General features: G+C 64.9%; 48 protein-coding genes (1 of these 48 cut by a window edge). 11 read left to right on the forward strand and 37 right to left on the reverse strand.

The features are described from left to right. Positions 1-45: 45 nt before the first annotated feature. The 3 genes from C7402_RS00775 to C7402_RS00785 all read left to right on the forward strand — a co-directional run bounded on the left by C7402_RS00775 (position 46) and on the right by C7402_RS00785 (position 4,488). Positions 46-1,209, forward strand: a complete 1,164-nt coding sequence (locus C7402_RS00775) for an alginate lyase family protein (protein ID WP_116609343.1) — start codon at positions 46-48, stop codon at positions 1,207-1,209. Positions 1,210-1,306: 97 nt separating this feature from the next. After that, positions 1,307-2,695 carry an L-serine ammonia-lyase gene (locus C7402_RS00780; protein WP_112169945.1) on the forward strand — a complete coding sequence of 463 codons (1,389 nt, stop codon included), beginning with the start codon at positions 1,307-1,309 and terminating at the stop codon, positions 2,693-2,695. Between the two features lie 74 nt (positions 2,696-2,769). After that, complete coding sequence (locus C7402_RS00785) at positions 2,770-4,488, forward strand: thiamine pyrophosphate-binding protein (RefSeq protein ID WP_116609344.1); 1,719 nt, start codon at positions 2,770-2,772, stop codon at positions 4,486-4,488. Positions 4,489-4,632: 144 nt separating this feature from the next. Here C7402_RS00785 and C7402_RS00790 read toward each other — a convergent pair whose 3' ends face one another. Further along, entirely contained in the window at positions 4,633-5,781 is a 1,149-nt protein-coding gene (locus C7402_RS00790) for a branched-chain amino acid ABC transporter substrate-binding protein (protein ID WP_112169947.1), read from the reverse strand. Positions 5,782-5,874: 93 nt separating this feature from the next. Next, the gene (gene putA, locus C7402_RS00795; RefSeq protein ID WP_116609345.1) at positions 5,875-9,810 is read right to left on the reverse strand and encodes a trifunctional transcriptional regulator/proline dehydrogenase/L-glutamate gamma-semialdehyde dehydrogenase; all 3,936 of its coding nucleotides are present in this window, start codon (positions 9,808-9,810) and stop codon (positions 5,875-5,877) included. Positions 9,811-10,108: 298 nt separating this feature from the next. On the opposite strand from putA, the gene C7402_RS46695 reads away from it, so the two are divergent. Beyond that, positions 10,109-10,258: a hypothetical protein gene (locus C7402_RS46695; RefSeq protein ID WP_165841756.1), complete on the forward strand. Its 150-nt coding sequence runs from the start codon at positions 10,109-10,111 to the stop codon at positions 10,256-10,258. Positions 10,259-10,335: 77 nt separating this feature from the next. Here the strand turns inward: C7402_RS46695 and C7402_RS00800 are convergent, their stop codons facing one another. Both C7402_RS00800 and hemE read right to left on the reverse strand, forming a co-directional pair. Beyond that, a complete protein-coding gene (locus C7402_RS00800; protein ID WP_116609346.1) occupies positions 10,336-12,594 on the reverse strand; it encodes a primosomal protein N' in 2,259 nt (752 codons plus the stop codon). A gap of 417 nt (positions 12,595-13,011) precedes the next feature. Further along, a complete protein-coding gene (gene hemE, locus C7402_RS00805; protein ID WP_112170278.1) occupies positions 13,012-14,103 on the reverse strand; it encodes a uroporphyrinogen decarboxylase in 1,092 nt (363 codons plus the stop codon). A gap of 249 nt (positions 14,104-14,352) precedes the next feature. Between hemE and C7402_RS00810 the strand changes: the two genes are divergently transcribed. Continuing rightward, a complete protein-coding gene (locus C7402_RS00810; RefSeq protein WP_116609347.1) occupies positions 14,353-15,144 on the forward strand; it encodes a transporter substrate-binding domain-containing protein in 792 nt (263 codons plus the stop codon). A gap of 845 nt (positions 15,145-15,989) precedes the next feature. Here the strand turns inward: C7402_RS00810 and C7402_RS00820 are convergent. From C7402_RS00820 to C7402_RS00950, 27 genes are all read right to left on the reverse strand, one after another. Further along, positions 15,990-17,750 carry an AMP-binding protein gene (locus C7402_RS00820; protein WP_112169951.1) on the reverse strand — a complete coding sequence of 587 codons (1,761 nt, stop codon included), beginning with the start codon at positions 17,748-17,750 and terminating at the stop codon, positions 15,990-15,992. Between the two features lie 376 nt (positions 17,751-18,126). After that, positions 18,127-18,552: a F0F1 ATP synthase subunit epsilon gene (locus C7402_RS00825; RefSeq protein ID WP_112169952.1), complete on the reverse strand. Its 426-nt coding sequence runs from the start codon at positions 18,550-18,552 to the stop codon at positions 18,127-18,129. Positions 18,553-18,632: 80 nt separating this feature from the next. Further along, positions 18,633-20,027: a F0F1 ATP synthase subunit beta gene (gene atpD / locus C7402_RS00830; RefSeq protein WP_112169953.1), complete on the reverse strand. Its 1,395-nt coding sequence runs from the start codon at positions 20,025-20,027 to the stop codon at positions 18,633-18,635. Between the two features lie 88 nt (positions 20,028-20,115). Continuing rightward, positions 20,116-20,997, reverse strand: coding sequence for a F0F1 ATP synthase subunit gamma (atpG, locus tag C7402_RS00835; RefSeq protein ID WP_112169954.1), 882 nt, complete (start codon positions 20,995-20,997; stop codon positions 20,116-20,118). Positions 20,998-21,081: 84 nt separating this feature from the next. Then, entirely contained in the window at positions 21,082-22,623 is a 1,542-nt protein-coding gene (atpA, locus tag C7402_RS00840; RefSeq protein ID WP_112169955.1) for a F0F1 ATP synthase subunit alpha, read from the reverse strand. A 67-nt stretch (positions 22,624-22,690) separates the two neighbouring features. Continuing rightward, entirely contained in the window at positions 22,691-23,230 is a 540-nt protein-coding gene (locus C7402_RS00845) for a F0F1 ATP synthase subunit delta (RefSeq protein ID WP_112169956.1), read from the reverse strand. 2 nt (positions 23,231-23,232) lie between these two features. Further along, entirely contained in the window at positions 23,233-23,703 is a 471-nt protein-coding gene (locus tag C7402_RS00850; RefSeq protein ID WP_112169957.1) for a F0F1 ATP synthase subunit B, read from the reverse strand. Positions 23,704-23,842: 139 nt separating this feature from the next. Further along, positions 23,843-24,112: a F0F1 ATP synthase subunit C gene (gene atpE, locus C7402_RS00855; protein ID WP_028203308.1), complete on the reverse strand. Its 270-nt coding sequence runs from the start codon at positions 24,110-24,112 to the stop codon at positions 23,843-23,845. 66 nt (positions 24,113-24,178) lie between these two features. Further along, positions 24,179-25,030 carry a F0F1 ATP synthase subunit A gene (gene atpB, locus C7402_RS00860; protein ID WP_112169958.1) on the reverse strand — a complete coding sequence of 284 codons (852 nt, stop codon included), beginning with the start codon at positions 25,028-25,030 and terminating at the stop codon, positions 24,179-24,181. A 171-nt stretch (positions 25,031-25,201) separates the two neighbouring features. Further along, the gene (locus C7402_RS00865; protein ID WP_116609348.1) at positions 25,202-25,795 is read right to left on the reverse strand and encodes an ATP synthase subunit I; all 594 of its coding nucleotides are present in this window, start codon (positions 25,793-25,795) and stop codon (positions 25,202-25,204) included. 274 nt (positions 25,796-26,069) lie between these two features. Further along, positions 26,070-27,185 carry an SLC13 family permease gene (locus C7402_RS00870; RefSeq protein ID WP_116609652.1) on the reverse strand — a complete coding sequence of 372 codons (1,116 nt, stop codon included), beginning with the start codon at positions 27,183-27,185 and terminating at the stop codon, positions 26,070-26,072. A 71-nt stretch (positions 27,186-27,256) separates the two neighbouring features. Further along, complete coding sequence (locus tag C7402_RS00875) at positions 27,257-28,144, reverse strand: ParB/RepB/Spo0J family partition protein (RefSeq protein ID WP_116609349.1); 888 nt, start codon at positions 28,142-28,144, stop codon at positions 27,257-27,259. Between the two features lie 20 nt (positions 28,145-28,164). Beyond that, positions 28,165-28,935 (reverse strand): ParA family protein, encoded by a 771-nt coding sequence (locus C7402_RS00880; protein WP_112169961.1) that lies wholly within the window; start codon positions 28,933-28,935, stop codon positions 28,165-28,167. Positions 28,936-29,034: 99 nt separating this feature from the next. Beyond that, on the reverse strand, positions 29,035-29,733 hold the full coding sequence (gene rsmG / locus C7402_RS00885; protein WP_116609350.1) for a 16S rRNA (guanine(527)-N(7))-methyltransferase RsmG: 699 nt from the start codon (positions 29,731-29,733) through the stop codon (positions 29,035-29,037). Continuing rightward, on the reverse strand, positions 29,730-31,691 hold the full coding sequence (mnmG, locus tag C7402_RS00890; protein ID WP_116609351.1) for a tRNA uridine-5-carboxymethylaminomethyl(34) synthesis enzyme MnmG: 1,962 nt from the start codon (positions 31,689-31,691) through the stop codon (positions 29,730-29,732). Before mnmG ends, rsmG begins: the two co-directional genes overlap by 4 nt. A gap of 198 nt (positions 31,692-31,889) precedes the next feature. Beyond that, on the reverse strand, positions 31,890-32,636 hold the full coding sequence (locus C7402_RS00895) for an ABC transporter ATP-binding protein (RefSeq protein ID WP_425273756.1): 747 nt from the start codon (positions 32,634-32,636) through the stop codon (positions 31,890-31,892). Further along, a complete protein-coding gene (locus C7402_RS00900) occupies positions 32,636-34,423 on the reverse strand; it encodes a branched-chain amino acid ABC transporter ATP-binding protein/permease (protein WP_116609353.1) in 1,788 nt (595 codons plus the stop codon). The genes C7402_RS00895 and C7402_RS00900 overlap by 1 nt, the downstream gene beginning before the upstream one ends. A 4-nt stretch (positions 34,424-34,427) precedes the next feature. Then, the gene (locus C7402_RS00905; protein ID WP_116609354.1) at positions 34,428-35,483 is read right to left on the reverse strand and encodes a branched-chain amino acid ABC transporter permease; all 1,056 of its coding nucleotides are present in this window, start codon (positions 35,481-35,483) and stop codon (positions 34,428-34,430) included. Positions 35,484-35,777: 294 nt separating this feature from the next. Continuing rightward, positions 35,778-36,947 carry an ABC transporter substrate-binding protein gene (locus tag C7402_RS00910; protein WP_116609355.1) on the reverse strand — a complete coding sequence of 390 codons (1,170 nt, stop codon included), beginning with the start codon at positions 36,945-36,947 and terminating at the stop codon, positions 35,778-35,780. 352 nt (positions 36,948-37,299) lie between these two features. Continuing rightward, positions 37,300-38,445 (reverse strand): ABC transporter substrate-binding protein, encoded by a 1,146-nt coding sequence (locus C7402_RS00915; RefSeq protein ID WP_372460550.1) that lies wholly within the window; start codon positions 38,443-38,445, stop codon positions 37,300-37,302. 684 nt (positions 38,446-39,129) lie between these two features. Further along, positions 39,130-40,101: a branched-chain amino acid ABC transporter permease gene (locus tag C7402_RS00920; RefSeq protein WP_165841775.1), complete on the reverse strand. Its 972-nt coding sequence runs from the start codon at positions 40,099-40,101 to the stop codon at positions 39,130-39,132. Further along, a complete protein-coding gene (locus tag C7402_RS00925) occupies positions 40,101-40,985 on the reverse strand; it encodes a branched-chain amino acid ABC transporter permease (protein ID WP_112169970.1) in 885 nt (294 codons plus the stop codon). The genes C7402_RS00920 and C7402_RS00925 overlap by 1 nt, the downstream gene beginning before the upstream one ends. Positions 40,986-41,100: 115 nt before the next feature. After that, entirely contained in the window at positions 41,101-42,318 is a 1,218-nt protein-coding gene (locus C7402_RS00930; protein ID WP_112169971.1) for an ABC transporter substrate-binding protein, read from the reverse strand. 110 nt (positions 42,319-42,428) lie between these two features. Continuing rightward, complete coding sequence (locus C7402_RS00935; RefSeq protein WP_112169972.1) at positions 42,429-43,190, reverse strand: ABC transporter ATP-binding protein; 762 nt, start codon at positions 43,188-43,190, stop codon at positions 42,429-42,431. Beyond that, a complete protein-coding gene (locus C7402_RS00940; protein ID WP_112169973.1) occupies positions 43,187-43,966 on the reverse strand; it encodes an ABC transporter ATP-binding protein in 780 nt (259 codons plus the stop codon). The genes C7402_RS00935 and C7402_RS00940 overlap by 4 nt, the downstream gene beginning before the upstream one ends. Before the next feature lie 381 nt (positions 43,967-44,347). Beyond that, entirely contained in the window at positions 44,348-46,066 is a 1,719-nt protein-coding gene (locus tag C7402_RS00945; RefSeq protein ID WP_116609358.1) for a GMC family oxidoreductase, read from the reverse strand. Between the two features lie 137 nt (positions 46,067-46,203). Further along, entirely contained in the window at positions 46,204-47,727 is a 1,524-nt protein-coding gene (locus C7402_RS00950) for a CoA-acylating methylmalonate-semialdehyde dehydrogenase (RefSeq protein WP_112169975.1), read from the reverse strand. A gap of 112 nt (positions 47,728-47,839) precedes the next feature. On the opposite strand from C7402_RS00950, the gene C7402_RS00955 reads away from it, so the two are divergent. Next, entirely contained in the window at positions 47,840-48,727 is an 888-nt protein-coding gene (locus C7402_RS00955; protein ID WP_112169976.1) for a LysR family transcriptional regulator, read from the forward strand. 200 nt (positions 48,728-48,927) lie between these two features. After that, entirely contained in the window at positions 48,928-49,452 is a 525-nt protein-coding gene (locus C7402_RS00960) for a class IV adenylate cyclase (protein ID WP_116609359.1), read from the forward strand. 80 nt (positions 49,453-49,532) lie between these two features. Here C7402_RS00960 and C7402_RS00965 read toward each other — a convergent pair whose 3' ends face one another. After that, a complete protein-coding gene (locus C7402_RS00965; protein ID WP_028203286.1) occupies positions 49,533-50,024 on the reverse strand; it encodes an Lrp/AsnC family transcriptional regulator in 492 nt (163 codons plus the stop codon). A gap of 141 nt (positions 50,025-50,165) precedes the next feature. Here C7402_RS00965 and phhA point away from each other — a divergent pair, with 141 nt between their 5' ends. Continuing rightward, positions 50,166-51,068 carry a phenylalanine 4-monooxygenase gene (gene phhA / locus C7402_RS00970; RefSeq protein WP_116609360.1) on the forward strand — a complete coding sequence of 301 codons (903 nt, stop codon included), beginning with the start codon at positions 50,166-50,168 and terminating at the stop codon, positions 51,066-51,068. A gap of 108 nt (positions 51,069-51,176) precedes the next feature. After that, positions 51,177-51,530: a 4a-hydroxytetrahydrobiopterin dehydratase gene (locus C7402_RS00975; protein WP_372460548.1), complete on the forward strand. Its 354-nt coding sequence runs from the start codon at positions 51,177-51,179 to the stop codon at positions 51,528-51,530. 141 nt (positions 51,531-51,671) lie between these two features. Here the strand turns inward: C7402_RS00975 and C7402_RS00980 are convergent, their stop codons facing one another. Continuing rightward, positions 51,672-51,902 (reverse strand): DUF3717 domain-containing protein, encoded by a 231-nt coding sequence (locus C7402_RS00980; RefSeq protein WP_116609653.1) that lies wholly within the window; start codon positions 51,900-51,902, stop codon positions 51,672-51,674. 126 nt (positions 51,903-52,028) lie between these two features. Between C7402_RS00980 and C7402_RS00985 the strand changes: the two genes are divergently transcribed. Both C7402_RS00985 and C7402_RS00990 read left to right on the forward strand, forming a co-directional pair. Next, complete coding sequence (locus C7402_RS00985; protein ID WP_027815974.1) at positions 52,029-52,715, forward strand: response regulator transcription factor; 687 nt, start codon at positions 52,029-52,031, stop codon at positions 52,713-52,715. A gap of 168 nt (positions 52,716-52,883) precedes the next feature. Continuing rightward, complete coding sequence (locus C7402_RS00990; protein ID WP_116609654.1) at positions 52,884-54,452, forward strand: sensor histidine kinase; 1,569 nt, start codon at positions 52,884-52,886, stop codon at positions 54,450-54,452. A gap of 86 nt (positions 54,453-54,538) precedes the next feature. Here C7402_RS00990 and C7402_RS00995 read toward each other — a convergent pair whose 3' ends face one another. The 4 genes from C7402_RS00995 to C7402_RS01010 form a co-directional block, all read right to left on the reverse strand. Beyond that, complete coding sequence (locus tag C7402_RS00995; RefSeq protein ID WP_112169980.1) at positions 54,539-55,036, reverse strand: SET domain-containing protein; 498 nt, start codon at positions 55,034-55,036, stop codon at positions 54,539-54,541. Positions 55,037-55,296: 260 nt separating this feature from the next. Beyond that, positions 55,297-56,409 (reverse strand): NADH:flavin oxidoreductase/NADH oxidase, encoded by a 1,113-nt coding sequence (locus C7402_RS01000; protein ID WP_112169981.1) that lies wholly within the window; start codon positions 56,407-56,409, stop codon positions 55,297-55,299. Between the two features lie 120 nt (positions 56,410-56,529). Continuing rightward, positions 56,530-57,267, reverse strand: a complete 738-nt coding sequence (locus C7402_RS01005) for a glutamine amidotransferase (RefSeq protein WP_116609361.1) — start codon at positions 57,265-57,267, stop codon at positions 56,530-56,532. 267 nt (positions 57,268-57,534) lie between these two features. Further along, positions 57,535-57,671: the final stretch of a MarR family winged helix-turn-helix transcriptional regulator gene (locus C7402_RS01010; protein WP_112169983.1), read on the reverse strand. The gene runs 502 nt beyond the window's last position; the window shows 137 of its 639 coding nt (coding positions 503-639); its start codon lies beyond the right edge, outside the window; its stop codon occupies positions 57,535-57,537.

Genomic DNA, 57,671 nt, shown 5'->3' on the forward strand with positions numbered 1-57,671 from the left:
TGAATCAGGGAGTCGCGCATGGCGCGGAAGGTGCGAATGGTTCCAATGTGGGACTCACGGCGGGGCTTGCCGCAAGCCGCAACGCGCAATTCGGTCCGGCAGGCGCCTGGCGCATTGCAGCAAAGCGGTCCGCCGCGCCTTGCCGCCGCGTTGGCGCTCGCCTGCGCCGCCTTCACAGGCGCCTTCGCCGGCACGGCCCAGGCGGCCATGAATTTTTGCGCGGCTCCCGCGCTGCAATCGAGCGAACGCACCAACGCCGACCCCGGCGTGAAGGCGCTCGTGGCCGAAGTGGTGGCGCACGTCAACGATGTGCCGCGACCGCTCGCGAAGCTGCATACCGAGGGCACGCTGCCGCACGAAGGCATCTACGACGAGAGCGTCGAGGCCGCGAAGGAACTCGACCTCATGCGCAACGCCGCGCTCGCGTGGCGCGCGACGAGCGACGAGCGCTTTCTGCGGCTCGTGGACCGCTTTCTGCTCGCCTGGGTCACCACGTACAAGCCCAGCTTCAACCCCATCGACGAAACGCGCTTCGAGGGGCTGATCCTCGCCTACGACTTGACCGCGAGCGCGCTGCCCGTGAAAACGCGCAACGCGACCATGCAGTTCCTGAACAGCTTCGCGAATGGCTATATCGGGCAGATCGACGCGCAGCCGCGCCCGCTCAAGGGCACTTTCGCGAACAACTGGCAGAGCCATCGGGTCAAACTGATAGCGATGATCGCGTTCACGCTCGACAACCGGAAGATGATCGCGACGGCGCAGCGGCTCTTCCTCGAGCATATCGGCGACAACATCGCGCCCGACGGCTCGACGCTCGATTTCAGCGAGCGCGATGCGTTGCACTACGTCACCTACGATCTCCAGCCGCTCGTGACCGCCGCGCTCGCCGCGCGCCGTCACAACCGCAACTGGCTGCCCGAGCGCGCGGCCAATGGCGCGTCGCTCGCCGCCGCGCTCGACTGGCTCACGCCGTACGCGCTCGGCCAGAAAACGCACGAGGAATTCGTGCATTCGAACGTGCCGTTCGACGCGAAGCGGCGCGAAGCGGGCCTGCCCGGCTATTCCGGCCAGTGGGACCCGAAGAACGCCGCCGAGCTGTTTCACCTGGCGGCGCGACTCGACGGCCGTTTTGCGCCGGTCGCGCTGAAACTCGCGCCCACGCCGCCCGCGTGGCTCGCCGTTTGCCTGCCGTTGCCGGCGCGCTGAAAAGCGCGCGAGGGTTGCGGCGGCGGCACGGGAAAAACGATGTCGCATTAACGCAGCACCCCCACAAACCAACGTCAGACAAGCAGGAGCAGTACCCATGGCAGTGAGCGTTTTCGACCTCTTCAAAATCGGCATCGGGCCCTCCAGTTCGCACACGGTCGGGCCGATGCGCGCGGCGCTGATGTTCGCCGAAGGACTCGAGCGCGACGGCCTGCTCGCCAGCACGGCCGCCGTGAAAGTCGAGCTGTACGGCTCGCTCGGCGCGACCGGCAAGGGCCACGGCACCGACCGCGGCGTCATGCTCGGCCTGATGGGCGACGCGCCCGACACCGTCGATCCCGACACCATCAACGCTCGCCTCGAAGCCGTGCGCAAGGCGCGCCAGCTCGCGCTGCTCGGCCGTCATCCGATCACGTTCGTGCCGAAGGAGCACGTGGCGTTCTATCGCCAGGCGCTGCCCGAGCACCCGAACGGCATGAAGCTGCGCGCGCTCGACGCGGCCGGCGAGACGCTGCGCGAAAGCACCTATCTGTCGGTGGGCGGCGGCTTCGTCGTCACGGCGGGCGCGCCGAATACGAAAGTGCTCGCCGCCGCGCAGCAACTGCCCAATCCGTTTAGCACGGGGGCGCAGATGCTCGCGCTGTGCGCAGCGTCGGGCAAGAGCATCGCGCAGCTCATGCTGGAGAACGAGCGCGTCTGGCACAGCGACGATCAGATTCGCTCAGGTCTCCTGCGCATCTGGGACGTGATGCAATCGTGCGTCTCGCGCGGCTGCGGCATCAACAATCCCGACGCCGAAGGCACGCTGCCCGGCCCCTTCGCCGTGAAGCGCCGCGCGCCGCAACTCTATCGCGCGCTCACCGGCCACCCCGAGCGCGCGCTGCAAGACCCGCTCTCGATGATCGACTGGATCAACCTCTACGCGATCGCCGTGAACGAGGAGAACGCCGCGGGCGGCCGTGTGGTGACCGCGCCGACCAACGGCGCCGCGGGCATCATTCCCGCCGTGCTGCACTATTACGTGCGCTTCACGCCCGGCGCGAACGAACAGGGTGTGATCGACTTCCTGCTGACCGCCGCCGCCATCGGCATTCTCTACAAGCTCAACGCCTCGATTTCGGGCGCGGAAGTGGGCTGCCAGGGCGAAGTGGGCGTGGCCTGCTCGATGGCCGCGGGCGCGCTCGCCGCCGTGCTCGGTGGCACGCCGCTGCAAGTGGAAAACGCCGCCGAAATCGGCATGGAACACAACCTCGGCCTCACCTGCGACCCCGTGGGCGGCATGGTGCAGATTCCCTGCATCGAGCGCAACGCCATGGCGTCGGTGAAGGCCGTGAACGCCGCGCGCATGGCGCTGCGCGGCGACGGCGCGCATTATGTCTCGCTCGACTCCGTCATCAAGACGATGCGCGAGACCGGCGCCGACATGAAGACGAAGTACAAGGAGACCTCGCGCGGCGGCCTCGCGGTGAATATCGTCGAGTGCTGATCGTTTGACACGCTGTCGCCTTGCCCGAAGTATCTGCACGTCATCACGTAACGATTGAAGGAGACTTGACCGCCATGCAGCAGCCGAACGATTCCGCCACCACCGAAGCCACCACCACCGGGGCTCGCCTCGTCGTCGATGCGCTCGTCGCCAACGGCGTGGAGCGCGTGTTCTGCGTTCCCGGCGAGAGCTATCTCGCGGTGCTCGATTCGTTGTCCGACGAAACCTCGAAGATCGAAACCGTGGTGTGCCGTCACGAGGCGGCGGCCGCGAACATGGCGGAAGCGATCGGCAAGCTCACGGGCAAGCCGGGCGTGGCGCTCGTCACGCGCGGACCGGGCGCCACGCACGCCTCGATTGGCGTGCACACGGCGTTCCAGGACTCCACGCCGATGATCCTCCTGATCGGCCAGGTCGCGCGCGAGCAGATGGACCGCGAGGCGTTCCAGGAGATCGACTATCGCCGCATGTTCGGGCAGATGGCGAAGTGGGTCGCGCAGATCGACGACGCGCGTCGCGTGCCCGAATATCTGAGCCACGCGTTTCACGTCGCGATGTCGGGACGGCCCGGCCCGGTCGTGCTCGCGCTGCCCGAGGACATGCTGAGCGGCGCGATTGCGGCCGCCGAAGCGCAGCCCATCGCGCCGCCCGCGCAACGCGTGCAGGCCTCGCCTTCCGCCGCGCAGATGGAGCGCGTGCGCGAGTTGCTCGCGGGTGCGAAGAAGCCCTTTGTGATTGCGGGCGGTCATGGCTGGAACACGCAGGCATGCGCCGACTTCCAGCGCTTTGTCGAGAACTGGCAGTTGCCGGTGGGCCTCGCGTTCCGCTTCCAGGACACGCTCAACAACGAGCACCCGAACTACGCGGGCGACGTGGGCCTCGGCATCAACCCGGCGCTCGCCAAACGCATTCGCGAAGCCGATGTGCTGCTCGCGCTGGGGCCGCGTCTGGGCGAATCGACGACGGGCGGTTACACGCTCTTCGACATTCCCAAGACGAAGCAGACGCTCATTCACGTGCACCAGGGCGCCGAGGAACTCGGGCGCGTCTACGCGGCCGATCTGCCAATCGTTTCGGGTCTAGCCGAAATCGCGGCGCTGCTCGCAGAACTGCCCGCACCCGAGCAACCCGCGTGGGCGGGCAGCGCCGCCGAAGCGCACGAAGCCTGGCACGCATGGCGCAAGCCGCTGCCGATGCCCGGCGACGTGCAACTGGGCGAGGTGATGCAGCAACTGCGCGCACGCCTGCCCGACGACGCGATCGTCACGAACGGCGCAGGGAACTACGCCACCTGGCTGCATCGGCATTTCGCGTATCGCCACTTCCGCTCGCAACTCGCGCCGACGAGCGGCGCGATGGGCTACGGCGTACCCGCCGCGATCGCCGCGAAGTCGCTTTATCCTTCACGCACCGTGGTCGCGCTCGCGGGCGACGGCTGCTTCATGATGGCGTCGTCCGAACTCGCGACGGCCATGCAGTACGGCCTGAACGTCGTGTTCATCGTCGTGAACAACGCGCATTACGGCACGATCCGCATGCACCAGGAGCGCCACTATCCGAACCGGGTGCACGGCACGCAGCTCACGAACCCCGACTTCGCGGCGTTTGCGCAGTCGTTTGGCGCGCACGGTGAAGTCGTCACGGCGACCGCGCAATTCGCGCCCGCGCTGGAGCGCGCGCTCACGGCCGGAAAGCCGGCGCTGATCGAGATCCGCGTGCCGAAGGAAGCGAGCACGCCCGCCGCGACCCTCGAACAGATTCGCGAAGCGGGCAAGAAAATGCGCGCGCAGTGAGAGAAGAATGAGCGAAGAATGACTGAAAAGGAATCCTGAATAAGCTCACCTTTCGGTCCGGACAGGCAGTCTGAGCGCATAAACAAAAGCCCCGCAAGCCTCATGAGCTTGCGGGGCTTTTGACTTCAGCCGAACGTCGGGGGCTTACTTGCCGCCCACGCTTTGCAGCGTCGTCCACTTGCCGTCGACCACCTTGTACAGCGTGATGCCGCCGTTCTTCAGGTCGCCGCGCGAGTCGTACGCGAGTTCCGACGTCGTGACAGCCGGCATGCTGGTCTTCGCGAGGAACGGCAGGTACTTCGCCGGGTCCGTCGAGTTCGCCGCCTTCATGGCCTTGAACATCGCCATTGCGCCGTCATAGGCGTACGGCGAATAGGTCTGCACGTCTTCGCCGAAGCGCTTCTTGTACTTCTCGACGTAGTCCTTGCCACCCGGCATCTGGTCGAGCGGCAGGCCCGCGAGCGACGCCACCGTGCCGTTCGCCGCGTCACCCGCGATCTTCAGGAACGTCGGCGTGTGGACCATTTCGCCGCCCATCAGCGGCGCCTTGATGCCCAGCGACTTCATCTGCTTGACCATCGGCGCGGCCTGCGAATCGGCGCCGCCGAAGTAGACCAGGTCGGGGTTCATCGCCTTCGCCTTCGTCAGGACCGACTTGAAGTCGACGGCCTTGTCGTTGGTGTACTCGCGGTCGATGATGTTGCCGCCGGCAGCCTTCGCGGCCTTCGAGAACTCGTCGGCGAGACCCTGGCCGTAGGCCGTGCGGTCGTCGATCACGACGATCTTCTTCATGCCCAGGTTCTTCACCGCGAACGTGCCCGCGACCGAACCTTGCTGCGTGTCCGAGGTCATCATGCGGAACGTCGTCTTGAAGCCTTGCTGCGTGTATTCAGGCGCCGTCGCCATGGCGATCTGCGGGATGCCCGCGTTCGCGTAGATGCGCGAAGCCGGGATCGTCGTGCCCGAGTTGAAGTGACCGAGCATGCCCTTGATGCCGTCGTCGACGAGCTTCTGCGCGACCGTCGTGCCCGTGCGCGGGTCGGCCTGATCGTCAGCTGCGTCGAGCACGAAGTGCACCGGCTTGCCACCGATCACGGGCTTCGTTGCGTTCATGTCTTCAACGGCGAGCGTGATGCCGTTCTGGAAGTCCTTGCCGTAGTGCGCCTGCGCGCCCGTCATCGGACCGGCGAAACCGATCTTCACGTCATCGGCTTGTTGTGCGTGCGCAGTCCCCGCCAGCGACACGGCCGCAACAAGCGTCGCGCCTGCCAGCTGCTTCATGGTGTGTTGCATTGCTTCTCCTTGGTACCAGGTATCAAACGAGCGGCTTTAGGCGAGAGCCTTGCCGCTTCCTTGTCTTGAGACGACCGACAGTATGGCTTGTGCTTAACCGATCGTCATCAAATTCGCATTACCGCCCGCTGCTGCCGTATTCACGCTGACCGAACGTTCTGCAAGCAGGCGTTCGAGTGCGTAATCTTCATCGCCGTTGGCCAGCGCGTGCGCCGCCACGCCCTGCACCGAGACAATCGGGCCCGGACGTTTTGCCACTTCCTTCACGAGCGCGAGCAGCTCGTCGCTGTCGCCTTCGAAGAGCACCGCATCGAAGTCGGCGTCGGCCGTCTTCTTGATCGCCACGTGCGCTTTGAGCGACGCGGGCAACGCATTCACCAGCGCTTCGCCAGCCGCGCCCTGGAACAGCGCGCGGTTGCCCGTCGCCAGCGCAACGGCGAGTTGCGCGCGCGCACCCGTTGCCGTCGAAGGCACGCACAGCACCGTGCCGCGCGCCGACAGCGTGTACGTATTGCGCTCGCCCGTCGGGCCCGGCAGCACCGCCGTGGCGCCCGCGAGCACGTATTCGAGGTAGCCGTCGCAGCGCGCCGCGAGTGCGGGCTCGCGCTCGGCGATGAGCCAGTCGCGCAGCGTCGTGAGCGCGGCATGAGCCGACTGCGGCGCCGTCTCGCCTTGCGGCGCGTCCACGATCAGCGCATCGGCGAGCGACTTCGGCAAGCCGGCCGGGCGCTTGGCGAGCAGACGTGCGAGATACAGCGCGCCACCCGCCTTCGGACCCGTGCCCGACAGGCCTTCGCCGCCGAACGGCTGCACGCCCACCACTGCGCCGATCACGTTGCGGTTCACGTAGATGTTGCCCACGTGCGCGCGGCCGATCACATGCGCGATCGTTTCGTCGATACGCGTGTGGATGCCGAGCGTGAGGCCGTAACCCGTGGCGCGGATCTGCTCGAGCAGCTTGTCGAGCTGGCTGCGGCGATAGCGCACCACGTGCAGCACCGGGCCGAACACTTCGCGCTTGAGTTCGTCGAGGCTGTCTAGCTCGATCAGCGTCGGTGGCACGAACGTGCCTTGCGCGCAGGTGTCGGGCGTGGGCATCTGCTGGACCGTGCGGCCCTTTTCGCGCATGCCTGCCACGTGCGTATCGATGCCGCGCTTCGCGTCGACGTCGATCACGGGGCCCACGTCGGTCGAAAGGCGGTCGGGGTTGCCCACCGCGAGTTCCTTCATCGCGCCCGTGAGCATTTCGAGCGTGCGGTCCGCCACGTCGTCTTGCAGGCACAGCACGCGCAGCGCGGAGCAACGCTGACCGGCCGAGTCGAACGCACTTTGCAGCACGTCCGCGACCACCTGCTCTGCGAGCGCCGACGAATCGACGATCATCGCGTTCTGGCCGCCAGTTTCGGCGATCAGCGGAATCGGGCGGCCATCGGAGTCGAGGCGCTCGGACAGCGTCTTGTTGATGAGGCGCGCGACTTCGGTCGAGCCCGTGAACATCACGGCGCGCGTGCGTGCGTCGGCAACCAGCGCCGCGCCCACGGTTTCGCCGTCGCCCGGCAGCAGTTGCACCGCGCCAGCCGGCACGCCGGCTTCGCGCAGGATGCGCACGGCTTGCGCGGCGATCAGCGGCGTTTGTTCAGCGGGCTTCGCGAGCACCGTGTTGCCGGCCGCGAGCGCGGCGGCCACCTGACCCATGAAGATCGCGAGCGGGAAGTTCCACGGGCTGATACACACCACGGGGCCGAGCGGGCGATGCGTGTCGTTCGAGAACTCTTCGCGGATCTGCGTGGAGTAGTAGCGCAGGAAGTCGATTGCTTCGCGAATTTCGGCCACAGCGTTCGGCAGCGACTTGCCCGCTTCGCGCACGATCAGGCCCATGAGCGTGTGCATCTGCGCTTCGAGCAGGTCGGCGGCGCGCGCGAGGCAATCGGCGCGCGCTTCGACGGGCGTAGCCTGCCAGATCGGCGCGGCGGCCACGGCGTGCGAGAGCGCGGCGCTCACGTGCTCGCTCGTTGCTTCCACAACGGTCCCGACCAGATCGCGATGATCGGCCGGATTGCGCACGTCGCGCGCAGTGCCTTCCGCGAAATCGATATCGGCAAGCATCGGCGCGGCGCGCCACGGATGATGCGCGCTCGCCAGCAGCGCCGACGAAAGCGACGCGAGACGATGCTCGTTCGAGAGATCGAGGCCCATCGAGTTGAAGCGCTCGCTACCGAACAGCTCGCGCGGCAGCGGAATCTTCGTGTGCGGCGCGCCCAGCGGCACGACCTTCGCGGCTTCGTCGATGGGGTTCGAGACCAGTTCGGCGACCGGCACGGTTTCGTCGGCGATGCGGTTCACGAACGAGGTATTCGCGCCGTTTTCGAGCAGGCGGCGCACGAGATACGCGAGCAGCGTTTCGTGCGTGCCGACCGGCGCGTACACGCGGCACGGGCGGTTCAGCTTGCCTTGCGAGAGCGGACCCGTGACTTCTTCGTACAGCGGCTCGCCCATGCCGTGCAGGCACTGGAATTCGTACTGGCCGGGATAGTAGTTCTGACCCGCGAGGTGATAGATCGCCGAGAGCGTGTACGCGTTGTGCGTGGCGAACTGCGGATACACCGCATCCGGCGCGCCGAGCAGCTTCTTCGCGCAGGCGAGGTACGACACGTCCGTGTAGATCTTGCGCGTGTACACCGGGTAGCCTTCGAGGCCATCCACCTGCGCGCGCTTGATTTCCGTGTCCCAGTACGCGCCCTTGACGAGGCGCACCATGATGCGGTGACGGCTGCGGCGCGCGAGATCGACGATGTAGTCGATCACGAACGGGCAGCGCTTCTGGTAAGCCTGCACCACGAAGCCAATGCCGTTCCAGCCCGCGAGTTCCTGGTCGAAGCACAGCGCTTCGAGCAGGTCGAGCGAAAGCTCGAGCCGGTCGGCTTCTTCGGCGTCGATATTGAGGCCGATGTCATAGCGGCGCGCGAGGACGGCGAGTGCGCGCACGCGCGGCAGCAGTTCGTTCATCGTGCGTTCCTGCTGCGCGCGCGAGTAGCGCGGATGCAGCGCGGAGAGCTTGATCGAGATGCCCGGACCTTCGTAGATGCCACGGCCGCCCGCGGCCTTGCCGATGGCGTGGATCGCCTGCTCGTACGATGCGTAGTAGCGCTGAGCATCGGCTTCCGTCGTCGCGGCTTCGCCGAGCATGTCGTATGAGTAGCGGAAGCCGCGTGCTTCGAACTTGCGGCTGTTGGCGAGCGCTTCGGAGATGTTCTCGCCCGTCACGAACTGCTCGCCCATCAGGCGCATGGCCATGTCCACGCCCTTGCGGATCAGCGGCTCGCCGCCCTTGCCGATCATGCGCGTGAGCGCCGACGAGAGGCCGGTTTCGCTGTTCGTCGTGACGAGCTTGCCGGTGATCATGAGGCCCCAGGTCGCGGCGTTCACGAACAGCGACGGCGCGTGGCCCACGTGCGACTTCCAGTCGCCCTTGCTGATCTTGTCGCGAATGAGCGCGTCGCGGGTGGCGCGGTCGGGAATGCGCAGCAGCGCTTCGGCGAGGCACATCAGCGCCACGCCTTCCTGGCTGGAAAGCGAGAACTCGTGGATCAGGCCTTCCACGCCGCCGCCCGAGCGCTTGGCGCGCAGCGTTTCGACGAGCTTCGTGGCGAGCTTCGTGACGTCGCCCGTGAGGTTGGCCGGCAGGCGCGCTTCGCCGATCAGGAACGGCACGCACTCAGGCTCGGGGCGGCGGTAGGCGGCCGTGATGGCCGCGCGCAGCACCGACTGCGGTTGCACGTTCTGGGCGAATTCGAGGAACGGGTGCGATGCCGCTTCGTCGTCGTCGCCGGTAGCACCCTCGGCGAGATCGGTCGCACCCACGTGGCCGTTGAGTTCCGGGGGCAGCTGGCCGTGCTCGATTTTCTCGAGGTAGGCGAAGATCGCCTGCTTGATGAGCCAGTGCGGCGTGCGCTCGAGGCGTGTGGCGGCGTCCTTGAGACGGGAGCGCAGGAGATCGTCGACTTTGACGCCAAGTGTGGTGCTAGCCATGTTTCCTTCGTATGCCGGCTGACCCGCACCGGCGGTGACTAAAAAGTTGGCGAATCGTAACCCCACCAATAAAAAGGTGCAACCACTCTCTTGAAATGGTTGCACCACACTGAAAGCCTTGCGTGACGGGCGTTGCGGCGGACGGCCGCCGGCCGGGGCGCGAAGGTTGCGCTCGGTATTTTCCCTGGCTCTACAACACGCAGGACAACCCTAATCGATTCCGCGGCCGTGCCGTTATACAAACACAACGGGGGTTGTAGATCACAAGAAAGAGCAGCAAGAGCGAAGGGACCGGAAAATGGAAAAGATGCTGGTGATTGCAGGAATCTGGACGATGTGCGCCCTGTGCGCCGTGTTCTTCATGCGCGGCGCGACGGCGCCCGACGAGCGCCGCATGACCTTGAAGCGAGCGGCGCGAGCTCAGGTGGCCGACACCGCCGGCCAGTAAGCGGGAAGCGCAGGACGGGAAGACGGGGAAACTGCGCCGGGCTACGGCCCGGCGCGGTTTGATCGATCGCGGCCCGGCTAGATGTCGAGCGGATCGACCTCGAGATTCCAGCGCAGCACGCCGCGCAACGCGCGCAAGGCGGGCTGCCACGCGCGCAGCGTTGCCTGTAGCGCGGCTCGCGACTGGCTCTCCACGAGCAGTTGCGCGCGATGCACGTTCATCACCTTCACGATGGTGAGCGGCACCGCATCGTAGGCCATGACGCGCCCGGCGGCCGGGAGCGCCGTGAGCGCAGCCGCCGCCTGGGCGAGAAACGCCAGCGCGGCTTCCAGCGTGCGCCCTTCGGCGCGCAGCAACGCCTGATAGACGAACGGCGGCAGGTGCGCGTCGCGCCGCTCCGCGAGCGTCGTATTCGCAAATCCCACGTAGTCCTGGCGCGCCAGCGCGTGATAGAGCGGGTGGCGCGGATAGCGCGTCTGCACGAGCACCTCGCCGGGCAGCCCGGCCCGGCCCGCACGCCCGCTCACCTGCATCAGTTGCGCGAAAAGCCGCTCGCTGGCCCGAAAATCATGCGAAAAGAGCGCATTGTCGGCGTTCAGCACGCCAACCAGCGACACGCGCTGGAAGTCGTGCCCCTTCGCGATCATCTGCGTGCCCACCAGGATGTCGACGTCGCCCGCGTGCACGTCGGAGAAAAGCGCCTGCGCGCTGCCCTTGCGGCGCGTGCTGTCGGCGTCGATGCGCAGCACCCGCGCGCCCGGCACCGCGCTCGCGAGCGCCTCCTCGATGCGCTGCGTGCCGCGCCCCATCGGCGCGATATCGACGTTGCCGCACTCGGGGCACGAGTGCGGGATGCGCGACTCCCAGCCGCAGTGATGGCAGCGCAGCGCCCGCTCGGGCTTGTGCAGCACGACGTAGGCGCTACAGCGCGGACAGCCCGCCACCCAGCCGCAGGCGTCGCACGCGAGCGTGGGCGCGTAGCCGCGCCGGTTCAGGAACACGAGGCTCTGCTCGCCGCGCTCGAGGCGCGCCTTCATCGCCGCGACCAGCGGCCCCGAGAGCCCTTCGAACGACGCGCGGCCGCGCCGCCGCTCCTCTTCCAGATCGATGAGCTTGACCGTTGGCAGCACCGCCTCGGCAATCGCGCGGCGCGAAAGCGTGAGGCGCGTATAGCGGCCCTGCTCGGCCTGCCACCAGCTTTCGAGCGAAGGCGTGGCGGAACCCAGCACCACCGGCACGCCGAGCTGCTTCGCGCGCCACACGGCGAGATCGCGCGCCGAGTAGCGCAGCCCTTCCTGCTGCTTGTAGGCGGGATCGTGCTCCTCGTCCACCACGAGCATCGCGAGACGCGGCAGCGAAGCGAGCACGGCGAGCCGCGTGCCGAGCACGATGCGCGCGCGGCCCGTGTGCGCCGCGAGCCAGTTGCGGGCGCGCTCGCCTTCGGCAAGGCCGCTGTGGAGCGTGACGATGGCCTCGTCGGCGAGCGTGGCCGCGAAGCGCGTGCGAAACGCCGCCTCGAACTGCGGCGTGAGATTGATTTCGGGGACGAGCACGAGCGCCTGCGCATCCGGCTCGCGTTCGAGCAAGGCCGCGAGCGCGCGCAGATACACCTCGGTCTTGCCGCTGCCCGTCACGCCGTGCAGCAGGAACGGCGCGAAACCGCCCGCCGCGCCGATGGCCTCCACGGCCTCGGCCTGCTCGTCGCTCAGGCGCGGCACGGCGACTGCGGCGCCGGAACCAGAGGCGCCGTTCGAGGCGCTCCCTGCCGCGCCGAACTCGATGCTTTCGTGCTCCACCCAGCCCTCGTCGCGCCAGGCGTCCAGTGTCGCAATGGCCTTCGGGTGCAACGCGCGCGCCTCGGCCGCGTCGAGTTCGCCCGATTCGGCCAGCGCCTGCGCGAGGCGGCGCAGCGCCTGGGCGCGCACCGGCAAGGCATCGGGTAGCGCGGCGCGGCCCGCCGGCAGCAGGCGGTAGCGCTCCTCGGGCGCGAGCAGGCGCGCCCAGCGCGAGGGATCGCGCAACGCCTGCGGCAGCGCGGGCAGCGCAACTTCGCCGAGGCCCCGCTGGTAGTAGTCGGCGGCGAAACCGGCCAGCGCGAGCCATTGCAGGGAAAGCGGCGGGCAGGCGGCGCACACGGCAAGCACGTCGCGCAGCTTGTTGGCCGGCACGTCGCTGTGAGCGTTCACTTCGCAAATCAGGCCAACCACGTCGCGCCGCCCGAACGGCACGCGCACGAGCATGCCGGGCTCGGGCACACACGCGTCCAGCGAGTAGCGATAGTCGTAGAGCGCGTCCAGCGGATGATCCAGCGCCACGCGCACGTACGTTTCCGTCATGCCGCGCCCCCAGGGAAGTTCCGTAGAACGGCGCGCCGACACCCAAACCTCAAGTAAAACTTGAGATTCCACGCTAAGTTTTGGATTCCGCAGAACAATCGCGCCCCCGATCCTGCGCCTGTGGATAACTTTGTTGAGAACTCGCCGGGCGCCGCCACGGGGCGCCCGCGCCCGGCCGTTATGTGGGATACCGCACAGAGCGCCGTGGAGCGCCGAAACCCTTGTCTGTCAAGGGTCTGATTGATTCTGCTCAGACTCGCATGGCGATCTGCGGCAATCTTTCCCTCTTGCGCGCCGCAACGAGACAAGTGTGAATAAGTCAAGTCTTGACAGGACCGGATTGGCGTCTGGATGGCCTCTTGAGCCCGGTCATACCCTGGTAGCCGGAGCCCAGCTCGCTGCAACGCAACAAAAGCGTCACACTGTCGCAGCGCGAATCGTCCGGCTGTGACGATGCACTTCGTCCACGAGTTCGGCCACGTTTTCGGGCGGCGTGAACTGCGAAATGCCGTGGCCGAGATTGAACACGTGACCCGGATGCGCGCCGAAACTGTCCAGAACCGCGCGCGCCTGCTCACGGATTGCGGCCGGCGACGCGAACAGCACCGTGGGGTCCAGATTGCCCTGCAAGGCCACGCGATCGCCCACGCGCTCGCGTGCGCGGCCGAGGTTGACGGTCCAGTCGAGGCCCACCGCGTCCACGCCCGTATTGGCGATTTCGTCGAGCCACAGGCCACCGCCCTTCGTGAACGTGATGACCGGCACGCGCTCGCCGTCGTGCTCGCGCTTGAGCTGCGCCACGACCTGCGCGATGTAGGCAAGCGAGAAGCGCTGGTAGGCGCCGTCCGCGAGCGCGCCGCCCCACGTGTCGAAGATCATCACGGCCTGCGCGCCCGCTTCGATCTGCGCGTTCAGGTAGGCGGCCACGGCCTGCGCGTTGACTTCGAGAATGCGCTGCATGAGGTCGGGGCGCGCGTACAGCATCGACTTCACGGTGCGGAAGTCGTCCGAGCCGCCGCCTTCGACCATATAGCAGGCGAGCGTCCACGGGCTGCCCGAGAAGCCGATCAGCGGCACGCTCTGGCGTCCCTCGGCGTTGGTGAGCGCGCGGCGGATCTCGCGCACCGCGTCGGTCACATAGCCCAGCGTCGCGCCAATGTCAGGCACGGCGAGGCGCGCCACGTCGTCTTCGGTGCGCACGGGATGCGCGAACTTCGGCCCTTCGCCCGCCTGGAACGAGAGACCGAGGCCCATCGCGTCGGGAATCGTCAGGATGTCGGAGAACAGGATCGCGGCGTCGAGCGGATAGCGTTCGAGCGGTTGCAGCGTGACTTCGGTCGCGTAGTCGGGATTCTTGGCGAGACCGAGGAAGCTGCCCGCGCGGCTGCGCGTGGCGTTGTACTCCGGCAGATAGCGGCCCGCCTGGCGCATCAGCCAGATCGGCGTGTAGTCGGTCGGCTGACGCAGCAGCGCGCGCAGGAAGGTGTCGTTCAGGAGATTGTGTGCCACGTGCGGGATGCGCAAAGTCGCGCCTGGGTTCGGAAGCAAACAAGCATTTTACCGGAGCGGCCGCCGCGCCATGCCGCTGATGGGCGAGATTGGAAAGCGCCATGACGTCGCAACCCGCGCGCTGCCTACCCAGGTAAGTCCGCGCTTAACTGCCGCGCATACGCGGGCTATCATCAAGCGCCTTTCCGAAACATGACTTCAACAGAACCAGATCCTGCCGCGCATGCGGTATGGGACACAGGAGACACGATGAAAAAAGCCGCCCTCGCCCTGACCGCCGCGCTGCTGAGCGCCGGCGCGCTCGCCCAGTCCGCCGGCGCACCCGCCGCGGCCGCCGCGCCTTCGCGCCTCGACGAAATCATCGCGCGCGGCACGCTGCGCGCGTGCACGACCGGCGACTACAAGCCCTACTCGTTCTACAAGCAGGACGGCACGTTCGAAGGCATCGATATCGACATGACGGAGTCGCTCGCGAAGTCGCTCGGCGTGAAGGCCGAGTTCGTGAAGACCTCGTGGTCGAATCTCTTGAACGACTTCCTCGCGAAGTGCGATGTGGCGGTGGGCGGCGTGTCGACCACGCTCGATCGCCAGAAGCGCGCGTTCTTCACCGAGGCCTATCAGGTCGACGGCAAGACGCCGATCGTTCGCTGCGACGACGTGAACAAGTATCAGACCGTTGCGCAGATCGACCAGCCCACGGTGCGCGTGATCGTGAACCCCGGCGGCACGAACGAGCGCTTCGCGAAGCAGTTCTTTCCGCATGCGAATCTCATCACGTATCCCGACAACGTGACGATCTTCAAGCAGATCCTCGCGGGCAAGGCCGACGTGATGGTGACCGACGCTTCCGAGACCATGCTTCAGCAAAAGCTGAACCCCGGCTTGTGCTCGGTGCATCCGGACAAGCCATTCCAGTACGGCGAGAAAGCGTGGATGGTGCCGCGCGGCGACGTGGTGTTCCAGCAGTACGTCGACCAGTGGTTGCATCTTGCGCGCGCGAGCGGCGAATATCAGGCAATCTCCGACAAGTGGCTGAAGTGAGTGAGCGGTTCACGTGCGCATAACGCACACGTGAGCCGTTGAACGGACGCGGCGATATCGCGTGCCTCGTGCCGCGCTTCTCACTTCCCGCTTCTCGCCTGGCGTTTCGACCCTTGGAATTGCTACGGTGAGTTGCAAAGCGTATCCGCAATACGAGGCGCGCAATCCTTGCATTTCGCGCACACACCCGGCTGCCACGCATTGCGCATGCGTGCGCCCCATCAAGCCCATGCGCGCGATGCCACGGGCCCAATGCCCGCGCAGCGGGCCTTTCGTCATGCAATACGAATCCTGGTTCGCGACGACGCATTCAAGCTGTCTGACGCCGCGTGAAAGCCGCGGTAAAAATGACTTCCGCAAAACGCTCAGGATGGCAAAAAGTCCCGCGAAGCCTTATCCCACGGGCGTTACAACCTGAAACACTTTGTTACCGCGAAGCTACTCTAATTCGCCCACAATGCCTTCAACGGTTTCAACACGGATGTGGCTTGGTGCCAGTGTGAGCGGACACAAAACACCAGCCGGTCGGCCCTGTGCCGAAGCCCTCTCGAGGGGCATCCTTGCTGGAGCCGTGACCGGCGTCTACGACGTTTCATGACCCGGCTCCTCCTTTGGTCTCCTCGCGCTAACCCCGTAGCGTGTGGTTTTTAGCGGGCTCCAGGCCCGCTTTTTTTTCGTCCTCATTTTCCGCAGCGCCTGGCCGTTCTTCGCCGGTCATCGCACTGCGCACACTCCCTCCGCCGCCAGACGATTGTTCGGGTTCCCGAGCATTTTTTACGCGCCCGGTTTCACGCGCCTGGAAAAGCCGCGGCGGCGTGTTGCATCGTCCGCCGCGGCCGTCTCCGTCAAGCTGTCTTTTGCTCGCTGATCTTGAGTTCGTCGATCATGCGCGCGCGCATCACGAACTTCTGCACCTTGCCCGTCACCGTCATCGGCAGCTCGTCGACGAAGCGGATGTACTTCGGAATCTTGTAGTGCGCAATCTGCCCCTGGCAGAACGCCTGAATGTCCTCCGCCGTGGCCACTTCGCCCGGACGCAGCACGATCCACGCGCACACTTCCTCGCCGTACTTCGCATCGGGCACGCCGAACACCTGCGCCGACTGCACCTTCGGGTGGCGGAACAGAAACTCCTCGATCTCGCGCGGATAGATGTTCTCGCCGCCGCGAATGAGCATGTCCTTCAGGCGGCCGACGATGTTGCAGTAGCCTTCGGCGTCGATCGTGGCGAGGTCGCCCGTGTGCATCCAGCCATCGACGACCGATTCGGCCGTCTTCGCCTCGTCGCCCCAGTAGCCCTGCATCACCGAATAGCCCTTCGTGCACAGTTCGCCCGTCTCGCCCACCGGCACGATGTTGCCGAGCGCATCGACGATCTTCACTTCCAGATGCGGCTGGATGCGGCCAACGGTGGTCGTGCGCTTGTCGAGCGGGTCGGTGGTCGAGCTCTGGAACGACACCGGGCTCGTCTCCGTCATGCCGTAGGCGATCGTGATTTCGCCGAGATGCATCTTCGACACCACGCGCTTCATCGTCTCGATCGGACACGGCGAGCCGGCCATGATGCCCGTGCGCAGCTTCGAAAGATCGAAGCGCGCGAACTCGGGATGATCGAGCTCCGCGATGAACATCGTGGGCACGCCGTGCAGCGCCGTGCAGCCCTCTTCCGAAACGGCTTCGAGCGTTGCGCGCGGATCGAACGCCTCGCCGGGGAACACCATGTTCGCGCCCACCGACACGCAGGCGAGCACCGCGAGCACCATGCCGAAGCAGTGATAAAGCGGCACCGGAATGCACAGCGAATCCTGCTCGGTGAGGCGCATCGCCTGGGCGATGAAGCGCCCGTTGTTGAGCACGTTGCGGTGCGTGAGCGTCGCGCCCTTCGGGTTGCCGGTCGTGCCGCTCGTGAACTGGATGTTGATGGCGTCGTCGGGCGAGAGCGTCGCGTTGATCGCGTCGAGCCAGGCTGTGCCGTCGCGGGCAATGCGCTCGCGGCCCATCTCCACGAGTTCGCTAAAGCAGAGCATGCCGGGCGTGGCCGTGTCGCACATGCGCACGACCGCGCGCAGCTCGGGCAGCCGCGCCGCCTGCAACCGGCCGGGCTGGGCGCTCGCCAGCTCGGGCGCGAGCGTTTGCAGCATCTCCAGGTACTTCGACGTCTTGAAGCTCTCGGCGGAGACGATCGCCTTGCAACTGACCTTGTTCAACGCGTATTCGAGCTCGGAGAGCCGATACGCGGGGTTGATGTTGACGAGCACCGCGCCCATGCGTGCGGTGGCGAACTGGGTGAGCAGCCATTCGACACGATTGGGTGACCAGATGCCCACCCGGTCGCCCTTGACGATACCGATCTCGGCAAAGCCGGCGGCGAGCACGTCCACTTCGGCGGCGAACTCGCGCCAGTTCCAGCGGATGCCCTGCTCGCGAAACACCACGGCCGGGCGCTCCGGAAACCGGCTCGCGGTGTCGAGCAGGAACGTGCCGATGGTCGCGTCGCTGAGCGGCACCTCGGTCGTGCCCCGCACGTAGGAAAGCCCGTCTTTCGGCGCGATGAGCGCCTCATGTACACCGGGCGCGGCGCTCGCACCTGCTGCGTCGATTGCCATGATTGCCGTCTCCTGGGGAGCTTCACTCCCGCGTTTGAAATGAATTTGAAAACGATTGTGCCACCGGCCTGACCGGCGACGGCATCAAGTCTTACCCGCAGCACATGCCCCGGGTTCGGGTCCGTCGCCTCCTCCTGCGCCGGTCACGAAGGCATGATTTGGCATTACCTTTCCGTAAACGTCAAGTATGTCAGAGCGTTTTGGTCGACCTCCGTCGCTCACGCCATTTATGCCGTTTTTTTCATCACCATGCCATCCGGCGCGGCGTACGTTTTCGGCCGCCTGCGTGTGTTTTCCGGCCCCCAAATGCAAAAAGGCTCCCCACATGGGGAGCCTTTTCGCTTCGGACGCCGCGCCACGAGGGCACGCGCCGGAATCAGTGCTGATTCATCTTGCGCAGGCGCTGGATCGCCGCGAGTTGCGCGACCGCGTAGGCCAGTTCGGCCTGGGCGGTGGCGTACTCGAGGTTCGAGCCAGAGTTCTGCAACGCCTCTTCGGCGCGCTTGCGCGCTTCCGTGGCCTTCGCTTCGTCGAGATCCTTGCCGCGGATCGCGGTGTCGGCGAGCACCGTGACGGCGCCCGGCTGCACTTCGAGAATGCCGCCTGCGACGAACACGAATTCCTCGTTGCCGTCTTCCGCCACGATACGCACGGCACCCGGACGAATCCGCGTGATGAGCGGCGTGTGGCCCGGCAGAATGCCCAGCTCGCCCGCCTCGCCCGGAAGCGCGACGAACTTCGCCTGGCCGTCGAAGATGCTCTCTTCGGCGCTCACGACGTCTACCTTGATGGTTGCTGCCATATGTGTCGACTCCTGGGGTTAATCGGTTGCGGCGGCGAATAAGTAACGTGTTACTTATTCGCCCGTTGGCAACTCAACCCTTACTGGATCTTCTTGGCCTTTTCGAAGGCTTCGTCGATCGTGCCGACCATGTAGAACGCCTGCTCCGGCAGGTGATCGCATTCGCCGCCAACGATCATCTTGAAGCCGCGGATGGTTTCCTTCAGCGGCACGTACTTGCCCGGCGAGCCCGTGAAGACTTCCGCAACGTGGAACGGCTGCGAGAGGAAACGCTGGATCTTGCGTGCGCGGGCGACCGACAGCTTGTCTTCCGGCGACAGTTCGTCCATGCCCAGAATCGCGATAATGTCGCGCAGTTCCTTGTAGCGCTGGAGCGTCTGCTGCACGCCGCGCGTGATCGAGTAGTGCTCTTCGCCGATCACGTTCGGGTCGATCTGGCGCGAGGTCGAGTCGAGCGGATCGACTGCCGGGTAGATACCCAGCGAAGCGATGTCACGCGACAGCACGACGGTTGCGTCCAGGTGGCCGAAGGTCGTAGCCGGCGACGGGTCGGTCAAGTCGTCCGCAGGGACGTACACGGCCTGAACCGAGGTAATCGAGCCCTTCTTGGTCGACGTGATGCGCTCTTGCAGCTTGCCCATCTCTTCTGCCAGCGTCGGCTGATAGCCCACTGCCGACGGCATACGGCCGAGCAGTGCCGACACTTCCGTGCCAGCCAGCGTGAAACGGTAGATGTTGTCGACGAAGAACAGCACGTCGAGGCCTTCGTCACGGAAGTGCTCGGCCATCGTGAGACCCGTCAGCGCGACGCGCAGACGGTTGCCCGGCGGCTCGTTCATCTGGCCGTACACCAGCGCGACCTTGTCCAGAACGTTCGAGTCCTTCATTTCGTGGTAGAAGTCGTTGCCCTCACGGGTACGCTCGCCCACGCCCGCGAACACGGAGAAACCACCGTGTTCCTTCGCGATGTTGTTGATGAGCTCCATCATGTTGACGGTCTTGCCCACGCCAGCACCACCGAACAGGCCAACCTTACCGCCCTTTGCGAACGGGCAGATCAGGTCGATAACCTTGATGCCGGTTTCGAGCAGTTCCGCCGACGGCGACAGGTCTTCGAACGCCGGAGCCTTCTGGTGGATCGAGCGCGTCGTTTCGCTCACGATCGGACCGGCTTCGTCGATCGGACGGCCGAGCACGTCCATGATGCGGCCGAGGGTCGGCTTGCCGACCGGCACGCTGATGGGCTTGCCCGTGTTCTTCACGACGGTGCCGCGACGCAGGCCGTCCGATGCACCCAGACAGATGGTGCGGACAACGCCGTCGCCCAGCTGCTGCTGGACTTCGAGGGTCAGTTCCGAGCCATCGAGAATCAGCGCGTCGTAGATCTTCGGCATGTGCTCACGCGGGAATTCCACGTCGATCACCGCGCCGATGCACTGTACGATCTTGCCTTCTACCAAAGCAGTTGTACTCATCGATTTTCCTTTAGATACCTGAATTCTTCACTCGCTCACCGGTTCAACACCGGCGCGGTTTCGCAATCGGTTCGCGCCTGTCGCTCGATCAAACGGCTGCTGCGCCGCCGACGATTTCCGAAAGTTCCTTCGTAATCGCGGCCTGGCGACTCTTGTTGTAAGAGAGTTGCAGTTCGTTGATGACCGTCTTCGCGTTGTCCGACGCCGCCTTCATCGCGACCATCCGGGCCGACTGCTCCGAAGCCATGTTTTCCGCCACGGCCTGATAGACCAGGGCTTCGACATAGCGGACCAGCAGTTCGTCCACGACGGTTTGCGCATCCGGCTCGTAGATGTAGTCCCACGCCGACTTCGGCGTCGTGCCGTCGTCATTCGCTTCGAGACGCTCGGCCGACAGCGGCAGCAGTTGCTCGATCACCGGCTCCTGCTTCATCGTGTTGACGAAGCGCGTGTACGCGAGGTACACAGCCGAGAGCTTGCCTTCCGAGTACTGGTCGAGCTGCACCTTGATCGCGCCGATCAGCTTTTCGAGGTGCGGCGTGTCGCCGAGTTGCACGACGTTCGAGACGACCTTTGCGCGCAGACGATTCAGGAAACCGAGGCCCTTGCTGCCGATCGCCGTTGCTTCGACCGACTTGCCGGATGCTTCCAGATCCTTCAACTTCTGTAGCGTTGCGCGCAGCACATTGGTGTTCATCCCGCCGCACAGACCCTTATCGGTCGTGACGAGAATCACGCCGGCGACCTTCGCATCGTTGTTTTCCACCATGAACGGGTGGCGATACTCGGGGTTCGCACGGCTCATGTGCGCAGCGATGTCGCGGACCTTGTCGGCATACGGGCGGGCGGCGCGCATGCGCTCCTGGGCACGGCGCATTTTCGACGCCGCGACCATTTCCATCGCCTTGGTGATCTTGCGCGTGTTTTGCACGCTCTTGATCTTGCCGCGAATTTCCTTCATTCCAGCCATTGCTTGCTCCTTTGTCGACCCGAGTCTGCGCCTGAGCGCTTACCCGGGTCCCAGTCCGTTTATCGTGAGGGATTCCCGGACGGATCAGTATGCGCCGGACTTCTTGAAGTCCTTGAGAGCCGCGTGGAGCGCGTTCTCGTCGTCCTTCGACAGGTCCTTCTTGTCCTCGATGCGCGCGACGAGGTCAGCGTGCTTCGACTTCAGGTATTCGCGCAGGCCCTTTTCGAACGGCAGGACGTCCTTGACATCGATGTCGTCGAGGTAGCCGTTGTTCGCCGAGAACAGCGCCACAGCCAGTTCCCACACTTGCAGCGGCTGGTACTGCGGCTGCTTGAGCAGTTCCGTCACGCGGCGGCCGCGCTCGAGCTGCTTGCGGGTCGCTTCGTCGAGGTCCGATGCGAACTGGGCGAACGCCGCCAGTTCACGGTACTGCGCGAGGTCGGTACGGATACCGCCCGACAGCTTCTTCACGACCTTCGTTTGAGCCGCACCGCCAACGCGCGACACCGAAACGCCGGCGTTGATTGCCGGGCGGATGCCTGCGTTGAAGAGGTCGGTTTCCAGGAAGATCTGGCCGTCGGTAATCGAGATCACGTTCGTCGGAACGAATGCGGTCACGTCGCCGGCTTGCGTTTCGATGATCGGCAGTGCCGTCAGCGAACCCGTCTTGCCCTTGACTTCACCGTTCGTGAACTTCTCGACGTAGTCGGCCGACACGCGCGCGGCGCGCTCGAGCAGACGCGAGTGGAGATAGAACACGTCGCCGGGGTAAGCTTCGCGGCCCGGCGGGCGGCGCAGCAGCAGCGAGATCTGACGATATGCCCAGGCTTGCTTGGTCAAGTCGTCATAAATGATCAGGGCGTCTTGACCGCGGTCGCGGAAGTATTCGCCCATCGAGCAGCCCGAGTACGGCGCGAGGTATTGCAGCGCGGCCGATTCCGAAGCCGAAGCGGCCACGACGATCGTGTATTCGATCGCGCCCGTTTCTTCGAGCTTGCGCAGCACGTTCTGGATCGACGAAGCCTTCTGACCGATGGCGACGTAGATACAGATGAGGTCCTTGCCCTTCTGGTTGATGATCGTGTCGACGGCCACCGCGGTCTTGCCGCACTGACGGTCGCCGATGATCAGCTCACGCTGGCCACGGCCGATCGGCACCATCGCGTCGATCGACTTCAGACCCGTTTGCACCGGCTGCGACACGCCTTCACGCCAGATCACGCCCGGAGCGATCTTTTCGATCGCGTCGGTCAGCTTGGCGTTGATCGGGCCCTTGCCGTCGATCGGGTTGCCGAGCGGGTCGACCACGCGGCCGACCAGTTCCGGACCCACCGGCACTTCGAGAATGCGGCCCGTCGTCTTGACGATGTCGCCTTCCGAGATGTGCTCGTACTCACCCAGAATCACCGCGCCGACCGAGTCGCGCTCGAGGTTCAGCGCGAGGCCGAAGGTGTTGCCCGGGAATTCGAGCATTTCGCCCTGCATCACGTCCGACAGGCCGTGGATACGCACGATGCCGTCGGTCACGGAGATCACGGTGCCCTGGTTGCGAACGTCGGCGCTCGCTTCAAGGCCCTGGATCCGGCTCTTGATCAGCTCGCTGATCTCAGAGGGATTGAGTTGCATTATTCGCTCCTGATGTTCAATTCTGTTGCGTGCCAGCCGCCGCGCCCGATCCCTGGGATCGAGGCGCTCAAGCGGTCAGAGCCGCCTGCATGCTGGCGAGCCGCGCGCGGACCGAGGTATCGAGCACTTCGTCGCCGACCGTGACGCGCACGCCGCCGATGAGCGACTTGTCGATCTCGACGGCCGGCTTCAGCTTGCATTTGAACTTGCGTTCGAGGCTGGCCACGAGGTCGTTCAACTGCGCGCCTTCGAGCGGGAATGCGCTGACGATCACTGCGTCGGCCGCGCCTGCCTTGGCGTTCTTGAGCGCCTCGAACTGTGCGTGGATTTCCGGCAGCAGCGCGAGGCGATGGTTCTCGATCAGCATCTGCACGAGGTTCTTCACCTCGGCCGATTCCTTGACCGGCGACTTCACCGCCGCGAGCAGCAGCTCGACGACCTGGGCATGGCTCACTTTCGGGCTCGTCGCGACCGACTGCACCTCGGGCAAGGCCGCAACCTGTGCCAGCTCCGAAACGAGCGTGGACCAGGCAGCGGTGTCACCAGCTTCGGCCACGCCAAACAGTGCTTCTGCGTACGGGCGGGCGATGGTTGCAAGTTCGGCCATGATCAGAGCTCGGCTTTCAGTTGATTCAGCAGTTCGGCGTGGGCCGACTGATCGACTTCGCGCTTCAGGATCTGCTCGGCGCCTTGCACGGCGAGTGCCGCGACTTCGCTGCGCAGCGCTTCGCGTGCCTTGACGACCTGCTGGTCGGCGTCGGCCTTCGCTTGAGCGATGATGCGTGCCGCTTCGGCGTGTGCCTGGGCCTTGATTTCTTCCGCGACGGCCAGCGCACGCTTTTCAGCGTCGGCGATGCGGTTTTGACCCTCGTTGCGGGCCGAAGCGAGCTCTTCACCGACGCGCTTGTGCGCCGCTTCGAGTTCCGCCTTACCCTTATCCGCAGCGGCCAGGCCGTCTGCGATCTTCTTCGAGCGCTCGTCGAGGGCATTGATCAACGGCGGCCACACGAACTTCATCGTGAACCACGCGAGGATCAGGAACACGACCATTTGCGCAAACAGGGTTGCGTTGAGATTCACGGTGTTTCCTTAATCGTTGCTATTCCGGGGAATTGAAACGGCAAGGCGCTCATCGGTTGTGAAACTCGATCAGCGCCTCGTCTCCCGTTCCGCCATGCGCCCTTAACCGTTATAGGTCAGGCGCAACCTTCCAGGGAACTTAGCCCGCGAGCTTCGAGAGCAGCGGGTTAGCGAACGCGAACAGCATTGCAACACCAACGCCAATCAGGAACGCCGCATCGATCAGACCAGCCAGCAGGAACATCTTCGTTTGCAGCGGGTTCATCAGCTCAGGCTGACGTGCGCAGGCTTCGATGTACTTGCCACCCATCAGGCCGATACCGATACAGGCGCCGATAGCACCCAGGCCGATGATGATGCCGATACCGATGGCCGTGAAACCCTGGATGTTGGCGATGAAAGCTTGCATGATCACTCCTTTGTGAGATTTTCTGGAACTGGGGATTTAAAACTGCAAATCTGGTTTGACGAGCACTTAGTGCTTGTCGTGTGCCTGGCCGATGTACACCAGCGTCAGCATCATGAAAATGAACGCTTGCAACAGGACGATCAGGATGTGGAAGATCGCCCAGACGCTGCCTGCAATCACGTGGCCGATGAAGCCAAGCACCGTCGTGTCCGCGCCGAAGCTCCACAGACCGCCCAGCAGCGCGATCAGCAGGAACAGCAGTTCGCCTGCATACATGTTGCCGAACAACCGCAGTGCGAGCGAAACCGTCTTGGCGACGAACTCGATGATGTTCAGTGCAAGGTTCGGGATCCACAAGAGCGGATGCGAGCCGAACGGAGCCGAGAGCAGTTCGTGTGCGAAGCCGCCAGGACCCTTGATCTTGAGGTTGTAGTAAATCATCAGCACGAACACGCCGAGCGCGATGCCGAACGTGCCGTTGAGGTCGGCCGTCGGGACGATGCGCTGGTGCGGAAGCACTTCGGAAAGACCGAGCCAGCCGATCACGCGCGTGGGCAGATCGACGGGGATGAAGTCGAGCGAGTTCATGAGCGCGACCCAGATGAACACGGTCAGCGCGAGCGGCGCGATGAAAGCGCGGTTGCCATGAACGATGGACTTGGATTGGTCCTCGACCATCTCGACCAGCATTTCGATGGCGCACTGGAAGCGGCCCGGAACGCCCGGAGTCGCTTTGCGCGCAGCGAGGCGCAAGATGAGGATAGTTACAACGCCGCACAGGATCGACCAGAACAGCGTGTCGATGTTCCAGACGCTGAAGTCGACGATCGACGTCTGGTGCGAGGTCGCAAAGTTCTGCAAGTGGTGAGCAATGTACTCGGACGGACCCGGACCGCTCGTTCCTTCGCTGGCTGCCATATCGTTAAAAACACCCAAATTGTCGAAAATCGTTTTCGGCCGCTCCCGCCGCAATTCTGTATTGCGGGAACGCACCGCCGTGGATCGTGTCTTATCTGCTTCGCATCGGCCAGCTAACTTCCACCGTCATCGCTTCGACGCCCTGACTTGAGGCGGCGCGATGTCGGCGGGTCAGCGCCACGCGAGCGCGATCCAATATGTCTTTAGTGCGATCAGGTACGTGACGAGCAGCGGAATCCACCGCACGTCGTGATACCAGAACGCGATGGCGACGAACATCGCAATCGTCGCCCCCATCTTGAAGGCTTCACCGAGCATCCAGTTCAGCACGGTGCCGGCACGGCTCAACTGCTTGAGGCGCGCTGCGAACAGCGCTCCGGGGAACCAGCAAATCGCTCCGCCCAGAAAGGCCGACAGCGCAGCATCCCCCGGCGGCTTATAAAACAGCCACCACACCAATGTTGCAACCAGGGACAAAACCACTTGCGCCGCCACGACCCGAAACGGCGTGACGCGCGATGGGCGACTCACCTGCGCGCCGAAGAGTTGCTCGGCTTCGGTCCGGGTGAGCGGCACGATGTCGTTGTTATCTTGCTGGCTGGCGTCCAGCTCATCCCAGCGCGCGTTGTGATCGGTACGTTGACCGCCACCGCTTCCGGAATTTTTTGCCGCCGCATCCTGCCCCCGGCTGGATGCCCCGACCGCGCCTGGAACATCGGGCCCGTCATGCGCCTGCGGCGCTTCATCTGGCCTCTGACCCACCATCGCTTTATTCCGGAAATTCGCCTTGCGCGCCTTTTATTACAGCGCACTTACAGCATCGCCAACCAAATAAATCCGGGCGATTGTAAGCGATAGTTGCAGGCAATTCAAGACTTTAGGGCGTTCAATAACACCTGTGAAATGCGACTTCATGATGCGGAAAACACGGTGTCGCAAAGCTGTGACCGGTAACTGTAAGGGAGCGAGCAATCGTCAGGAGGACCAGGTAAATTCGGCCGCCACCGTGCTCGTCATTCAGGATATGGGACGCGCAGCATCAAAACAGATGCAGCAGCAGCGCACCGCCCAAAAAGGCCGCAAGCCAGAATGGCACGGCGATCAGGTGAAATGACAGCCACACGCCGCGCTGGCCGGAAAGGCGCACGGCGATGAGATTCGCTAGCGATCCGATGGCGACCCCAAACCCGCCGACGCTCACGCCGAACGCCAGCGCGCGCCAGTCGTGCGTGAAACCGGCGAGCACGATGGCGGCCGGCACGTTGCTGATGACCTGCGACAGCACGGCGCCTGCGGCAAAAGCACGCATGGGTGTTTGCAACGAAAGCGAGGTCAGCGCGTGATGAATCCAGGGTAATGCGGCCACGCTGCGCAGAACGATGAACATCAGCACGAAGATCAGCAGAAGCAGCCAGTCGATCTTCAGCACGATGCGGATGCGCCAGATCACGAAGCCCGCGCCGACGGCGGCGAGCGCCACGCCCGCATGGTGTGCGTCGGCAAGCAGCACGAAGGCCACGAACAGCACCGCGGCCACGCCGGCGAGCGCGCGATCGACGCGCTGGGGCGCGGCGTCCTTCGACAGGTCCAGCGGCGTGCTCTTGAACAGAACCGCAGCGAGCGCGATGAGCATCGCCATCAGAAAGGCGCACAACGGCGCGAGCCCCGCGACGAAATAGCCAAACGACACGCCGCTCACCTGCCAGAGAAACAGGTTCTGCGGATTGCCGAGCGGCGTGAGCACCGAGCCCGCATTCACGGCAAGCGCGATGACAATGACGAGACGTTTGAGCGGCAGCGGCGTGAGCTGGTGCAGCGAGAGCACGAGCGGCACGACGACAAAGAGCGCGACATCGTTGGTCACGATCATCGACAGCCCGGCGGCCAGCGCGACCAGCAGCAACGCGAGCCCGCGCTCCGAGTGTATGTGGTGCACGAGCTTGTGCGCGAGCCAGGTCAGCAGTCCTGAATATTCGATCGCTTTGGTGAGAATGAGCAGGCCCGCTAGCGTCATCACCGTTTGCCAGTCGACGAGCGAGGGCAACGTGAGCAACGGGCGCGGTGCGAAGATCTGCAACGCAATGAGCGCCACGACGAGAATGGCGAGCACCGGCTCCGACAACGCGAATGCGCCGATCCGGCGCACCACGTTCAAGGGCCCGCTTGCGCCCTGCTGCGATTCGCCCACCGCTTAAGCGACGGTGTGCGCGTTTGCGGCGGCGGGCATCAAGCGGCCGTTTCGCCGCGCAGCCGCAGCAGGATGCCGTCGAGCGCGTCGAGGTCGCCGAAGTCGACGGTGAGCTGCCCTCGCCCGCGCCGGCCGAGTTTGATCTTCACCGTCGCGGCGAGCAGGTCCGACAGTTCTTCCTCCAGGCGGCGCGTGTCGCGGCCGCCGTCGTGCGCCGCCTTCGCCTTCACCGCAGGCGCCGCCTTCGTCGTGGCCGAAACCAGCTTCTCGGTTTCACGCACCGACATGCGCTTGTTGACCACCTGGTTGGCCAGCGTGATTTGCGTGGCCGCGTCCACGGCGAGCAGCGCGCGCGCGTGGCCCATGTCGAGATCGCCCGCGAGCAGCATGGTCTGCACGGGCGCTGCGAGATTGAGCAAACGCAGCAGGTTCGACACCGCGCTGCGCGAGCGGCCAACCGACTCGGCCGCCTGCTCGTGCGTGAAGCTGAATTCGTCGAGCAGACGCTGGATGCCCTGCGCCTCTTCCAGCGGATTCAGATCCTCGCGCTGGATGTTCTCGATCAGCGCCATCGCGGCGGCGGCCTGGTCGGGCACGTCCTTCACGAGCACCGGCACTTCGGTCAACCCGGCGATGTGCGCCGCACGGAAGCGCCGCTCGCCCGCGATGATCTCGTAACGATCCGCCGAGACCGGCCGCACCAGGATCGGCTGCATGAGCCCCTGCGCCCGGATGCTCGCGGCCAGCTCCTGCAACGCGCCCTCGTCCATGCGCGTGCGCGGCTGGTACTTGCCGGCCTGCATCTGCGTGAGCGGCAGCGTGTTCGGCGCGCCGTCGATCTTCACCGCTTCGGTAATGTCCGCCGTGCCGCCGAGCAATGCTTCCAGCCCTCGGCCCAGCCCCTTCTTCCGTGCTACTGCGTTCATCGTGCTTCCTCAGTCTCTCGTCAGAGTGCGCGCACGCGCTCGATCATTTCCGCGCCGAACTGCACATAGGCCTGCGCGCCGCGCGACGTGCGATCGAACACCACGCCGGGCAAGCCATAGCTGGGCGCTTCCGCGAGGCGGACATTGCGCGGGATCACGGCGTCGAAAACCTTGTCGCCGAAGTGCTCCTTCAACTGCTCGGAAACCTGCTGTTGCAACGTGATGCGCGGATCGAACATCACGCGCAGAAGACCGATCACCTTCAGGTCGCGATTCATGTTCGCGTGGACCTGCTTGATCGTGTTGACGAGATCCGACAGCCCCTCCAGCGCGAAGTACTCGCATTGCATGGGGATGACCACGCCATGCGCGGCGCACAGGCCGTTGAGCGTGAGCAGCGACAGCGCCGGCGGGCAGTCGATCAAAACGAAATCGTATTGATCGTCGACTTCGGCAAGCGCGGTCTTGAGACGCCGCTCGCGCTGCTCGGCCGTCACCAGTTCCACTTCGGCTCCGGCCAGCTCGCGGTTGGCGGGCAGCACGTCGTAGCCCACCTGCTCCGGGCGCGTACGCGCTTCGTTCACCGTGACACCGTCGACGAGCACCTCGTACACCGTGTTCTCGCAGGCCGCCTTGTCGATACCGCTGCCCATCGTGGCGTTGCCTTGCGGATCGAGATCGATGAGAAGGACACGTTGTCCCTGCGATGCGAGGCTCGCGGCGAGATTGACCGTTGTCGTCGTCTTGCCGACGCCGCCCTTCTGGTTCGCAACGCAGAAGATTTTTGCCATCTTTTGTGTGTCCCTTTTACTGCCTTGAAAAGTTTGCTTACGTTGCACCGCATTCGTCTGATGCACCGTTCGGCCGATCCTGCCATCCGCTGAGCGGAGTCAGGTTGCGGTAATCGGGTCAACCGATACTTCAATCAGATGACGCTCCGCTTCGAGCATCGGTACGGTCAGGCGGATCGTGTTCAGCACTTTCGCGCCGGCGGGCAAGCGTTCGATTTCGTCTGCGGGGCGCACGCCCTTCATTGCCCAGATCGCGCCGCCCTCTGCAACGAGGTGACGGGCCAGTGTAACGAAATCGGCGAGATCCGCGAATGCCCGCGAGACGATCAAGTCGAATTTTTTCGGTACTTCGACGCCGGGACGCAGCGATTCGACCCTTCCAGTCACAACCGACAGGTTCGTGAGGCCGAGTTCGGCCTTGGCCTGCGACTGGAATGCGGACTTCTTGTGCACGATGTCGTTGAGCGTGATCTGCCAGTCGGGACGCACGATCGCCAGCACGATGCCCGGCAGACCGCCGCCGGAACCGACATCGAGCACCGCCGCGTCGGCGCGTGACGGCAGATGCGGCAGGATCGAAAGCGAATCGAGAATGTGCTGGATCAGCATCTGGCGCGGGTCGCGGATCGCCGTCAGGTTATAGACGGCGTTCCACTTCGCGAGCAGCGCAACGTAGTCGAGCAATTGCTCGTGCTGCCGTCCGTTCAGCTCGACACCCAACGCCTGCGCGCCCTCTTTCAGCAAACGAGCCAGCGCGTCGCGATCCGCGATGCCGGGTTGCCTTGCGCGGCCCGTCATTGCGCCACCGGCGTCGAGTCGGTGCCCGTGTCGCCGGGGTTGCCCTGGCGACGACGGCCGAGGCCACGCTTGAGGTGCACCATCAGCAGCGAAATCGCGGCGGGCGTGATGCCCGAAATGCGCGAAGCCTGACCGATGGTCTCGGGACGGAACTGGGTCAGCTTCTGACGTGCTTCGAACGAAAGGCCACGCACGTCCGCGTAGTCGATCCCTTCCGGCAGGCGCGTGTTCTCGTGCGCGCCATTGCGCTCGATCTCGTCGGCCTGACGGTCGATATAGCCCTGATATTTGATGCCGATCTCGATCTGCTCCTTGATCTGGGCAAGCAGAATCTCGTCGTCGGCGAGCGGGGCTTCCGGTGCGCAAGCGCCTTCACGCAGGCCGCACACGCCGTCGTAGCTCACGCCCGGGCGACGCAGCAGATCCGCCAGGTTGTACTCACGGTCGATCGGCTTCCCGAGCAGCGCAGTCGCTTCTTCGGCGGAAAGGCTCTTGGGATTCACCCACGTCGACTTCAGGCGCTCTGTTTCACGTGAAACAGCGTCGCGCTTGCGGCAGAACGCGTCCCAGCGCACATCGTCGATCACGCCCAGCTCGCGGCCAATCTCCGTGAGACGCATGTCCGCATTGTCTTCGCGCAGGCTCAAACGGTATTCGGCGCGGCTCGTGAACATGCGGTACGGCTCGGACACGCCACGCGTGACCAGATCGTCGACCAGCACGCCAAGGTAGGCTTGATCGCGACGCGGGCACCATGCGTCCCTGCCCTGCACCTGCAAGCCTGCGTTGATACCGGCGAGCAGGCCTTGTGCAGCCGCTTCTTCGTAACCTGTCGTCCCGTTGATCTGACCCGCAAAAAACAGGCCATTGATCGCTTTGGTTTCGAGCGAAGCCTTCAGGCCGCGCGGATCGAAGTAGTCGTACTCGATCGCATAGCCGGGGCGCAGGATATGGGCGTGCTCCAGCCCGCGCATCGAGTGCACGAGCTCAAGCTGCACGTCGAACGGCAGACTCGTCGAGATCCCGTTCGGATAGAACTCGTTCGTCGTCAGGCCTTCCGGCTCGAGGAAGATCTGATGCGATTCCTTCGAGGCAAATCGGTGAATCTTGTCCTCGATCGACGGGCAATAGCGCGGCCCCACCCCTTCGATCACGCCCGTGTACATCGGCGAACGGTCGAGACCGCCGCGAATGATGTCGTGCGTGCGCTCGTTCGTGTGCGTGACCCAGCACGGAATCTGCCGCGGATGCTGCTCCGCGCGGCCCAGGAACGAGAATACCGGCACCGGATCGAGGTCGCCCGGCTGCTCTTCGAGCACCGAAAAGTCGATCGTGCGGCCGTCGATACGCGGCGGCGTGCCCGTCTTGAGGCGGCCCTGCGGCAGCTTCAGCTCCTTCAGGCGCGACGACAGCGTGACCGCCGCGGGGTCGCCCGCGCGGCCACCCGTGTAGTTGTTCAGGCCCACGTGGATCTTGCCGTCGAGGAAAGTCCCGGCCGTCAGCACGACGGCACGGCCGCGAAAGCGAATGCCGACCTGCGTCACGGCGCCCACCACGCGGTCGCCCTCGACCATCAGGTCCTCTACGGCCTGCTGGAACAGCCAGAGATTCGGCTGATTTTCGAGCCGCCGACGGATCGCCGCCTTATAAAGAATGCGGTCCGCCTGGGCGCGCGTCGCCCGCACCGCCGGGCCTTTGGACGAATTGAGGATACGGAACTGGATCCCGCCCTCGTCCGTCGCAGCGGCCATGGCGCCGCCAAGCGCGTCGACTTCCTTGACCAGATGGCCCTTGCCAATGCCGCCAATCGACGGATTGCAGCTCATCTGACCGAGCGTTTCGATGTTATGCGTGAGCAGGAGCGTCTTGACGCCCATGCGGGCCGCGGCAAGCGCAGCCTCGGTTCCGGCGTGACCGCCACCAACGACGATTACGTCAAACTCTGTGGGATAAAGCATGGCTGAACCTCACGCATGGACGGAAACGACCGCGTGAGCCTTCTCGGAAAAAGTGGTATTTACGAATTATAGCGGTTTCAGGTTTTGTACCGTTCACGCCCGAATAAAGGGAGCGGTGTTTGGGCGAAAAAAAACGGCGTGTTTCACGTGAAACACGCCGCTCATTTCTACAGCGATAGACGAAGTCAGATCGTTCCGTCAGACCGGCTTCTTCGCAAGGCCGAGATACGTTTCGATCACACGGGGATTCTGCGCCAGGTCGGCCGCCGGTCCTTCGAGCGCCAGGTCGCCGGTCTCCAGCACGTAGCCGTAGTCGGAAATCTGGAGCGCCGCACGCGCGTTCTGCTCGATGAGCAGCGTCGCGACGCCCGTCTGTCGCAGCGCACTAATAATGTGGAAGATTTCCTTCACGATCAGCGGCGCGAGGCCCAGGCTCGGCTCGTCGAGCATGAGCAAGTCGGGCTTGCCCATGAGCGCGCGGCCGACCGCAAGCATCTGACGCTCGCCGCCCGAGAGCGTGCCGGCCGCCTGCGCACGCCGCTCCTTCAGGCGCGGGAACAGCGTGAACACGGGCTCCAGTTGATCGAGGAAATTGCGTTCGCCTGCCCGCTTACGCCGGTAGGCGCCGAGCACGAGGTTGTCCTCCACGGTCATCGTAGCGAACAGCTCGCGCTTTTCCGGCACGAGACACATGCCGCGCGCCACACGCCGCTCGATCGGTAGCGCGCCAACCTCTTCGCCCATATAGGCGATCCGGCCGCTCGCATGCCCGCTGACCGGCAGCGCGCCCATGATGGCGTTGAGCAGCGTGGACTTGCCCGCGCCGTTCGGGCCGATCACGGAGACGATCTGCCCCGCGCCCACCTTGATGGCCGCCTTGTGCAGCGCCTCGATCTTGCCGTAGCGCACCGCGAGGCCGGAGACTTCCAGTACGGGTGTCGTCATCATTCCACCCCGCCCAGGTACGCTTCGAGCACCGCCGGATCCTTCTGCACGTCTTCCGGCAGGCCTTCTGCGATCCGCGTGCCGAACTCCATCACCACCAGCCGGTCGGTGAGATTCATCACGAAATCCATGTCGTGTTCGACCAGCAGCACGCTCATCCCCTCTTCCCTCAGCTTGCGCAGCAATGCGGCCAACTGTTGCTTTTCCTGATAACGCAGGCCGGCCGCCGGTTCGTCCAGCAGCAGCAAGGTGGGATCGCAGCACAGCGCGCGTGCGATCTCCAGAATGCGCTGCTGACCGAGTGCGAGACTGCCCGCCTCGTCGTACATATGCTGCTCGAGACCGACGCGGCGAATCTGCTTCGCCGCCTCGCTCATGAGCCGCCCTTCCTCCGCCGCATTGAGCTTGGCGACGCTGCGCAGCACGCCCGCATGGCCGCGCAGGTGCCCGCCGATGGCGACGTTTTCAAGCACCGTCATCGTCGGCAGCAGTTTGACGTGCTGGAACGTGCGGCCGATGCCGCGCGCGACGATTTCACGTGAAGTCAGCCGGTCGATGCGTTCGCCGCGGAACGTGATCTCACCGCTGGTGGGCTGAAGCACGCCGGTCACGAGATTGAAGGTCGTCGACTTGCCCGCGCCGTTGGGGCCGATCAGGCCGATGATCTGGGCCGCCTTCACTTCGAAACTCACGTCGTTCACCGCCACGAGGCCGCCGAACTGCTTGCGTGCCTTGTTCACCGTCAGCAGCATCTCGCCGGTGGCGGGCTTGCTGCGCTGCGGCAAGGATTCAGCGTGCTCGGGCACGTGCGCCCGCGGGCCGCGCGGGAAGAAGCGCGCTACGAACGGCCACACGCCGCGCCGCGCGTATTGCAGCAGCAGCACCATCAAGATGCCGAAGACGATTACCTCGAAGTTGCCGTTCTCGCCGAGCAGCTTGGGCAGCAGTGTCTGAAGCCAGTCCTGCAACACGGTGAGGATCGCCGCGCCCAGCACCGCGCCCCAGACGTGCGCCACGCCGCCCACCACGGCCATGAAAAGATACTCGATGCCGTGATTCAGGCCGAACGGCGTCGGGTTCACGGCGCGCTGCAAATGCGCGTAGAGGAAGCCCGAAACGGCCGCGAGCACGGCCGCATAGACGAAGATCACCACGCGCATCCAGCCGGTGTTCACGCCCATTGCCTCGGCCATCAGGCCGCCGCCGCGCAAGGCGCGGATCGCCCGGCCCATACGGCTATTAAGCAGATTCTGAACAGACACCACCGAGGCGAGCACCACGACCCAGATCAGGTAATAGATATGGCGGCCCGATTCCAGCTCGATGCCCAGCACGTTCAGCACGGGAATGCCGTTGATGCCGTCGTACTTGCCGAGCATGTCGAGATTGCCGAACAGGAAGAACAGTGCGAGGCCCCAGGCGATCGTGCCGAGCGGCAGGAAGTGGCCCGACAGACGCATCGTGACGAGCCCCAGAACGAGCGCCACGAGCCCCGTGATCACCACGCCGACGATCAGCGCGAGCCACGGCGAAACGCCGTACTGCGTCGTCAGATACGCGGTCGCATAGGCGCCGAGCCCGACGAACGCGGCCTGCCCGAAGCTCGTCATCCCGCCGATGCCGGTGAGCAGCACGAGCCCGATCGCGACGATCGAATAGAGGCCGATATAGTTGAGCAGCGTGATCCAGTATTCGGGCACGTGCAGCGGGTGCGGCAGCACCGGCAGCGCGAACATCACCACGAGGAACAGCCAGAAGAAGCGGTTGTGCATGACGAATCGTTTCATCGCGTCACTCCTCTTCCTCTTCGGCGTGCGGCGTCGAGAGCGAGCGCCACAGCAGCACGGGGATGATGAGCGTGAACACGATCACTTCCTTATAAGAGCTCGCCCAGAACGACGAGTACGACTCCAGCAGGCCCACCAGCACGGAGCCTGCCGCAGCCAGCGGATAGCTCACCAGACCGCCGATAATGGCCCCCACGAAGCCCTTGAGGCCGATCAGGAAGCCCGAGTCGTAGTAGATGGTGGTGAGCGGCGACACGAGAATGCCGCACAGCGCGCCGAGGCCCGCGGCGAGCGTGAACGCGAGCCGACCGGCCTGCGTGGTGCCGATGCCGACGAGCCGCGCGCCAAGCCGATTCACCGACGTCGCGCGCAGCGCCTTGCCCGAAATCGTGCGGTCGAAATACAGATACAGCGCGACGATCAACACGGCCGCCGTGCCGATCACCCAGAGGCTCTGCCCGGAGATGGAGAGGCTGCCGATGTTGAACGTGGCGTCGGAGAACGCATTGGTGCGCGAGCCTTCCGCGCCGAACATCACGAGCCCGAGGCCCACCATCGCGAAGTGCACCGCCACCGCCACGATCAGCAGGAGCAGCGTGGTCGCCTCGGCGATGGGCTCGTAGGCGAGCCGATAGATGAACGGCCCCATCGGCACCACGATTGCGAGCGTGAGCGCGATCTGCACGAGCATGGGCAACGGCTGGCCCGCTACGCCGCGCGTGATCGCGTAGAGCGCGATGGGAAAGAGCAGATACTTGCTCGCGAGCGAAACGAGCGTGCGCGCCGCATGACGGCGGCGCTCGGCGTGACGCGCGAGCCCGATCGTCTCGACGACGAAGCACGCCGCGCCCAGCGCGACGAGCAGCCAGCAGGTGGCCGGAAACTTCTGCGATTGCAGCGCGGCGAGCGTGAGCGCGCCATACGAAACGAATTCGCCCTGCGGAATGAAGATCACCCGCGTGACGGAAAACACCAGCACCAGTGCGAGCGCAAGCAGCGCGTAGATCGCACCGGTGGTGATGCCGTCCTGCGCGAGGATCGCGGCGATCGATAAATCCATACTCCCCTCTTCCTGAAACCTTCTGGAGCCCGATAAGAACCCGGCGAGAACCCGGAAAAACAGCAACGTCGAAAAAACGGAAATGCGAGAAAGTACCGGCGAATGCGCGGTCAGGACTACCTGTGTGTGACGCCGGCGTGCAGCGCCCTTGCCGCACACCGGACGGGCCGGAGCTTGGGCTTGCCCGTGCACGCCCCGGCGTGCTCGTGCGTCATTCTCGGTGGCCAGAATGACGCCGTGGCGCGCGCGTGTGTTTCACGGGAAAGCACGCCGTGCTTTCCCGTGCTCCGCGCGTTACTCGCCTTGCAGCTTCCACTTGTTGTTGACGATCTCCACGATCACGCGCGCACGCTGGTCGAGACCCGCGTGATCCGTCGCGCTCATGTTGAAGATGCCGTGCGCACCCGCCACGTCATGCGAGTTTTCGAGCGCGGCACGCAGCGCCACGCGGAACGCCTCGGTGCCCGGCTCGCCCGCCTTGAGCGCGACCGGAATCGCGCGCTCGAGCAGTTGGCCGGCGTCCCATGCATGGCCGCCGAAGGTCGCCACGGAACCTGCGCCGTAGGCCTTCTCGTAGGCGGTCTTGTAGGCCAGCGCCGACTTCTTCACCGGGTTCGAGTCCGGCAACTGGTCCGCCACGAGGATCGGGCCCGCGGGCAGCAGTTCGCCTTCGCAGTCCTTGCCGCACACGCGCAGGAAGTCGTTGTTGGCCACGCCGTGGGTCTGGTAGATCTTGCCCTTGTAGCCGCGATCCTTGAGCGTCGTCGCGGGCAGCGCCGCGGGCGTGCCCGAACCGGCGATCAGCACCGCATCGGGGTTCGCCGACATCAGCTTGAGCACCTGCCCCGTCACCGACGAATCGGTGCGGTTGTAGCGCTCGTTCGCGACCATCTTCAGGTTGTGCTTCGCGGCCGCGTTGCCGAATTCCTTGTACCAGCTGTCGCCGTAGGCGTCGGTGAAGCCGATAAAGCCCACCGTCTTCACGCCGTGCTTCTCCATGTAGCCGGCGATCGCGTCAGCCATCAGGCTGTCGTTCTGCGGCGTCTTGAAGGACCACTGGCGCTTCGCGTCCATCGGTTCGACGATGGCCGCCGACGCCGCGAGCGAAATCATCGGCGTCTTGCCTTGCGACACGACGTCGAGCATCGCGAGCGAGTTCGGCGTGACCGAGGAGCCGATGATGGCGTCCACATGGTCTTCGTCGATCAGCTTGTGCGTGTTCTGCACCGCCTTGCTCGTGTCCGAGGCGTCGTCGAGCACGATGTACTGCACGCTCTTGCCCGCGATCTCCTTGGGCAGCAGCGCGATCGTGTTCTTCTCGGGAATGCCGAGCGACGCCGCCGGCCCCGTTGCCGAAAGCGTCACGCCGATCTTCACCTGTGCGGCGGCAAGGCCCGCCGTGCCCATCAGCGCCGCTGCGAGTCCGGCGCTAATCGATCTCAAAACCCATTTCTTCGTTTTCATTGCGCGTCTCCAAACGCTTCGTCTGCGTGTTGTCGATTGATCCTGGCGTCGCTCTACATCGAAATCACTATGATCTACGTAAATCGACGCTGGCCCTTGAGTGTAGTAATCGGGATCGCGCGTGTAATGCATGGTTTTCCCTGCCTGCGGCGCTGCACAAGCCGCCGCCGCATAGAACGCGCTCTCCGCTTTATCGACTGCTCCCTGCCCTTCCTTTACCGCCCTGCCCTTGCTGCTTCCCTGCTGCTGCGAATTCCTTGCGAATCCGTTGTGCATCCGTTGCAACGGCAACAAAAAAGGCACCTCGAATGAGCGTGCCTTGTTCGTGTTCCGTGTGGTATTCAGCCGACGCTCAATCGCCGGCGAGCTTCCACTTGCCGCCGACGATCTCCACCATCACGCGGGCACGCTGGTCGAGGCCGGCGTGGTCCGTCGCGCTCATGTTGAAGATGCCGTGCGCGCCCGCCACGTCGTGCGAGTTTTCGAGCGCGGCGCGCAGTGCATCGCGAAACGCCTTCGAACCCGGCTGACCGGCCTTCAGCGCAACCGGAATGGCGTGCTGGAGCAAGAGGCCCGCATCCCACGCGTGACCGCCGAAGGTCGAGATCGAGCCCGCGCCATAGGCCTTCTCGTACGCGGCCTTGTAGGCCAGCGCCGATTGCTTCACGGGGTTCGAGTCGGGCAACTGGTCGGCGACGAGCAGCGGACCTGCGGGCAGATACGTGCCTTCGCAGTCCTTGCCGCACACGCGCAGGAAGTCGTTGTTGGCCACGCCGTGCGTCTGGTAATACTTGCCCGCGTAGCCGCGCTCCTTGAGCGTTTTCTGCGGCAGCGCGGCCGGTGTGCCCGCGCCGGCGATCAGCACCGCATCCGGGTGCTGCGAGATCATCTTGAGCACCTGGCCCGTGACCGAAGCGTCATTGCGCGCAAAGCGCTCGTTCGCCACGACCTTGATGCCCTGCTTCGCGGCCGCCGCGCCGAATTCCTTGTACCAGCTCTCGCCATAGGCGTCGGAGAAGCCGATGAAGGCCACCGTCTTCACGCCGTGCGCGGCCATGTGCTGGGCGATGGCGCCGGCCATCAGCGCGTCGTTCTGGGGCGTCTTGAAGACCCAGGCGCGTTTGGCGTCCATTGGTTCGACGATCGAGGCCGCGGCGGCCATCGAGATCATCGGCGTGGCGGTTTCCGCGGCCACGTCGATCATGGCGAGCGAGTTGGGCACGACGGTCGAACCGATCAGCGCGTCAACGTGGTCTTCGCTCGTGAGCTTGCGTGCGTTCTTCACCGCCTGCGTGGAGTCGGTGGCGTCGTCCAGCACGATGTAGTCGACCTTCTGACCCGCAATTTCCTTGGGCAGCAGCGCAACCGTATTCTTTTCCGGAATGCCGAGCGAGGCGGCTGGCCCCGTGGCTGACAGCGTCACGCCGATCTTGATGTCCGCATACGCCGCGCCGGCCGTCGCCGCGAGCACCCCGGTCGCGACGCAAGCCGCCCCCATCCAACGCCAAACCAACTGCATCTCCACTCCTTCGATAATCGTTTTCTTTATTGCTACGGATTTTGTGGCGCACCGCGGCCGATTACCCCACAGCCCAATCGATAATCGGTTGCCGGATATCAACGCAAAAATGCTGACCGCATGGTCGGTGAATGGCGAGTGTAGCGGTCTGCGTATTCGAATGGCAAGTGCTTTCCAGTGGCTTACAACGCGCGGGATTAAGCCTTGGCTTTGCGTAACGCTCAAACGTATGCGTGGCGGGCGTTTCACGCCAAACAGCGCGATTCGCGTAATTGAGGGAAGGGGAATATTCGGGCGAGAATGCGTGAATATCGCACGCACTGAATTGGGGAAAAGATAATCCGCGAAAATGCGCGCAGAAATATAAAAAGCGCTGTTGGACTCTCATCCAACAGCGCTTCCTTGTCCGGGCACTTGGTGCCTCAGTTGTCTCCTCGTTCTCCACCTGCAAATTCGGTGCATCAGAACTAGGTGCAACTTTAAACTTCACCCCTCCCACCGGCAACTAGCATTTACCCTAGTGGTGCAGTGCGGCACCGATATGGGGCGCGTCGCCACGCGATTGGCGCACTGCGGGGCACGCTGTCATGCCGCAACGCGACATGGTTGCGCGAGGGACGATCATTCTAGCGCGCGCCGCACAAGCCGGGCAGCACCGCCCGTTCACGCGCGCAACGGCCGCACGCGCGCCACGATCTCGCCGACAATGCCGCGCCGGAACGCCAGCACGCAGGCGATGAAGATGAGCCCCGTGACGATCGTTGTGGACTCACCGAGCGAGCGGAACCACTCCACGCCCGTGCCCCGCGCGAGCGCCGTGCCGATGTCGCCCAGCCGGTCCTCCAGCGCGACAATCAGCGTTGCGCCGAGCAGCGGCCCGAAGAGCGTGCCCATGCCACCCACGAGCGTCATGAGGATCACGAGACCCGACATGGTCCAGTAGGCGTCGCCGAGCGTCTCGAAGCCGAGCACGAGCACCTTGAGGGCGCCTGCGAGCCCCGCGAGCCCCGCCGAAAGCACGAACGCGAGCAGCTTGAAGCGGTCGGTGTCGTAGCCTAGCGAGATTGCGCGCGGCTCGTTCTCCTTGATCGCGACGAGCACCTGCCCGAACGGCGAATGCACGATACGCACGATCAGACCGAACGCCAGCACCATCACCACGAGCACGACGTAGTAGAGCGTGAGATCGGAGTCGAGCGACAGCACGCCGAACAGCTTGCCGCGCGGCACGCCCTGCAAGCCGTCCTCGCCGTGCGTGAACGGCGCTTGCAGAAAGACGAAGTAGACCATCTGCGCGAGCGCCAGCGTGACCATCGAGAAGTAGATGCCCTGGCGGCGGATCGCGAAAACGCCCACCGCCACGCCGAGCAGCGTCGCCACCGCCGTGCCCGCGAGCACGCCCGCCTCCGGCGTGAAGGCGAGCGACTGGATCGCGTAGCCGGTCGTATAGCCCGCGCTCGCGAGAAAGAGCGCGTGGCCGAACGAGAGCAGGCCCGTGTAGCCGATCAGCAGGTTGAAGGCCGCCGCGAACATCGCGAAGCACAGCACCTTCATCACGAAGAGCGGATAGATGCCCGCGAACGGCGCGACGATCAAGCCGGCCAGCAATAAACCATACAGCGCTTTTCTTTGCATCATCGTTCCTTGCCGAAGAGGCCAGCGGGGCGAATCAGCAGCACGATCGCCATGATCACGAACACCACGGTCGCGGAGGCTTCGGGCCAGAACACCCGCGTGAAGCCCTCGATCACGCCGAGCATGAGGCCGGTGAGGATCGAGCCCATGATCGAGCCCATGCCGCCGATCACGACCACGGCGAACACCGTGATGATCATCGACTGCCCCATGAGCGGCGACACCTGGATCACGGGCGCCGCGAGCACGCCCGCGAACGCCGCGAGCGCCACGCCAAAGCCGTAGGTGAGCGTGATCATAAGCGGCACGTTGATGCCGAACGCCTCGACGAGCTTGGGGTTCTCCGTGCCCGCGCGCAGATACGCGCCCAGACGCGTCTTCTCGATCACGAACCAGGTGGCGAAACACACGGCGAGCGAGGCCACCACCACCCATGCGCGATAGTTCGGCAAATACATGAAGCCGAGGTTGGTCGCGCCGGCGAGCAGGTCGGGCACGTCATAGGGCTGCCCCGACGAACCGTAGATCGAGCGGAACACGCCCTCCACCACGAGCGTGAGCCCGAAAGTCAGCAGGAGTCCGTACAGATGATCGAGCCGATAGAGCCAGCGCAGCATCGTGCGCTCGATCACGATGCCGAACGCGCCCACCACGAGGGGAGCCACGACGAGCATCGCCCAGTAAGGCAGATTGAAATACGCGAGCCCCATCCACGTGAGCATCGCGCCCAGCATGAACAACGCGCCGTGGGCGAAGTTGATCACGTTGAGCATGCCGAAGATCACCGCGAGGCCAAGACTCAGGATCGCGTAGAACGAGCCGTTCACGAGCCCGAGGAGCAACTGGCTCAGCATTGCCGGAAGCGGAATGCCAAAAATCGTCATGAAAGCCGCCCATAGACGCCATCGCGCCAGTAACGGATTACGCAATCATGCCGCGCCCTGCGCGCCAACCGGGCGCCGGGCGCGGCATGCGACTGCCGCATCTACACGAACGCGCTTACTTCCACAGCGCGCATTTGCTCTCCTGCCTGGTCGTGTAGGCTTGCTCGCCCGGGATGGTTTGCAGCACCTTGTAGTAGTCCCACGGCTTCTTCGACTCGGAGGGCTTCTTCACCTCGACCAGATACATGTCGTGGATCAGCACGCCGTCCTGGCGGATATAGCCGCCCTTCGTATAGAAGTCGTTGACCTTGGTCTTCTTCAGTTGCTCCATGACCTTGTCGGAATCGGTCGTGCCGGCCGCCTGCACCGCCTTCAGGTAGGTCGTCACCGCCGAATAGTCGGCCGCCTGAAGTTCGGACGGCATCTTCTTCGTCTGCTCGAAGTAGCGCTGCGCCCACTTGCGCGTGTCGTCGTTCTGGTCCCAGTACCAGCCGGTCGTAAGCACGAGGCCCTGCGTCGTGTCGAGCCCGAGGCTATGCACGTCGGGCAGGAACATCAGCAGCGCCGCGGTCTTCATCGTCTTGTTGATGCCGAATTCCTTGGCCGCCTTGATCGCGTTGACCGTGTCGCCGCCCGCGTTCGCGAGACCGAGGATCTGCGCCTTCGACGACTGCGCCTGGAGCAGGAACGACGAGAAGTCCGACGCCGAGAGCGGATGGCGCACTTCGCCGAGCACCTGGCCGCCGTTCGCCTTCACGACGTCCGCGGTGTTCTTCTCGAGCGACTTGCCGAACGCATAGTCGGCGGTCAGGAAGAACCAGGTCTTGCCGCCCTGCTTGAGCACGGCGAGACCCGTGCCCTTCGCGAGCGCCACCGTGTCGTAGCCGTAGTGGACCGTGTACGGCGTGCACTGCTCGTTCGTCAGCGCGTCCGTGCCCGCGCCGGTGTTGAAGTACACCTTCTTCTTCTCTTGCGCGACCTGGTTCATCGCCAGCGCCGTGGCCGAGTTCGTGCCGCCGAGCAGCATGGTCAGGCCGTCACGGTCGAACCATTCGCGCGCCTTCGAAGCGGCGATGTCGGCCTTGTTCTGGTGGTCCGCGTACTCGATCTGGATCGGCTTGCCGAGCACCTTGCCGCCGAAATCGGCAACGGCCATCTTGATCGCGGTGAGACCGCCCTGGCCGTCGTCATCGGCGTAAAGGCCGGACATGTCGGTGATGAAGCCGATCTTCACCGCGTCGTCGGCAGCCTGCGCACTCCCCGCGCTGAGCGCCATCGCAGCTGCCGATGCGGCAAAGAGGCCCGCGAGGCGCGCGAACGTGGTTTTCTTCATTGCAGTCTCCTTCTTTGGTTGCGTAGTTATTCAGGAACACTCCATGAACATCGGAGGCAAAACGATTCGCGCGGCGCCCGTGCCACGCCGTGCAAAAATCAGACCGAAACTTAAACGCCCAGCAAGTCGTGCAGCACCGGCATCTTTCCTTCGAGTTCGGCAATGCCGAAGCGCTCGACAATGTGCCCGTGCTCCATCACGTAGAAGCGGTCGGCAAGCGGCGCCGCAAAGCGGAAGTTCTGCTCGACCATCACGATCGTGTAGCCGCGCGCCTTCAGCGTGAGGATCATGCGCGCGAGCGTTTGAACGATCACGGGCGCAAGACCTTCGGAAATCTCGTCGAGCAGCAGCAGGTTCGCGCCCGTGCGCAGGATGCGCGCCACGGCCAGCATCTGCTGCTCGCCGCCCGACAGGCGCGTGCCCTGGCTGTGACGACGCTCCGCGAGATTGGGAAACATCGAATAGATCTCGTCGAGCGACATGCCCTGCGCACCCTTCACGCCGATATGCGGCGGCAGGAGCAGGTTTTCCTCGCACGAGAGGCTCGAGAAGATGCCGCGCTCCTCGGGGCAATAGCCCACGCCGCAATGCGCAATGCGATAGGTGGGCATCTGGATGGTTTCGCGCCCGCCCACGCGGATCGACCCCGTGCGCCGCCCCGTGAGGCCCATGATGGCGCGCAGCGTCGTCGTGCGCCCCGCGCCGTTGCGCCCGAGCAGCGTGACGACCTCGCCGCGCGCGACGCTCAGGTCCACGCCGTGCAGAATGTGCGATTCGCCGTACCAGGCTTGCAGCCCGGCGATTTCCAGCGCGTTCGCGCCCTCGGCCGCGCCTGCGGCGGCGAGCGGTTCGCGTTCGGTGACCGTGTTCATGCGTGCGCCCCCGTGAGCGCCGTGTCCGCGCTGCCCATGTAGGCCTCGGCGACGAGCGGATTTTTCGAGACTTCCGCGTAGCTGCCTTCGGCGAGCACTTCGCCGCGCTGAAGCACGGTGATGGTGTCGGAGATCCCCGCAATCACGTTCATGTTGTGCTCGACCATGAGGATGGTGCGCCCGCTCGACACCTTCTTGATGAGCGCCGTCACGCGGTCCACGTCTTCGTGGCCCATGCCCTGGGTCGGCTCGTCGAGCAGCATCAGTTCGGGCTCCATCGCGAGCGTCGTGGCGATTTCGAGCGCGCGCTTGCGGCCGTAGGCCAGCTCGACCGTGGGCACGTCGGCGAAATCGGTGAGGCCCACCTGCGTGAGCAGGTCCATGGCGCGGTCGTTGAGCTCCGCGAGCGAGCGCTCGCTCTTCCAGAAGTGGTAAGCGGTGCCGAGCGAGCGCTGCAAGCCCACGCGCACGTTCTGCAACGCCGTGAGGTGCGGGAACACGGCCGAGATCTGGAACGAGCGGATAATGCCGCGCCGCGCAATCTGCGCGGGCCGCTCGTGCGTGATGTCGATGCCGTTGAAAACGATGCGCCCCGCGCTCGGCACGAGGAATTTGGTGAGGAGGTTGAAGCAGGTGGTCTTGCCCGCGCCGTTCGGTCCGATCAACGCATGGATCGAGCCGCGGCAAACGCGCAGGTTCACGCCGTTCACGGCCGTGAAGCCCTTGAACTGTTTCGTGAGTCCGCGCGTTTCCAGAATCGTGTCGCCGAGAATCATGTCCCCTTCCGTGCGTGGTAAGGCGTAACACTTGAGACCGTCCGTGCCTCCCGTTGCACGGTGGGGTCCGGCGCGGACATGGCGGCGCGCCTCCCGATGCGCGCAACGCGCGCCTGCCGACTATCTTCTAATTCTCTCGCCAATGATGCACCGCAATCATTGGGATTTGCACTTAAGGGAGCGCCACAGGGTGAACCCATCCCGTAAATGCATGTTCACGACAGATTCACGAAAGATACGCGCAACATCGGTGCAAGATCGATGCGCAGCCACAATATGACAGGCGTGCAGGAACTCGCACGCGGAAGCGCTTCCGCATGCGTCCCAGATAGTCGTCAAAACGACGCAATCGCGGGCGTCGCGTCGCCCCTCAGGCGGTCATCAGGCCGTCGTCAGCGGCGCGTTGGCGGCGGTCTCCTTTGCCATGCGCACACCTTCGCGCCGGTCGGCGCGCAGCATCTCGGCGGCGCGCTCCGCGATCATCAGCGTTGGCGAATTCGTGTTGCCCGAAGTGATGGTCGGCATGACCGAGGCGTCCACCACGCGCAGGCCCGTTACGCCGCGCACACGCAGGCGCGCGTCGACCACGGCGTCGGGGTCGTCGGCGCGGCCCATGCGGCAGGTGCCCACCGGGTGAAAGATCGTCGTGCCGACGTTGCCCGCCGCCTCCCGCAATTGTTCCTCGGTCTGGTACGCGAGTCCCGGCAGGATCTCCTGCGGCGCGTAGCGCGCGAGCGCCGCGGAGGCCGCGATGCGTCGCGTGAGCCGCAACGAATTGGCGGCCACGCGCAGGTCGTGGTCGGTCGCCAGATAATTGGGCGCGATCGCGGGCGCCTGCGACGGGTCCGCCGATACGGCGTGGATGCTGCCGCGCGACGTGGGCCGCAGGTTGCACACCGAAGCCGTGAACGCGTTGAAACGATGGAGCGGCTCGCCGAAGCGGTCGAGCGAAAGCGGCTGCACGTGATATTGAAGATCGGGCCGCGTGAGCGCGGGGTCGTTCGGGTCCGATTTCGCGAACGCGCCGAGCTGTGAAGGCGCCATCGACATCGGGCCGCTCTGGAACAGCGCGTACTCCATGCCGATCATCAGCTTGCCCCACCAATGCGCGGAGGCCGTGTTGAGCGTGCGCACGCCGTTCACGCGATACGCCATGCGCAGTTGCAGATGGTCCTGGAGATTCTCGCCCACGCCGCGCAGGTCCTGCACGACGCCGATGCCGAGTTGCGCGAGCCGCGCAGCGTCGCCGATGCCGGAAAGCTCCAGCAGTTGCGGCGAATTCACGGCGCCGGCGCTCAAAATGACTTCACACCTCGCCCGCGCGACGTAGTCGACATCGCCGCGATACTCCACGCCCACGCAACGCTTGCCCTCGAAGATCACGCGCTGCGTGAGCGCGCCGGTGACGACCGCGAGATTGGGCCGCTTCATCGCCGCGCGCAGGAACGCCTTCACCGAGTTCCAGCGCACGCCGCGCTTCTGGTTCACCTCGAAATAGCCCACGCCGCTGTTGTCGCCGCGATTGAAGTCGTCGGTGGCGGCAATGCCCTGCTCCTGCGCGGCCCTCGCGAACGATTCGAGAATCTGCCACTTGAGGCGCTGCTTCTCCACGCGCCATTCGCCGCCCGCGCCGTGAAACTCGCTCGCGCCGCTGTGATGATCCTCGCTGCGGCGGAACACGGGCAGCACGCTGTCCCACGACCAGCCCGAATCGCCGGTCTCGCGCGCCCAGTTGTCGTAGTCCTCGCGCTGGCCGCGCATGTAGATCATGCCGTTGATCGACGACGAGCCGCCGAGCACGCGCCCGCGCGGATACGCCAGCGAGCGCCCGTTGAGCCCCTTTTCCGCGGCGGTCTTGTACAGCCAGTCGGTGCGCGGATTGCCGATGCAATAGAGGTAGCCAACGGGGATGTGAATCCAGTGATAGTCGTCCTTGCCGCCCGCTTCGATGAGCAGCACGGAAACGTCCGGATCTTCGGTCAGGCGATTGGCGAGCACGCAGCCCGCGGTGCCGGCGCCGACGATCACATAGTCGAATTCGCCTTCCAGGCGACGCGAGGACGCGCCGCGCGCTCCTTGAGATTCGCTCGTTGCGGGCATGGTTGTCTCCTTCTACGGCTCCGCTCGACTTGCTGCCGTTTTGTTTGTGTTCAAGCGTACTGCGGTTGTTGCGAATGCTGCGCCGGGCGGCGGAAAATGCTTCGGTCTGCTTGCAAAACCGCCCGGCGCCCGCGTGCTTACTTCGCCACCGGCATGGTGAACTCGGCGCCCTTGGCGATGCTGTCGGGCCAGCGCTGCATGATGCTCTTGTAGCGCGTATAGAAGCGCACGCCTTCCTCGCCATATGCATGGTGATCGCCGAACAGAGAGCGCTTCCAGCCGCCGAACGAGTGCCACGCCATCGGCACCGGAATCGGCACGTTGATGCCCACCATGCCCACCTTGATCTGCCGCGAGAACGCGCGCGCCACGCCGCCGTCCGACGTGTAGCACGACACGCCGTTGGCGAATTCATGGGCGTTGATGAGTTCGACCGCGCTCGCGAAATCGGGCACGCGCACGACCGCGAGCACCGGCCCGAAGATCTCTTCCTTGTAGATCGTCATGTCGGTCTTCACGCCGTCGAACAGCGTGCCGCCGAGGAAGAAGCCTTCCTCGTGGCCATCCACCTTGTGGCCGCGCCCGTCCACCACGAGCTTCGCGCCCGCGGCCACGCCCGCCTCGATATAGCCCTGCACCTTCGCGCGATGCACGCCCGTGACGAGCGGCCCCATTTCCGAGGCGCCGTCCATGCCGCTGCCGATCTGAAGCGCCTTCACGCGCGGTGTGAGGCGCTCGACCAGTTCGTCGGCGATATGGCCCACGGCCACCGCCACCGAAATCGCCATGCAGCGCTCGCCGGCCGACCCGTAGGCCGCGCCGATCAGCGCATCGACGGCCTGGTCGAGATCGGCGTCCGGCATCACGACGAGGTGATTCTTCGCGCCGCCCAGCGCCTGCACGCGCTTGCCGTGCTTCGTGCCTTCCGTGTAGATGTACTCGGCGATCGGCGTCGAGCCGACGAACGACAGCGCGGTGACTTCGGGATGCACGAGCAGCGCGTCCACGGCCACCTTGTCGCCGTGCACGACGTTGAACACGCCGTCGGGCAGGCCCGCTTCCTTGAGCAGTTCGGCCAGACGCAGCGACGCCGAGGGATCGCGCTCCGAAGGCTTCAGCACGAAGGTGTTGCCGCACGCGAGCGCGATCGGAAACATCCAGCACGGCACCATCATCGGGAAGTTGAACGGCGTGATACCGGCCACGACGCCCAGCGGCTGACGCAGATTCCAGTTGTCGATGCCACCGCCGATCTGGTCGGTGAAATCGGTTTTCAGCAGATTGGGAATACCGCACGCGAACTCGACCACCTCGATGCCGCGCATCACCTCGCCCTTCGCATCGGAGAACACCTTGCCGTGCTCGCGCGTGATGAGTTCGGCGAGCTCGTCGTGATGCTGGTCGAGCAGATCCTTGAACTTGAAGAGAATGCGAGCGCGCTTGATGGGCGCGGTTTCCGCCCACGCGGGAAAGGCGGCGTTCGCGGCGGCCACGGCCGCGTCCACCTCGGCCACCGAACCGAGCGGCACGCGCGCGCTGACCTTGCCAAAGGCCGGATTGAAGACGTCGCCGTAACGGCCGCTCGTGCTCTCCAGCGGCTTGCCGTTGATGTAGTGCGTGAGTGTGCGCACGCCGGCATCGCTTTGATGTGTCTCGCCCATGTGTGTGCCTCTTCTGTCGTGAAGCCTCGATCGACCTAGGGTAATCGCGACGCCGGGGCGCGATCCAATGATTAATGCTCAACAGCGATATAAGGCGGTTTAATATCAGGATATGGACCTGACCTTGCTCCGCGCTTTCGTCACGGTCGCTCGCGAGGGCAACCTCACGCGTGCGGCCACGCATCTGCATCTCACGCAACCCGCCGTGAGCCTCCAGATCAAGCATTTGCAGGAGGCATTGGGCGTCGCCCTCTTCACGCGCACGTCGCACGGCCTCGCGCTCACGCGCGACGGTCAGGCGCTCCTGCCGCACGCCGAGCGCGCGCTCGCCGCCGCCGGCGACGTGCAGCGCGCCGCCGCCGCGCTGCGGCACGAGGTGCGCGGGCGGCTGCGCATCGGCACGATTCTCGATCCGGCGTTCCTGCGCCTTGGCGGCTTTCTGCGCCAGCTCGTCGAGACCTGGCCGCAGATCGAAACGGCGCTGCGCCACGGCATGTCGGGCTGGGTGCTCGACCAGGTGCGCTCGCGCGAGCTCGACGTGGGGTATTACATCGGCCAGCCCGAACCCGACCCCGACGCCTTCCACGCCATCACGCTCACCCGCTTCCAGTACCGCGTGCTCGCGCCCGCGGGCTGGAAGGAGCGCGTGAAGGACGCGCGCGACTGGCGGGCGCTCGCCGCGCTGCCGTGGATCTGGACGCCGCCCGCCTCCGCGCACAACCGCCTGCTCACCACGCTGTTCGAGGCCGCGAACGCGAAGCCCGTGAAAGTGGCGGAAGTGGACCAGGAACCGTCGATGCTCGATCTCGTGAAGTCGGGCGTGGGCCTCACACTCGCGCGCGATTCGACCGCGCTTGCCGAGGCGCATGCGCACGGGCTCACGATCATCGAAGGTGTAAGCGTGCCGACCGAACTCACCTTCATCACGCTCGCCGCGCGCCGTGACGAACCCACCATCGCGGCGGCGCTCAAGTCCATCGAAACGCAGTGGGCGATATGAGCCGCGCTCATGAAGACACGGCCATGGAACGCACCGTGCGCCCGCGCGTTCGTCTTGCGCGTGTAACACCGCTGTCACGCAAGTTTTGCTAGATTCGGAATTCGCGCCGCGTTTTTGGCACGCTCACCGGCGTGCCCATGTTGCACGGCGCGTTTCCTTCCCGACTCTCCCATCGTTCCCTTGTTCGACAGGAGCCTTGCATGGCCCGCAACATCGAAATCAAAGCCCGCGCCCATCAGTTCGACGCCCTGCGCGAGCGCGCCTCCCAGCTCGCCTCCGAAGCGCCGCTGATCTTTCGCCAGCAGGACTTCTTCTATGACGTGCCGCGCGGCCGTCTGAAGCTGCGCCAGTTCGACGACGGAACGCCGCCCGAGCTGATCTTCTATCAGCGCGACGACCGCGACGGCCCGAAGGCCTCGTACTACACGCGCAGCCCGGTGACCAACGCCGAGGCGATGCATTCGCTGCTCGCCACGGCGCTGACCACGCGCGGCATCGTCTCGAAGGAGCGCCACGTGTATCTGGCGGGCCGCACGCGCATCCACCTCGACCGGGTGGACGGCCTGGGCGATTTCGTCGAACTGGAAGTGGTGCTCGGCCCCGAGGACGACGAGCAAGGCGGCGAAGCCGAAGCGCACGCGGTATTCGCGAAGCTCGGCGTGGACGAAAACGATCTCGTGGCCGTGGCCTACGTGGATCTGCTCAATACGGCCAGCGCGGCCTGATAGGCACAACCAGCCACAACCAGCCGCAGCCATCAGCAACCCCGGCGCGCGGGCCCTTGCGGCCCGCCATCGCCTTGTCGTTACGCCGCCGGCGCGCCCGGCTCCAGATGCCCGAGCGGCAGCGGGCCGTTGCGCTTGAACGTGGTGAGCACGATGTTCGAGCGCACGCTGTCCACGCCGGGCACGCGCATGAGCTTCTTCATGACGAACGTCGAGAGTGCGTTCAGATCGGGCGCGACGATGCGCAGCAGATAGTCGGCGTCTCCCACCACGGCATGGCATTCGAGCACTTCGGGCAGCACATCGATCTGTTGCTGGAACTGCTCGATGATCGAGTCCCCGTGATGCTTGAGCTTGAGGCTCGTGAACGCCGTCACGCCGAGCCCGAGCTTTTCCGGCCGCAGCACCACGCGATAGCCGTCGATCACCCCCGACGCTTCCAGCCGCTGCAACCGCCTGCCGATCTGCGAAGGCGAGAGCGGAACCTGCTCGCCAAGCTGCTGATGCGTGGCGCGGCCAAAGCGCTGTAGCACGTCGAGAAGCGCCAGATCGAAGTGATCGAGTTCAAGCATGAATGAAATCCGCGTTAATTGACTAATTTGCGCTCGATTATCGCATATTCACAGCTTATCCCATTAGATACGCGCACCTCCCGCACGCCACCCGCTCTACACTTGCATCACAGCAAGTCTTTTTAGTGGAGCGTTACGAACATGGCCGCCGCCACCGCGAAACTGCAAGAGCAGTTCGACGCGGGTCTCATCACCCGACCCGATTTCACGATCGACCAGCCGCTCGAACGCTACGGCGCGGCCGATCACGCCGTGTGGGATCTTCTTTACCGGCGTCAGCGCGCCCTGCTCGAAGGCCGTGCCTGCGACGCCTTTATCGAAGGCGCGTTGCGCATCGGCCTGAACGTCGCGCACGTGCCCTCGTTCGAGCAGGTGAGCGAGCGCCTGATGGCGGCGACGGGTTGGCGCATCGTGGCCGTGCCCGGCCTCGTGCCCGACCGAATTTTCTTCGAACACCTGGCTAACCGGCGCTTTCCGGTGACGTGGTGGATGCGCCGCCCCGATCAGCTCGACTACCTCCAGGAACCCGACTGTTTTCACGATCTGTTCGGGCACGTCCCGCTCCTCACCGACCCCACTTTCGCCGATGCGATTCACGCCTACGGGCGCGCCGCGCTCGCCGTCGAGGAACGCGCCTTGCCGCTGCTCGCGCGGCTCTACTGGTACACGGTGGAATTCGGCTTGATGCGCAGCGCGAGCGCGCCCAACGGCGTGAAGATCTATGGCGCGGGCATCGTGTCGAGCAAGGGCGAAACACTCTATAGCGTGGAAAGCGCGGCGCCCAACCGCCTCGCGTTCGATCTCGAGCGCGTGCTGAACACGCGCTATCGCATCGACACGTTCCAGAAGACCTATTTCGTGATCGACTCGTTCGCGCAGCTTTTCGACGCGCTCGGCGCGGGCATCGCTTCGCGCCTCGCCGATCCGGCCGCGCTCAGCGTGATGATCGCGGCACAGCCCCACGCCGCGGGCGACGTGCTGCACAGCGACACGATCATCACGCGCGGCACCCGCGAAGGCTGGCTCGACGACGGGGACGTTTGAGCCTGGCGCGCCACGAAGCGCGGCAAGCGTGCCGCCTTGCGCCGCAGCACGCGCACGATCCTTGACGTGCGCGCTCGCACGCGTCCGGCATACGTGAAAAAATGACTGATTGGCCAACGGCGCACGCCGGGCCGCAAGCTCAACACAGGTGCAACGATGATCAACCGACTCACATCCGAAGAACGCGCGTCGCAACTGGCCGACCTGCGCGGCTGGCAGTCTGTCGCCGGGCGCGACGCGATCCAGCGCCACTTCCGTTTCGCGGACTTCAACGAAGCCTTTGGCTTCATGACGCGCGTGGCGATCAAGGCGCAGGAAATGGACCATCACCCCGAGTGGTTCAACGTGTACAACCGCGTCGAAATCACGCTCTCCACACACGAAGCCGACGGCCTCACTTCGCGCGACGTCGAACTCGCGCGTTTCATCGATTCGATCGCAGCGGGCCCGCTGAGCGCTTAAGCGGTACTAATCAGATCAACACAAATCGACGCAGATCAACGCGACAGATGAATGCGAGGGGCAAGTAACACTACGCGATGCGCACAGCGTGCGCGCATCGCGTCATGAAAGCATAATGCAGGGTGTCAGGCGCTCAAACCTTCAGCTTTGAAGGCTATTCTTGATGGATACGTAAGACTCCCAGGCAGCACGGGCAATCGGGTCTAAACGTTCCGGCGATATGGTGTTCTGACGCTGTACAATCAGCAGCGCATACGGCTTGGAGAGCGCACTCGCCTCCTGGCACAACGCGAGTTCGTCGCCGCTCGAAGGCGAGCGGTTGCGCCAGAAGTTGATCGCGGCTTCGAGTTCGGTGATCAAAATATCGGACATGTGGATCGTGATCGTGCAACTGTCGCACGCGGCGCCACTCAGTCGCTGTGCCTCGATGAGTCCGGCGAGCGACGCTTCGCGAACTGCGTGCCTGAACGCTAAACCCATTGTACTTGAGCGAATCCCATGCGACTCCTTCTGATCGAAGACGACCGCCCCATCGCACGCGGCATCCAGTCCAGCCTCGAACAAGCCGGCTTCACGGTCGACATGGTCCACGACGGCATCTTCGCCGAACAGGCCCTCACGCAAAATCGACATGAGCTCGTGATTCTCGATCTGGGCCTGCCCGGCATCGACGGCATGACGCTGCTCTCGCGCTTTCGTCAAAGCAACCGGCACACGCCCGTCATCGTGCTCACCGCGCGCGACGAGCTGAACGACCGCGTCCAGGGCCTGAATTCGGGCGCCGACGACTACATGCTCAAGCCGTTCGAGCCGGCCGAACTCGAAGCGCGCATTCGCGCCGTGATGCGCCGCAGCGGCCCGCACGGCGACGTGCCGCGCCCCGAAGTGTCGCTTGGCGGCGTGCGCCTGTCGGGCGTCGATCGCCGCATCTTCAACGACGACAAGCCGCTCGAACTCTCGCCGCGCGAATTCGCCGTGCTCGAAATGCTGCTGCTGCGCCATGGCCGCGTGGTGAGCAAGGCGCAACTGCAAGACCACCTCACGCACTTCGGCGGCGACCTCGGCGACACCGCGATCGAAGTCTACGTTCACCGCGTGCGCAAGAAGCTCGAAAACTGCCGTGTCGAGATCGTCACGGTGCGCGGCTTCGGCTATCTGCTCCAGGAAATCCGCCAGGCGGCCTGATCCGCCACGGTTTCCTGAGCCGGAGCCAGACCAGGCGGCGGAGCGCTCCGCCGCCTTCATACGTCTTACGATGCTTGCGCCGCCGCGCCCGCGGCCCGCGTACAATGGATCGATCCCGTGCGGCGCACGCCGCCGCACCCACGATTCATCATTCGCACCGAAGCCACCATGTCCTCACCTGCCGCAACGAGTCTGCGGCGCACGCTGCTGCGGCGCCTCGCCGCCCCGCTTTCGCTGCTCGCGCTCATGAGCGGCCTGATCGCCTATTGGCTGGCCTGGCAATACACACAGCACGTGGTCGATCGCTCGCTTGCCGACCTCGCCACGGCCATTTCGCGGCAAATCCAGATCGCCGGCGCCGACGCGCCCAAAACCGTTCCCCCGCTCGCCCAGGCGATGTTCTCCGACCCCGTGGAACATCTCATCTATCGCATCAGCAACGGCGAAACGGAAATCGCGGGCGATCATGACCTGCCGCTCCAGGGCACCAACGTGCGCCGCATGCACTATGCGTACGTGTTCGAAACGATGTACCGGGGCGTGAGCGTACGCGTCGCGCAGGTTCGCGTGCCACAGCCGCACGGCAATCCCATCGTCGTCGAAGTCGGTCAGCCCGTGCACCATCGCTTTCGCATCGCGGCCGAGTTTCTCGTCGCGATCATGATGCCGCTGCTGCTCCTGCTGCTGGCCGGCTGGGTCATCGTGTGGCGCGTGGTGAATCAGCAGCTCAACCCCCTCACGCAACTCGCCGATTCGCTTAATCGCCAGACGCACACCTCGCTCGAACCCGTCGACGAGACCTATGTGCCCGTCGAAATCCGTCCGCTCACCGGGGCGCTCAACGCGCTGCTCGGCCGCCTGAAAACCGCGCTCGACGCACAGCGCAAGTTCATCGCCGACGCCGCGCACCAGCTGCGCACGCCGCTCACTGCGGTGAAGCTGCACGCCGAGCAGGCCGTGAACGCGCGCGAGCCGCAAAAGGTCAACGACGCCGTGCGCGAGCTGCGCGCGGCGGCCGACCGCGCGGTGCGATTGTCGAACCAGTTGCTGTCGCTCGCGCGCGCGGAGCCAGGTGAACAGGCCGCGCGTTTCGTCGATATCGACATGGCGGCGCTCGCCTTCGAGACCGGCGCCGAGTGGGTGCCGCGCGCGCTCGCGAGCCACGTGGACCTCGGCTTCCAGCGCCTCGACGACCCCGAGAACGACTCGCCGTTGATGGTGCGTGGCAACCCCGTGCTGCTGCACGAGGTCATTGCGAATCTGCTCGACAATGCGCTCAAGTATTTGCCGCCCGCGCGCATGGACGGCGGTCGCATCACCGTGACCGTTTCGCAGTCCGTCGCCGACGGCATGCGAATGGCCGAGATCATCGTGGAAGACAACGGCGGCGGCGTGCCGGCATCGCAGCAGGCGGATCTCTTCAAGCGATTTTTCCGCGGCGACGGCCAGAGCGAAAGCGGCGTGGACAGCGGCGCGGGCCTGGGTCTCGCAATCGTGCACGACATCATGACGCTGCATCGTGGCAGCGTGCATTACGAAGATGCGCCCGAAGGCGGCGCGCGCTTCATCGTGCGCGTGCCGCTCGTGAAACCCCGCGCGCCTGGCGCCAGGGATGCGAGGGACGCGAAGGATATCAAGGAAGCGCCGGTTGCCGAAGCCGCCCAACTTCACGCCGTCGCACCCAGTGAGCCGCAAGGCAGCAAGAACCCCACGCACCAGGCAAGCGTCGATCTGTAACGCCACGCAGCGACACAAACGACAAGGGCCGCTCATGCGGCCCTTGTGTCTTGTGCAACGCGCCGCGCGGCGGCGTGCTCACTCGCTCACTTCTTCTTTTTGCCCTTGCCCTTCGAGCCCTTCGCGGGCTTGTCGTCGTCGGGCGGCGCGAGCATCGTGCCGCGGCACTTGCGCGCGCCACAACGGCACTCGTATTCGCGCTTGAGCTTCTTCGTCTGCTTCGCGTCGATCACGAGGCCATAGTCGTAGAAAAGCTCCTCGCCTTCGGGAATGTCGCGCAGCGCGTGAATATACACGTGCCCGTCGATTTCCTCGGCTTCGCAGTTCGGCGCGCACGAATGATTGATCCAGCGCGCGCTGTTGCCGTTCACCTTGCCGTCGATCACGCCGCCTTCGTCGAGCGCGAAGTAGAACGTGTGATTCGGTTCGTCAGGATTATGCGGATGACGGCGCAGCGCTTCCTTCCAGGAAATGCGCTCGCCCTTGTATTCGACCAGCCGATCTCCGGCCGCGATGGAGACCGCCGCAAACACGCCCTTGCCGTGCACGCCCGACTGGCGCACGACGATCCTGCGTACACTCATTGAATGAATCCTTGTGAAGTACTGGGGGAGACTGCCCCGGTCATGGCAAGCGGCTTTCTCATGAAGCCGTGTGTGGCGGCTCGCCTGGTGAAGCGGCACGCATCGCTTCTCGCTTCGCTTCTCGCCCCCACGCAAACGCGGCGCCGATTCGGCGCCGCGCTCGTGTGACGCCCGGCGCGCCACAGACGGCATCGTACACGTTCGCGCCTCTTTCGTTCAACCCGTATGCCGCGCGCAACCTGCCTGACGCAATACGCGCCTCAGCGCTGGCCAAGCGTCGTCTCGCCGAACAGCTTCTTGAACTCGCGCGGTTGCGAGCGCCAGTATTGCGGCGGCGCGCTCACGCTCGCGCCCAGTTGCGCAGCGGCGTGCCACGGCCAGCGCGGATCGTAGAGCATCGCGCGCGCCATGGCGATCATGTCGGCTTCGCCGTCTTCGAGAATCTGATTGGCCTGCAACGCGTCGGTGATGAGCCCCACCGCAATGGTCGTCATGCCCGTTTCCGCTTTCACCTTGCGCGCGAACGGCACTTGATAGCCCGGCTCCACCGGAATCTTCTGCAACGGCGACACGCCGCCCGACGACACGTCGATCCAGTCCGCGCCGCGCGCCTTGAGCGCCTGCGCGAACACCACGGTGTCCTCGGGCGTCCAGCCGCCATCGACCCAGTCCGTCGCGGAAACGCGCACGCCTATAGGACGATCGGCGGGAAACTCCGCGCGCACCGCATCGAACACTTCAAGCGGAAAGCGCATGCGGTTCTCGCGCGAGCCGCCATATTCGTCGCTGCGCTGGTTCGCAATCGGCGAGAGGAACTGGTGCAGCAGATAACCGTGCGCAGCGTGAACTTCGAGCGCGTCGATGCCGAGGCGCGCGGCGCGGCGCGCCGTGGCCACGAACGCATCGCGCACGCGATTGAGGCCCGCGACGTCGAGCGCGAGCGGCGGCGTTTCATCGGCCTTGTGCGGGAGCGCGGAAGGCGCATGCGGAAGCCATCCTCCCTCGGCGACGGGAATCAGCTGGCCGCCTTCCCAGGGCACGTGGCTCGACGCCTTGCGCCCCGCGTGCGCGATCTGCATCGCGATGCGAATCGGCGAATGGCGGCGTATCGCGGCAATCACGGGTTCGAGCGCGGCTTCGGTCACGTCGTCCCACAGGCCGAGGTCGCCTGGCGTGATGCGGCCGTCGGGCTCCACGGCGGTCGCTTCGATGCAGAGCATCGCGGCGCCCGAAAGCGCGAGATGACCGAGATGGATCATGTGCCAGTCGTTGGCTTCGCCTCGTTCGGCGGAGTACTGGCACATCGGTGAGACGACGATGCGATTGGCGAGCGTCACGCCACGCAGTTCGAGCGGAGTGAAAAGCTTGCTCATGGGAGATCCACGGACGGTTGGCGGAAGCGTCCGAGAATAGCACGCGGATTTTTCACGCGCTCGACAGGGGGTTCGGCTGGTGTTTCGGTGGAGTCCGCCTGTGGACCGCCTCAGCGCGACTCAGGGCTGTTTTGCGGACTGGCGCGCCATGTGCGCGTCGGCGGCGTCGAGCCATTCGCCAAACATGCGGCTCGCCTGTGCTTCGAGCAGCGGCCCGTGGCGCGCCGTGTCGCCGCGCAGCGCGTTGACATCGACGCCCGCCGTGGCGATTTCCGAGGCATGGCCGATCAACCAGGGCTCGAAGCGGTCGGCGCGCACTTCGGGATGGCATTGCAGGCCAAGCACGTGATCGCCCCAGGCAAACGCCTGGTTTTCACACAGCGGCGTGGAAGCGAGACGGGTCGCGCCTTGCGGCAGATCGAACGTGTCGCCATGCCAGTGCAGCATGGAGGTCGCCGCACCGTCGAGATGTTGCAGCGGCGAGGCGCGGCCGGCGTCGGTGAGCGTGAGCGGCGTCCAGCCGATTTCGGGCCGGGGCCCGGCGTAGACGCGCGCGCCGAGCACGCGCGCGATGAGCTGCGCGCCAAGGCAAATGCCAAGCGTGGGCAGTCCGGCCGCGATGCGCTTTTCGATCATCGCGGCGAGCGGTACGAGCGTGGGATAGCGTGCGTCGTCGCACGCATTGATCGGGCCGCCCAGGATCACCATGAGCGAGGCCGACAAGGGATTGAGCGCGCCGATACGCGCGAAGCCGACGTCCACGTAGCGCACGGGACGTCCGCGATCGCCGAGCACGCGCTCGAAACTGCCGAGGTCCTCGAAATAGACATGGCGGATGGCCAATACTTCGCGATTCATCGGCAAATTCCCGGGTCGGCGGTCGGCAACTAGTACGTCGTCCTGCCCATCGTCCAGCGCGTCGCCGCGTTGGCCTGGCTCAAGACGAACGTTTGCGCCAACGGTCGTGGCAAAAAACTTGTGACAACTATGCGAATTTCGACGCCGGCGCGGCGCAAATCGATTGCGCGCGCAAGCGGCGTCGGGAAGCGCTGCATGACCGCGCGTTGCACGCATGACGCGTGCACGCGCGCGCCGCCCGCACGGGGCGGCAGCGCAGCTTCGGGCTTAAACCGCGAAGATCTTCCAGTTCTTCTTCTGGGTCGTCGCGTCGGCCTGTTCGTACACCGAGCAATCGAGACGCAGATCCGTGTCGGCCATATCGATGCCGAGCAGCTGGCAATGATGCGGCGTCTTCTTCGGGT

This window comes from Paraburkholderia unamae (assembly GCF_003096875.1).
In the GTDB taxonomy this organism is placed as follows: Bacteria; Pseudomonadota; Gammaproteobacteria; order Burkholderiales; family Burkholderiaceae; genus Paraburkholderia; species Paraburkholderia unamae.

Excerpts from the sequence above, each read along its gene's own strand:
- C7402_RS00910 (WP_116609355.1), bottom strand. The coding sequence starts at position 36,947 with ATGAAAACGAAGAAATGGGTTTTGAGATCGATTAGCGCCGGACTCGCA.
- rsmG (WP_116609350.1), bottom strand. The coding sequence starts at position 29,733 with ATGACGGGCCGCGCAAGGCAACCCGGCATCGCGGATCGCGACGCGCTG.
- mnmG (WP_116609351.1), bottom strand. The coding sequence starts at position 31,691 with ATGCTTTATCCCACAGAGTTTGACGTAATCGTCGTTGGTGGCGGTCAC.
- C7402_RS00990 (WP_116609654.1), top strand. The coding sequence starts at position 52,884 with ATGTCCTCACCTGCCGCAACGAGTCTGCGGCGCACGCTGCTGCGGCGC.
- C7402_RS00945 (WP_116609358.1), bottom strand. The coding sequence starts at position 46,066 with ATGCCCGCAACGAGCGAATCTCAAGGAGCGCGCGGCGCGTCCTCGCGT.
- atpD (WP_112169953.1), bottom strand. The coding sequence starts at position 20,027 with ATGAGTACAACTGCTTTGGTAGAAGGCAAGATCGTACAGTGCATCGGC.
- C7402_RS00790 (WP_112169947.1), bottom strand. The coding sequence starts at position 5,781 with ATGCAACACACCATGAAGCAGCTGGCAGGCGCGACGCTTGTTGCGGCC.
- C7402_RS00965 (WP_028203286.1), bottom strand. The coding sequence starts at position 50,024 with ATGCTTGAACTCGATCACTTCGATCTGGCGCTTCTCGACGTGCTACAG.
- C7402_RS00995 (WP_112169980.1), bottom strand. The coding sequence starts at position 55,036 with ATGAGTGTACGCAGGATCGTCGTGCGCCAGTCGGGCGTGCACGGCAAG.
- C7402_RS00925 (WP_112169970.1), bottom strand. The coding sequence starts at position 40,985 with ATGACGATTTTTGGCATTCCGCTTCCGGCAATGCTGAGCCAGTTGCTC.
- C7402_RS00825 (WP_112169952.1), bottom strand. The coding sequence starts at position 18,552 with ATGGCAGCAACCATCAAGGTAGACGTCGTGAGCGCCGAAGAGAGCATC.
- C7402_RS00875 (WP_116609349.1), bottom strand. The coding sequence starts at position 28,144 with ATGAACGCAGTAGCACGGAAGAAGGGGCTGGGCCGAGGGCTGGAAGCA.
- C7402_RS00955 (WP_112169976.1), top strand. The coding sequence starts at position 47,840 with ATGGACCTGACCTTGCTCCGCGCTTTCGTCACGGTCGCTCGCGAGGGC.
- C7402_RS00820 (WP_112169951.1), bottom strand. The coding sequence starts at position 17,750 with ATGGCAATCGACGCAGCAGGTGCGAGCGCCGCGCCCGGTGTACATGAG.
- atpB (WP_112169958.1), bottom strand. The coding sequence starts at position 25,030 with ATGGCAGCCAGCGAAGGAACGAGCGGTCCGGGTCCGTCCGAGTACATT.
- C7402_RS01005 (WP_116609361.1), bottom strand. The coding sequence starts at position 57,267 with ATGAATCGCGAAGTATTGGCCATCCGCCATGTCTATTTCGAGGACCTC.
- C7402_RS00960 (WP_116609359.1), top strand. The coding sequence starts at position 48,928 with ATGGCCCGCAACATCGAAATCAAAGCCCGCGCCCATCAGTTCGACGCC.
- C7402_RS00775 (WP_116609343.1), top strand. The coding sequence starts at position 46 with ATGTGGGACTCACGGCGGGGCTTGCCGCAAGCCGCAACGCGCAATTCG.
- phhA (WP_116609360.1), top strand. The coding sequence starts at position 50,166 with ATGGCCGCCGCCACCGCGAAACTGCAAGAGCAGTTCGACGCGGGTCTC.
- atpE (WP_028203308.1), bottom strand. The coding sequence starts at position 24,112 with ATGCAAGCTTTCATCGCCAACATCCAGGGTTTCACGGCCATCGGTATC.
- C7402_RS46695 (WP_165841756.1), top strand. The coding sequence starts at position 10,109 with ATGGAAAAGATGCTGGTGATTGCAGGAATCTGGACGATGTGCGCCCTG.
- C7402_RS01000 (WP_112169981.1), bottom strand. The coding sequence starts at position 56,409 with ATGAGCAAGCTTTTCACTCCGCTCGAACTGCGTGGCGTGACGCTCGCC.
- atpG (WP_112169954.1), bottom strand. The coding sequence starts at position 20,997 with ATGGCTGGAATGAAGGAAATTCGCGGCAAGATCAAGAGCGTGCAAAAC.
- C7402_RS00780 (WP_112169945.1), top strand. The coding sequence starts at position 1,307 with ATGGCAGTGAGCGTTTTCGACCTCTTCAAAATCGGCATCGGGCCCTCC.
- C7402_RS00895 (WP_425273756.1), bottom strand. The coding sequence starts at position 32,636 with ATGACGACACCCGTACTGGAAGTCTCCGGCCTCGCGGTGCGCTACGGC.
- C7402_RS00940 (WP_112169973.1), bottom strand. The coding sequence starts at position 43,966 with ATGATTCTCGGCGACACGATTCTGGAAACGCGCGGACTCACGAAACAG.
- C7402_RS00920 (WP_165841775.1), bottom strand. The coding sequence starts at position 40,101 with ATGCAAAGAAAAGCGCTGTATGGTTTATTGCTGGCCGGCTTGATCGTC.
- C7402_RS00930 (WP_112169971.1), bottom strand. The coding sequence starts at position 42,318 with ATGAAGAAAACCACGTTCGCGCGCCTCGCGGGCCTCTTTGCCGCATCG.
- C7402_RS00800 (WP_116609346.1), bottom strand. The coding sequence starts at position 12,594 with ATGACGGAAACGTACGTGCGCGTGGCGCTGGATCATCCGCTGGACGCG.
- C7402_RS00985 (WP_027815974.1), top strand. The coding sequence starts at position 52,029 with ATGCGACTCCTTCTGATCGAAGACGACCGCCCCATCGCACGCGGCATC.
- C7402_RS00865 (WP_116609348.1), bottom strand. The coding sequence starts at position 25,795 with ATGGTGGGTCAGAGGCCAGATGAAGCGCCGCAGGCGCATGACGGGCCC.
- C7402_RS00810 (WP_116609347.1), top strand. The coding sequence starts at position 14,353 with ATGAAAAAAGCCGCCCTCGCCCTGACCGCCGCGCTGCTGAGCGCCGGC.
- C7402_RS00935 (WP_112169972.1), bottom strand. The coding sequence starts at position 43,190 with ATGAACACGGTCACCGAACGCGAACCGCTCGCCGCCGCAGGCGCGGCC.
- C7402_RS00950 (WP_112169975.1), bottom strand. The coding sequence starts at position 47,727 with ATGGGCGAGACACATCAAAGCGATGCCGGCGTGCGCACACTCACGCAC.
- C7402_RS00785 (WP_116609344.1), top strand. The coding sequence starts at position 2,770 with ATGCAGCAGCCGAACGATTCCGCCACCACCGAAGCCACCACCACCGGG.
- atpA (WP_112169955.1), bottom strand. The coding sequence starts at position 22,623 with ATGCAACTCAATCCCTCTGAGATCAGCGAGCTGATCAAGAGCCGGATC.
- C7402_RS00900 (WP_116609353.1), bottom strand. The coding sequence starts at position 34,423 with ATGAAACGATTCGTCATGCACAACCGCTTCTTCTGGCTGTTCCTCGTG.
- C7402_RS00845 (WP_112169956.1), bottom strand. The coding sequence starts at position 23,230 with ATGGCCGAACTTGCAACCATCGCCCGCCCGTACGCAGAAGCACTGTTT.
- C7402_RS00915 (WP_372460550.1), bottom strand. The coding sequence starts at position 38,445 with ATGGGGGCGGCTTGCGTCGCGACCGGGGTGCTCGCGGCGACGGCCGGC.
- putA (WP_116609345.1), bottom strand. The coding sequence starts at position 9,810 with ATGGCTAGCACCACACTTGGCGTCAAAGTCGACGATCTCCTGCGCTCC.
- C7402_RS00905 (WP_116609354.1), bottom strand. The coding sequence starts at position 35,483 with ATGGATTTATCGATCGCCGCGATCCTCGCGCAGGACGGCATCACCACC.
- C7402_RS00880 (WP_112169961.1), bottom strand. The coding sequence starts at position 28,935 with ATGGCAAAAATCTTCTGCGTTGCGAACCAGAAGGGCGGCGTCGGCAAG.
- C7402_RS00980 (WP_116609653.1), bottom strand. The coding sequence starts at position 51,902 with ATGTCCGATATTTTGATCACCGAACTCGAAGCCGCGATCAACTTCTGG.